Origin of the sequence: Rhodococcus sp. ARC_M5 (assembly GCF_022810405.1) — a bacterium.
GTDB classification, from domain to species: Bacteria; Actinomycetota; Actinomycetes; order Mycobacteriales; family Mycobacteriaceae; genus Rhodococcoides; species Rhodococcoides navarretei.
In genome coordinates, this window is sequence record NZ_JALGQE010000005.1 from 283,075 (window position 1) to 340,745 (window position 57,671).

At 65.6% G+C, this 57,671-nt stretch carries 43 protein-coding genes (2 of these 43 only partly in view); 26 read left to right on the plus strand and 17 right to left on the minus strand.

Annotation, left to right across the window (positions count from 1 at the left end):
- The 3 genes from MTX34_RS10795 to MTX34_RS10805 all read left to right on the plus strand — a co-directional run.
- Positions 1 to 353, plus strand: the 3' portion of a protein-coding gene (locus MTX34_RS10795; protein WP_243609439.1) for a LysR family transcriptional regulator. The gene continues 535 nt to the left of window position 1, outside the view; only the last 353 of its 888 coding nucleotides appear in the window; the start codon falls outside the window, past its left edge; it ends in the stop codon at positions 351 to 353.
- An 86-nt stretch (positions 354 to 439) separates the two neighbouring features.
- Entirely contained in the window at positions 440 to 808 is a 369-nt protein-coding gene (locus MTX34_RS10800) for a DUF5313 family protein (RefSeq protein ID WP_243609440.1), read from the plus strand.
- An 11-nt stretch (positions 809 to 819) separates the two neighbouring features.
- On the plus strand, positions 820 to 1,506 hold the full coding sequence (locus tag MTX34_RS10805) for a peroxiredoxin (protein WP_243609507.1): 687 nt from the start codon (positions 820 to 822) through the stop codon (positions 1,504 to 1,506).
- A 3-nt stretch (positions 1,507 to 1,509) separates the two neighbouring features.
- Here the strand turns inward: MTX34_RS10805 and MTX34_RS10810 are convergent, their stop codons facing one another.
- The 4 genes from MTX34_RS10810 to MTX34_RS10825 are packed head-to-tail and all read right to left on the minus strand — an operon-like array spanning position 1,510 to position 4,839.
- Entirely contained in the window at positions 1,510 to 1,683 is a 174-nt protein-coding gene (locus MTX34_RS10810) for a hypothetical protein (protein WP_243609441.1), read from the minus strand.
- Complete coding sequence (locus MTX34_RS10815; RefSeq protein ID WP_243595637.1) at positions 1,680 to 2,501, minus strand: carbohydrate ABC transporter permease; 822 nt, start codon at positions 2,499 to 2,501, stop codon at positions 1,680 to 1,682. Before MTX34_RS10815 ends, MTX34_RS10810 begins: the two co-directional genes overlap by 4 nt.
- Positions 2,498 to 3,544 carry a carbohydrate ABC transporter permease gene (locus tag MTX34_RS10820; RefSeq protein WP_243609442.1) on the minus strand — a complete coding sequence of 349 codons (1,047 nt, stop codon included), beginning with the start codon at positions 3,542 to 3,544 and terminating at the stop codon, positions 2,498 to 2,500. Before MTX34_RS10820 ends, MTX34_RS10815 begins: the two co-directional genes overlap by 4 nt.
- Before the next feature lie 14 nt (positions 3,545 to 3,558).
- Complete coding sequence (locus MTX34_RS10825) at positions 3,559 to 4,839, minus strand: ABC transporter substrate-binding protein (RefSeq protein WP_243609443.1); 1,281 nt, start codon at positions 4,837 to 4,839, stop codon at positions 3,559 to 3,561.
- A 188-nt stretch (positions 4,840 to 5,027) separates the two neighbouring features.
- Here MTX34_RS10825 and MTX34_RS10830 point away from each other — a divergent pair, with 188 nt between their 5' ends.
- A complete protein-coding gene (locus MTX34_RS10830; protein WP_243609444.1) occupies positions 5,028 to 5,846 on the plus strand; it encodes a DUF2786 domain-containing protein in 819 nt (272 codons plus the stop codon).
- Here the strand turns inward: MTX34_RS10830 and MTX34_RS10835 are convergent, their stop codons facing one another.
- Positions 5,847 to 6,659 (minus strand): MerR family transcriptional regulator, encoded by an 813-nt coding sequence (locus MTX34_RS10835; protein WP_243609445.1) that lies wholly within the window; start codon positions 6,657 to 6,659, stop codon positions 5,847 to 5,849.
- Positions 6,660 to 6,729: 70 nt separating this feature from the next.
- Between MTX34_RS10835 and MTX34_RS10840 the strand changes: the two genes are divergently transcribed.
- Complete coding sequence (locus MTX34_RS10840; RefSeq protein WP_243609446.1) at positions 6,730 to 7,050, plus strand: nuclear transport factor 2 family protein; 321 nt, start codon at positions 6,730 to 6,732, stop codon at positions 7,048 to 7,050.
- Between the two features lie 47 nt (positions 7,051 to 7,097).
- Here MTX34_RS10840 and MTX34_RS10845 read toward each other — a convergent pair whose 3' ends face one another.
- The 5 genes from MTX34_RS10845 to MTX34_RS10865 are packed head-to-tail and all read right to left on the minus strand — an operon-like array spanning position 7,098 to position 13,082.
- Positions 7,098 to 8,363, minus strand: a complete 1,266-nt coding sequence (locus tag MTX34_RS10845; protein ID WP_243609447.1) for an MFS transporter — start codon at positions 8,361 to 8,363, stop codon at positions 7,098 to 7,100.
- Positions 8,360 to 10,111, minus strand: a complete 1,752-nt coding sequence (locus tag MTX34_RS10850; RefSeq protein WP_243609448.1) for an ABC transporter permease subunit — start codon at positions 10,109 to 10,111, stop codon at positions 8,360 to 8,362. Before MTX34_RS10850 ends, MTX34_RS10845 begins: the two co-directional genes overlap by 4 nt.
- A 3-nt stretch (positions 10,112 to 10,114) precedes the next feature.
- A complete protein-coding gene (locus tag MTX34_RS10855; RefSeq protein WP_243609449.1) occupies positions 10,115 to 11,593 on the minus strand; it encodes an ABC transporter substrate-binding protein in 1,479 nt (492 codons plus the stop codon).
- On the minus strand, positions 11,590 to 12,360 hold the full coding sequence (locus MTX34_RS10860; protein ID WP_243609450.1) for an ABC transporter ATP-binding protein: 771 nt from the start codon (positions 12,358 to 12,360) through the stop codon (positions 11,590 to 11,592). The genes MTX34_RS10855 and MTX34_RS10860 overlap by 4 nt, the downstream gene beginning before the upstream one ends.
- Positions 12,357 to 13,082, minus strand: coding sequence for an ATP-binding cassette domain-containing protein (locus tag MTX34_RS10865; protein WP_243609451.1), 726 nt, complete (start codon positions 13,080 to 13,082; stop codon positions 12,357 to 12,359). Before MTX34_RS10865 ends, MTX34_RS10860 begins: the two co-directional genes overlap by 4 nt.
- 98 nt (positions 13,083 to 13,180) lie before the next feature.
- On the opposite strand from MTX34_RS10865, the gene MTX34_RS10870 reads away from it, so the two are divergent.
- The 8 genes from MTX34_RS10870 (at position 13,181) to MTX34_RS10905 (ending at position 36,149) form a co-directional block, all read left to right on the plus strand.
- Positions 13,181 to 13,690: a TIGR04338 family metallohydrolase gene (locus MTX34_RS10870; RefSeq protein WP_243609452.1), complete on the plus strand. Its 510-nt coding sequence runs from the start codon at positions 13,181 to 13,183 to the stop codon at positions 13,688 to 13,690.
- A gap of 52 nt (positions 13,691 to 13,742) precedes the next feature.
- Positions 13,743 to 14,507, plus strand: coding sequence for an LLM class F420-dependent oxidoreductase (locus tag MTX34_RS10875; protein WP_243595649.1), 765 nt, complete (start codon positions 13,743 to 13,745; stop codon positions 14,505 to 14,507).
- Between the two features lie 77 nt (positions 14,508 to 14,584).
- Positions 14,585 to 16,393, plus strand: a complete 1,809-nt coding sequence (locus MTX34_RS10880; protein ID WP_243609453.1) for an ABC transporter substrate-binding protein/permease — start codon at positions 14,585 to 14,587, stop codon at positions 16,391 to 16,393.
- A gap of 1 nt (position 16,394) precedes the next feature.
- On the plus strand, positions 16,395 to 17,123 hold the full coding sequence (locus MTX34_RS10885; protein ID WP_243609454.1) for an amino acid ABC transporter ATP-binding protein: 729 nt from the start codon (positions 16,395 to 16,397) through the stop codon (positions 17,121 to 17,123).
- Positions 17,124 to 17,203: 80 nt separating this feature from the next.
- On the plus strand, positions 17,204 to 19,261 hold the full coding sequence (locus tag MTX34_RS10890; RefSeq protein ID WP_243609455.1) for a PhoX family phosphatase: 2,058 nt from the start codon (positions 17,204 to 17,206) through the stop codon (positions 19,259 to 19,261).
- Between the two features lie 309 nt (positions 19,262 to 19,570).
- Entirely contained in the window at positions 19,571 to 34,252 is a 14,682-nt protein-coding gene (locus MTX34_RS10895) for a non-ribosomal peptide synthetase (RefSeq protein ID WP_308198514.1), read from the plus strand.
- Positions 34,249 to 35,265 (plus strand): alpha/beta hydrolase family protein, encoded by a 1,017-nt coding sequence (locus MTX34_RS10900; RefSeq protein ID WP_243609457.1) that lies wholly within the window; start codon positions 34,249 to 34,251, stop codon positions 35,263 to 35,265. The genes MTX34_RS10895 and MTX34_RS10900 overlap by 4 nt, the downstream gene beginning before the upstream one ends.
- Before the next feature lie 197 nt (positions 35,266 to 35,462).
- The gene (locus MTX34_RS10905) at positions 35,463 to 36,149 is read left to right on the plus strand and encodes a thioesterase domain-containing protein (RefSeq protein WP_243609458.1); all 687 of its coding nucleotides are present in this window, start codon (positions 35,463 to 35,465) and stop codon (positions 36,147 to 36,149) included.
- A gap of 9 nt (positions 36,150 to 36,158) precedes the next feature.
- Here the strand turns inward: MTX34_RS10905 and MTX34_RS10910 are convergent, their stop codons facing one another.
- Positions 36,159 to 37,496 (minus strand): amylo-alpha-1,6-glucosidase, encoded by a 1,338-nt coding sequence (locus MTX34_RS10910; protein WP_243609459.1) that lies wholly within the window; start codon positions 37,494 to 37,496, stop codon positions 36,159 to 36,161.
- 108 nt (positions 37,497 to 37,604) lie between these two features.
- On the opposite strand from MTX34_RS10910, the gene MTX34_RS10915 reads away from it, so the two are divergent.
- Positions 37,605 to 38,120 carry a DinB family protein gene (locus MTX34_RS10915; RefSeq protein WP_243609460.1) on the plus strand — a complete coding sequence of 172 codons (516 nt, stop codon included), beginning with the start codon at positions 37,605 to 37,607 and terminating at the stop codon, positions 38,118 to 38,120.
- Between the two features lie 13 nt (positions 38,121 to 38,133).
- The gene (locus MTX34_RS10920) at positions 38,134 to 38,805 is read left to right on the plus strand and encodes an SDR family oxidoreductase (protein WP_243609461.1); all 672 of its coding nucleotides are present in this window, start codon (positions 38,134 to 38,136) and stop codon (positions 38,803 to 38,805) included.
- A gap of 73 nt (positions 38,806 to 38,878) precedes the next feature.
- Here MTX34_RS10920 and wrbA read toward each other — a convergent pair whose 3' ends face one another.
- The gene (gene wrbA / locus MTX34_RS10925; protein WP_243595659.1) at positions 38,879 to 39,478 is read right to left on the minus strand and encodes an NAD(P)H:quinone oxidoreductase; all 600 of its coding nucleotides are present in this window, start codon (positions 39,476 to 39,478) and stop codon (positions 38,879 to 38,881) included.
- 299 nt (positions 39,479 to 39,777) lie between these two features.
- Between wrbA and MTX34_RS10930 the strand changes: the two genes are divergently transcribed.
- On the plus strand, positions 39,778 to 41,034 hold the full coding sequence (locus MTX34_RS10930) for a TetR/AcrR family transcriptional regulator (protein ID WP_243609462.1): 1,257 nt from the start codon (positions 39,778 to 39,780) through the stop codon (positions 41,032 to 41,034).
- Positions 41,035 to 41,098: 64 nt separating this feature from the next.
- Positions 41,099 to 41,524, plus strand: a complete 426-nt coding sequence (locus MTX34_RS10935) for a pyridoxamine 5'-phosphate oxidase family protein (protein WP_243609463.1) — start codon at positions 41,099 to 41,101, stop codon at positions 41,522 to 41,524.
- 5 nt (positions 41,525 to 41,529) lie between these two features.
- Here the strand turns inward: MTX34_RS10935 and MTX34_RS10940 are convergent, their stop codons facing one another.
- On the minus strand, positions 41,530 to 42,768 hold the full coding sequence (locus MTX34_RS10940) for a lipase family protein (protein ID WP_243609464.1): 1,239 nt from the start codon (positions 42,766 to 42,768) through the stop codon (positions 41,530 to 41,532).
- Between the two features lie 117 nt (positions 42,769 to 42,885).
- Positions 42,886 to 45,708, minus strand: a complete 2,823-nt coding sequence (gene leuS, locus MTX34_RS10945; RefSeq protein WP_243595668.1) for a leucine--tRNA ligase — start codon at positions 45,706 to 45,708, stop codon at positions 42,886 to 42,888.
- Between the two features lie 68 nt (positions 45,709 to 45,776).
- Between leuS and MTX34_RS10950 the strand changes: the two genes are divergently transcribed.
- The 4 genes from MTX34_RS10950 to MTX34_RS10965 are packed head-to-tail and all read left to right on the plus strand — an operon-like array spanning position 45,777 to position 49,575.
- Positions 45,777 to 46,181, plus strand: coding sequence for an SdpI family protein (locus MTX34_RS10950; protein WP_243595736.1), 405 nt, complete (start codon positions 45,777 to 45,779; stop codon positions 46,179 to 46,181).
- Between the two features lie 4 nt (positions 46,182 to 46,185).
- Positions 46,186 to 47,166 (plus strand): DUF1648 domain-containing protein, encoded by a 981-nt coding sequence (locus MTX34_RS10955; protein WP_243609465.1) that lies wholly within the window; start codon positions 46,186 to 46,188, stop codon positions 47,164 to 47,166.
- A 9-nt stretch (positions 47,167 to 47,175) separates the two neighbouring features.
- Positions 47,176 to 48,177: a bile acid:sodium symporter family protein gene (locus MTX34_RS10960; protein WP_243609466.1), complete on the plus strand. Its 1,002-nt coding sequence runs from the start codon at positions 47,176 to 47,178 to the stop codon at positions 48,175 to 48,177.
- A gap of 36 nt (positions 48,178 to 48,213) precedes the next feature.
- The gene (locus MTX34_RS10965) at positions 48,214 to 49,575 is read left to right on the plus strand and encodes a glutamate decarboxylase (protein WP_243609467.1); all 1,362 of its coding nucleotides are present in this window, start codon (positions 48,214 to 48,216) and stop codon (positions 49,573 to 49,575) included.
- Between the two features lie 63 nt (positions 49,576 to 49,638).
- Here the strand turns inward: MTX34_RS10965 and MTX34_RS10970 are convergent, their stop codons facing one another.
- Together MTX34_RS10970 and MTX34_RS10975 are read right to left on the minus strand one after the other, a co-directional pair.
- A complete protein-coding gene (locus MTX34_RS10970) occupies positions 49,639 to 50,256 on the minus strand; it encodes a YqgE/AlgH family protein (protein ID WP_243595671.1) in 618 nt (205 codons plus the stop codon).
- A 121-nt stretch (positions 50,257 to 50,377) separates the two neighbouring features.
- Positions 50,378 to 51,067, minus strand: a complete 690-nt coding sequence (locus MTX34_RS10975) for a TetR/AcrR family transcriptional regulator (RefSeq protein WP_243595672.1) — start codon at positions 51,065 to 51,067, stop codon at positions 50,378 to 50,380.
- A gap of 118 nt (positions 51,068 to 51,185) precedes the next feature.
- Here MTX34_RS10975 and MTX34_RS10980 point away from each other — a divergent pair, with 118 nt between their 5' ends.
- Genes MTX34_RS10980 through MTX34_RS10990 form a run of 3 tightly spaced genes read left to right on the plus strand, consistent with a single transcriptional unit; the run spans position 51,186 to position 54,991 of the window.
- Positions 51,186 to 52,115 carry an NAD-dependent epimerase/dehydratase family protein gene (locus tag MTX34_RS10980; RefSeq protein ID WP_243609468.1) on the plus strand — a complete coding sequence of 310 codons (930 nt, stop codon included), beginning with the start codon at positions 51,186 to 51,188 and terminating at the stop codon, positions 52,113 to 52,115.
- A gap of 24 nt (positions 52,116 to 52,139) precedes the next feature.
- Positions 52,140 to 53,429 carry a hypothetical protein gene (locus MTX34_RS10985; protein ID WP_243609469.1) on the plus strand — a complete coding sequence of 430 codons (1,290 nt, stop codon included), beginning with the start codon at positions 52,140 to 52,142 and terminating at the stop codon, positions 53,427 to 53,429.
- 59 nt (positions 53,430 to 53,488) lie between these two features.
- A complete protein-coding gene (locus MTX34_RS10990; RefSeq protein ID WP_243609470.1) occupies positions 53,489 to 54,991 on the plus strand; it encodes a DUF4185 domain-containing protein in 1,503 nt (500 codons plus the stop codon).
- 50 nt (positions 54,992 to 55,041) lie between these two features.
- On the opposite strand, the gene MTX34_RS10995 is transcribed toward MTX34_RS10990, so the two are convergent.
- Entirely contained in the window at positions 55,042 to 56,508 is a 1,467-nt protein-coding gene (locus tag MTX34_RS10995) for a CCA tRNA nucleotidyltransferase (RefSeq protein ID WP_243595676.1), read from the minus strand.
- A 101-nt stretch (positions 56,509 to 56,609) separates the two neighbouring features.
- Between MTX34_RS10995 and MTX34_RS11000 the strand changes: the two genes are divergently transcribed.
- Together MTX34_RS11000 and MTX34_RS11005 are read left to right on the plus strand one after the other, a co-directional pair.
- Positions 56,610 to 57,200, plus strand: coding sequence for an NUDIX hydrolase (locus MTX34_RS11000; protein WP_243595677.1), 591 nt, complete (start codon positions 56,610 to 56,612; stop codon positions 57,198 to 57,200).
- 2 nt (positions 57,201 to 57,202) lie between these two features.
- Positions 57,203 to 57,671, plus strand: the 5' end (the start) of a protein-coding gene (locus tag MTX34_RS11005; protein ID WP_374639353.1) for a glycoprotein. 1,937 nt of this gene lie beyond the right edge of the window; only the first 469 of its 2,406 coding nucleotides appear in the window; it begins with the start codon at positions 57,203 to 57,205; its stop codon lies beyond the right edge, outside the window.

The following is a 57,671-nucleotide window of genomic DNA, read 5'->3' on the forward strand; positions in this document are numbered from 1 at the left end:
AGGACGAGGCGACGTTGGCGCAGGTGTGCGAGCACCCGATCGTGGCCCTTCCGCCAGGCACCGGCATCCGTGCGGTATTCGACCGGGACTGTGCCGGAGTAGGACTCGCACCGTCGATCATGTTGCAGGCCAGCGCCCCCGACGCCGTGGCCGACCTCGCTGCCCGCGGCTTGGGGGTGGCGATTCTCAGCGCATCGATGATGGACACCTACGGCGATCGATTGACCGCGGTGGAACTGACGGACTCGACCACCGCAGCACTGTTGGCGCTCGTCTGGGCACCGCAGCCGAACGCCGCGTCCGCGAAGTTGGTCTCGATGGCCGAAGACGCCTTCGGTCCCGCTGCACTCTGATCGCATTCGGAACAAAGGTCCTTCGGCGCGGCTGACGGGACCTCGTACCCCAGCGCCGGGCGCACCTGCGAACCTACGGTCGAGGCATGAAAACTCCCACCTTCGGTCAGCGTCTGCGCTACGACGTCGGCGGCGTCCTCCCGGACGACCTGCAGGACTGGGTTCTGCACGACCTGACCGGACGTGGATCCACACAGCGCTATCTGGCCCGATTCCTCGTTCCACTCGTCGCCGTGCTCTTGCTCTTCCTCCTGTTCCCAGGGCCGAACTGGATTGCGGGTCTGATGATGCTGCTCATCTTCGTCCCCGTCGTCTACTTCGCCTCCGCACTGCATCTGATCTACAGGGCGTTCCGGCTCGGGCAGCACGGGATCGATGCAGCGTCGATTCCACGCGCCACGTCCGGCGCAGTGCGAGACCGCGAAACTTACGAGGCCAACTACAGGCACCCGTGACCGACGTCGTAATGCCTCGAATCGGTGACCGCGCTCCGTCGTTCACAGCGATGACCACTCAGGGGCCTATCGACTTTCCCGACGACTACCGCGGAAAATGGGTCATATTCTTTTCGCACCCCGCAGATTTCACACCCGTCTGCACCAGTGAGTTCATAACATTCGCTGCCATGTCCGACGAATTGCGTGAGTACAACACCGAATTGGTCGGTCTGTCGATCGATGGGCTGTACAGCCATATCGCGTGGTTACGTACGATCAAGGACAAGATCAGCTTCAACGGTATGTCCGGTGTCGAGGTGAAGTTCCCTCTGGTCGAGGACATCTCGATGGACATCGCGCGCGCGTACGGCATGATCATGCCCGGTGAGAGCACGTCGAAGGCAGTGCGGGCAGTGTTCGTCGTAGACCCGATCGGTGTGGTGCGCGCAGTGATCTACTACCCGCTGAGCACCGGCCGGAACTTCGACGAAATCCTGCGTCTGATCAAGGCCCTACAGACCGCCGACGCATTCGATGTTGCAACTCCGGCAGATTGGCGTCCGGGTGATCCGGTCATCGTGCCACCGGCCGGTTCGTGCGGATCGGCTGCAGACCGAATGGACGGCACCGACTCCGACGTCGACTGCCAGGATTGGTTCTTCTGCACACGAGAGATCAGTGCCGAAGACATCGAAGGTGCGATCCGCGCACGCTGACAGTCAGCGAATCTTCTTGACCGTGAACCACAGTGCTATCAGCAGACCCAGCAGCGCCACCGACGGCAGTACGCCGGGATCACCTCCGATGATCCCGGCTACAGCGAAACCGAGAGCAACCAGCGCGAAGAACCCGAGAATGCCTGCCAACAACTGCAGATGATCCTGAGCCGTCACGACTTGACGCCACCTGCGGTCAGTCCGGAGATGATGCGGCGCTGGAACAGCAACACCATGATCACCAGTGGAATCGCCACGATGGTGCCCGCGGCCATGATCGCCGCATACGGCACCACGAGCGGATCGTTGCCGGTGAACCGCGCGATGGCCACGGTCACCGGTTCGGTCTTGTCACTCGAGAGCTGACTGGCCAGCAAGTACTCATTCACCGCTGCGATGAACGCGAGGATTGCAGTGGTGAACAGAGCGGGTGCTGCCAGAGGCAGCATCACCAGACGGAACGCCTGGAAGCGTCCGGCACCGTCGATCCGCGCGGCTTCTTCGAGTTCCCAGGGTAATTCGGCGAAGAACGCCGCCAGCGTATAGATCGTCAGCGGTAGGACGAACGAGATGTTGGGGATCACCATCGCCTGGTAGCTACCGATCCACCCGATGTTGGTGAAGAACTGGAACAGCGGGGTCACCAATGCGACGACGGGGAACATCGACGCACCCAGGATGATGCCCGTCACCACGTACTTGAAGCGAAAGTCGATGCGCGAGAGCGCGTATGCCGTGAAGATGCCGATGACCAACGCGATCAGGGTGGTCGCGCCGCCCACGATCAGGCTATTGGCCACCGCACGCAGGAAGTTGTTTCCGTTCGCCGTCGACAGGGCGGTCTCGAAATTTTGCCAGGTGACGTGCGTCGGCCAGGGCGTCGTATCGAACGTGTAGCGCGGGTCGCGGAATGCAGTGACGACCATCCAGTAGAACGGTGCCAACCCCCACACCAGGATGATGACGACACCGAGATAGATGCGGGCCTGCTTCATCGACCGGCCCCCTTGCGCTGGGTTTCCTGTGTAGCAACGGCATTGGCTCCGAGGAACTTCACCAGGATGAAGGCCACCATGAAGATCATGATGAACGAGATGGTCGACAGCGACGCAGCGCTGTTGAATCCCTGCCGGATCTGCTCCACCACCAGGATGGAGATGGTTCGAGTGGCGGGGTTGCCCTCGGTGAGGATGGCGGGCAGGTCGTACATGCGCAGTGCGTCCATGGTGCGGAACAGAATTGCCACCATCAGCGCTGGCTTGACCAGCGGCAGTGTGATCTTGGTGAAACGCTGCCACGCCGATGCCCCGTCGACCCGCGCCGCTTCGTAGACGTCGGCGGGAATCATCTGCAAGCCGGCCAGAATCAGCAGCGCCATGAACGGCGTCGTCTTCCACACGTCGGCGATGATGACGGCGAAACGAGCGGGCCACGCGTCACCGGTCCACAGAATGTTCGTTCCCAGAATGCGATTGGCGATGCCGTCGTACGCGAAGATGAAGTACCAGAGCTTGGCCGTGACCGCCGTCGGGATCGCCCAGGGGATCAGGATCGCCGCGCGCAGCAGAGCGCGTCCGGCAAAGGTCTTACCCATGATCACCGCCATCGCGAAGCCGATGACCACCTCGATGGATACCGTCACGACCGTGAAGAACGCGGTGTTGCCGACCGCGCCCCAGAATTGCGAACCGAGAGTTCCCGGCGGGCAGGGCACCAGCGTGCCCGAGGCCGAGGTGCACTGCTGCAGAATCCAATGCGTGTAGTTGTCGAAGCCGGCAGAACCACCGGTGACGAACATGCCGGTGTCGGGATCGAGGCCGGGATCCTTGGAGAAGGACATGACGAGGGCTCGGATCACCGGGTAGACGATGACGATCGCGAGGATCACCAGCGTCGGTGCGATCAACAGCCAAGCCCGACCCGGCGTCAGGCCGAAGCGCTTGTTCTTGGACCGCACATGCCGACCGCGGCCGGGGGACGAGCCCCCGGCCGCGGTGGTTGCGCCGGCCCCACTGGTCACACCAGCAGGTACAGCCATTGGTTCTCCCGAAATCAGTTGGCGCCGGCGGTTTCGATACCGGCCTGCATGTCCGTGATCGCCTGGTCGACGCTCTTCTCACCCTTGATGGCGGCAGACACGTTGTCCTGCACAGCCTTCGAGACGGCCGGGTAGAACGGGGTGACGGGACGCGGGACGGCATTCTCGATGGATGCCTTCAATGCGGGAAGGTACGGCATCGCGGCGATCAGTGCCGGATCGTCGTACAGCGACGACAGCACGGGCGGCAAAGCGCCCTCGGCGATGATGCGCTGAGCCTGCTCGCCCTGCATGAATCGCAGGAAGTCGGCAGCAGTGGCCTTGTTCTCGGAGTACGCGCTGATCGCGGCGTTGTATCCGCCGAGCGTCGAGGTGCCGACTCCGGTGACTCCGGGAAGCGGTGCGACCGAGTACTTGCCGGCCACGGCCGAACCTTCCTCCGCCGCGGTGCCGTAGACGTACGGCCAGTTGCGCAGGAACAACGTCTGTCCGTCCTGGAACGCCTGCTGGCTCTCGGACTCCTTGAACGTGGTGTCCTGGGCCGGGATGACGCCGGTCTCGAACGCGGTGACCAGGGTCTGCAGTCCGGCCTTGGCTTCCGGGCTGTCGACGGTGGGGGTCTTGCCGTCTTCGGCGACGATCGATCCGCCGTGCGCGTTGATGATCTCCGACGCGTTGGCCGTCAGACCCTCGTAGGGCGCGAATTGCCCTGCGTAGCAGTCGATGTTGTTGTCCCTGGCAACCTGGCAGTCCTCGGTGAGCTCGGCCCAGGTGGTGGGTGCCTCGGGGAGCAGATCACTGCGGTAGTAGAGCAGTCCGCCGTTGGTGTTCTTGGGCGCGGCGTACTGCGTGCCGTTGTAGGTCGCACTCGCGACGGTCGCGGGCAGAACGCCTGCGTTGTCGAGTGCGAATTCGCCCTCGAGCGGCACGAGCCAGCCCTTGGCCGCGAACTCGGCGGTCCAGACGACGTCGAGTGCCATCACGTCGTAGTCGCTCTGCTGTGCCTGGAGCTGCTGGACGAAGTCGTCGTGGGCCTGATCGGCGTCGGCGGACTGTTCCTTGAAGGTGACCTGCTCGTCGGGGTGGCTGGAGTTCCACTCCGAGATGATCTGCTGGACGACACCGGTCTCGGTGGTGTCCTGGCCCTCTACATAGGTGATAGGTCCACGGCCGTCGGCGTTTTCGGATGCAGCACCCGAATCGCCACTCGAACCGCTGTCGCTCGAACATCCGGTGAGCGTCAGCAGCGTGGCTGCCGTTGCAACCACCGCCACCTTCGTGATCAAAGACGCCATTGTTCTCTCCACTTACTTCTACGCGGTGGTATGTGCCCGGAGATGGGCACGCAGAATCTCGCTGTGATGCTCCCCCGACACATATGTCGATGGGTACTGTGGCACACATCGCACCGCGTAGTGGTCATTTCCGAGTTCCTGAATCGGTCAACCCGGACCTGTCGGAGTCGGCCGGTAACCTTTCGCTCATGAGTTCGGACAAGATGCTGACGCGGATCGGCGGATTGCTGCGCCAGGCCGAGTCCACCGACAACCCCCACGAGGCCGAGGCCTTCATGGAGGCCGCTCAGCGTCTGGCGACGTCGGCATCGGTCGATCTTGCGGTGGCGCGTTCGCACAGCGCGTCCAGGGAGCGGCAGGCGACGCCCACCCAGAAGGTGATCCCCATCGGAGAGCCGGGCAAGCGTGGGCTCAAGACCTACGTCCATCTGTTCGTGTCCATCGCACACGCCAACGATGTCCAGTGCGATGTGTCCCGATCGTCGACGCAGGTGTTCGCCTACGGTTTCGACTCGGACATCGAGACCACCGAGGCCCTGTACTCCTCGTTGCTGATCCAGATGGTGCGAGCATCGGACGCGTACATCAAATCCGGTGCCTACAAGTCCGAGACGGCCATTCGTACCGTCACCGAGATCAAGAATCGGCGACGCTACACCCGGCGCGAGGTAGTGCCCGTCGCTGCCGTGACGGCCCGGTTGAACTTCCAGACTGCATTCGCGTCGCGCATCGGTCAACGGCTCGCGGAGGTCAAGAAGGACACCGAGGCGACAGCGATCGCCCAGGAACAACAGGGTGCCGGTACCGCATTGGTGTTGCGCGACAAAGAGATCGAGCTACGCGACTACTACCGGCAGACCTCGACCGCGCGAGGACACTGGCGGGGCCAGAGCGCGAATGCCGGATACTCCGAGGGCGCACGGAAAGCCGGGGATCGAGCGGGGCGAAACGCGAAAATCGGTGCGCACGCCGAACTCGACCGAGCAAGCAGGCAGTTGGGTCGCTGACTAGGGCGTTCGTGTCGAGGCCGCGAATACCGGCCATCCGATTTCCGTGCGCCACAGCGACGAATCCTCTGTATCTCGTGGTCCGACGGCATAGACCTCGCGCACCGGTCCCGCAATGGCCATGCCGTTGGTCTCCACGTACACGCCCAGAGCTCCGTACGTGACGTCGATATCGACATGAGACCCGTGATGGACCGTCACCGCCAGTTCGGTGGGATGCAACGTCATCGGTCGAATTCTATTGGCGGACGGCGCAGTTGCGGTAGGCACGTACACCGTCATGAGTCCACGACCTTCGGTGAACAGCTCGTTGTCGTACAGCCCGCCCGGTGGTCCGGTGGTGTCGGAAACGACCGAGTCGATCTCGGCCATCGCGTCGGAGTACCAACTCAGCACCTCGGATGCGTCGACCACCTCGGATACTGCTGCGACCGAACACTGTTCGGTGAGTACGCGGTTGACCTCGATGGTGGGCGGAGACGGATCCAACAACCGGCGCAGTGCCGTCACCGCTGATCGGGTGTCGTCCAACTGCCGCTCGAGCCGAGTGAGGTGTTCGGTGATCAGTCGGGCTCGGGCGTCGGGATCAGGTGTGGTGACGATCGTCCGCACCTCACGCTCGGGCATCTGCATGCTGCGGAACCGACTGATGATCTGTGCCGTAGCGACCTGGTCCGTGGCGTAGTACCGGTAGCCGGAATGGTCGTCCACTGTCGCCGGCTCGAGCAGTCCCGACTCGTGATATCGACGCAGCGTCTTGACCGACAGGTGCGTGATCCGGGAGAACTCGCCGATCGTCAGCAATCCGTTCATGTCGATATTCTGACCCCTCCCCCTGGGGGAGAGTGGACTCTCCCTCTGGGGGAGGGGCGAGTCTCGGTTCATGAACGAATCACAGATCATCGACCACTACTTCGAGCTCGCCACCCAAGCCGACTCGGAGGCTTACTTCGCCCTGTTCTCCCCCGACGCCGTGGTGGAAGACGAAGGCCGTGAACACCACGGCATCGACGCGATCCGCCGCTGGCGAACCGAGGTGCCGCAGGTGCGCTACGACGTACTCTCCGTCGTCGAATCCGGCACAGGCAGCACCACCACCACCGCACAGATTTCTGGCGACTTCCCCGGCAGCCCGGTGAACCTGTCGTACTGGTTCGAGTTCACCCAGGACGGGAGAATCGCGGTGTTGCGGATTCGGGTGTAGTCCCCGGGCCGCCGCAGGGGGAGCGGGGGATGGGGAGCGCGGGCCGCTCAATCGAGGCGAGCGAGCACCAGGCGCAATCCGACGACACTGGCGATGGGGAACAGCGCCGCGACCAGCCACGGGATGGCCGCGCCCCAGCCGGCATCGGGGGAGGCGTCGATCACCACACCGAGAGCCGTCGATCCGATGAGCACTCCGATGCCCCCGAGCGAGGCCATGAAGCCGTAGTACGAACCGAGTCGACGTTCGGCTGCCATGCGCGGCACCAGATCCCGCGCCTGGGGCATGGCGATCATCTGGCCCAGGGCGAGCAATAGCACGAAGAGCGCAGCCGGGATCAGCCCGACCAGCCCGTTCAGTTCCAAGGGACTGAACACCGCTACCAGGACGAAAGATGCTGCCATGACGGCGAATCCGACGGGCAGCGTGACACGAGGCGATATCCCACCGACGCGTCGAGTGATCGGCAGTTGCGTCGTGACGACGAGTACCGCCGAGATTGCGAAGAACCAGCCCAGCACCGTCTGCGATCCCCACGCACGTTCGACCTCGAGCGGCAGTAGCAGGTACAGCTGGTTGTAGGCCACCAGCTGCGCGCTCATCGCCACGGCGAACAGCACGAAGGTTCGGTTGCGCACCACGTCGGTCCAACCGGAGAGCCAGGGATCGTCGCGATGCTCACCACGCTCGCGCGGCAACCATCGGATGTGCGCGGCGATGACCAGAACGAATATGCCGGCCGCCACGAGACAGGCGATGCGGAAGTCGACCAGTAACAGCAGCGAGCCCACGAGCGGGCCGGTGAACGATCCGATCTGACTGCACACCGAGAGCAACGCGAACGTCTCCACCCGCGTTGCACCACCGTCGCGCTCACTCTTGCCCGCCTCTATTGCAACTGCCGATTCGACTGCAGGAGAGAACAATGCGGCCGCGAAGCCGACCATTACCGTGGCAATCAACACGGCCGCGAGCGAATCCGCGAAGGCAAGGCCCACGAATCCCGCCACCCGCAGTACACAGCCGACGAGAACGACCGGCTTGATGCCCCACCGATCGGCGAGGGTGCCACCGACGAAGAACAACCCCTGCTGCGAGAAGGTTCGGATCCCGAGGACCACTCCGACGAGAGCGGCCCCGAGCCCGAGATCACTCGTCAGGTGCACCGACAGATACGGCAACACCATGAAAAAGCCGATGTTGAAGGTCATTTGGGTGAGGACGAACAGGCGTACGGTAGGGGTGGCCCGCCGCAGATCGACCAGAAACGACCACCGCCACCGCGTCGGCGAGCGATCGGTCTTCGTGCTCACGTGCTGCGTCCTCCTGCGTCGACTTTCTCGATGACGCTACCGGTCCTCCTCACCCGGCCCGAGGTGGCACCGGCGAGAGACACGGCGAGTACGGCGAGTGCGATCAGCGACGCAAGCGGAGCGGCCGCGACCCACGGTGCCCGCTCGACGGCGGCGACCCCGTCGGACAGAATCAGTCCCCAATCCGCGTTGGGTGGTTGCGGACCGAGGCCGAGAAATCCGAGGGCCGCCAGAGCGAGAGCGACACCGGGGAGCCGAATCATGGCGTGCCGCAGGACGACCGGAGCGACGGCGGGCACGACGGAGCAGAGCAGGATTCGCGCATTGCTCGCCCCCAGCGTGGGCAGGATGGAGATGTACGGTCGAGCGTGGGTCTCCTCGACGAGAGCGGCAGTGTGCGCGGCGAGCGGAGCCCAGGTGACGATGAGAACGGCTACGGCCGCCCCGCCTGCACTCGGGCCCCAAATCGCCGCGATCAGAATGCCGGTGACGACGGGCGGCGCTGCATTGGTGACCTCGACCAGTCCACGGGATGCTCGGGGAATCAGTCCGAGCAACACACCGACCACCAGGGCCGCGAGTGTGACGGCAAGCGAGAGACCGATGGAGCGCAGTGCGCCGTCGGCGACGCGCGCCAACAGATCTCGGCCCGACGCGTCCGTGCCGAAGGGGTACGCCAGTGACGGGGCCGCGAACTTCTCCCGCGTCGTCGCCTGGCCGTCTCGGGGGAATCCGGCAAGGACCATGACCAGCAGGACGGACGCCGCAGCTATCGGTACCACCCAGCGCCGCGGCGACGGATGGAAGACGCCGGACGGAATGGGCATCGCCTTCTCGTGCAGTGCGCTGCCGAGCAGCAGACGCCGGCCGATCTCGGCCGCGACACCGAGAGCTGCGCTCACGGCCAGCAGAAGAATGATGTCGATCTGCAGGGCGGGAAGATCCTGCGATTGCGCGTCGCCGAGCGTTGTCCGACCCAATCCCGGTATGGCGAAAACCTTTTCGACAGCCACTGCGCCGCCGGTCATGCCGACCATGACCAGACCGATCTGCGACGCGAGGCCGGGGAGCGCGCGGCGCAACACCGCCACGGCGATCTGGGGCCGGGAGAAGCCTGCGACCGTCCACGTGATGACCCACCCTTCGGTGAAGGTGACGGCAATCGCGTCGGCAAGCAGTCGCCCGATCAGCCCGCCCGCAGGCAACCCGAGCGCGAGTGCAGGAAGCACCGCATACTCGGGACCGTTCCAGCCGTAGGCCGGAAACGACAACCACACGGCACCGAGGACAACCAGAACCGACGCGAGCAGAAACTCCGGCATCGACGTCAGCGCTGCAGCGATGCCGCCCCCGGTACGTCTCGGTGTACCCCGGAGCCCGGCCCGGACGCTGGGCACGACCACCAGGACGGCGACGGCGATCGCGACGACCATCGCGAAGCCCATCAGCGTCAGCGACACCAGCAGCGCATCGAGGGCCCCCGGCAGCACCGGTTCACCTGTGTTCCAGGATGTTCCGGGATTGCCCGACGCGATGCCGGTGAGCCAGTCCCAGAACATCCGCAGCGGTCCGGCGTCGAGGCCGAGGTCGCGGCGAATGGCGGCCAGGGCCTCGGGGGTTGCTTCCTGCTCGGCCGAACGGGCCCGCAGAATGCTCAGGGCCGGATCGCGATTCGACAGCCACGGCAGCATCCCGACGAGGAGCACGACACCGGCGACGGCAACCAGACGCGAGGCGGTTGTTCTCACTGCTTACTCGAAGGCGGTCTGGTTGGTGATGAGCGTGCGTTCCCTGGGATCGCGGGCGACGCCGGTCACACCTTCGGATTCGCCCTGGATGACGCGTTCGTGCAGCATCGGCACGGCTGCGTCCTTCTCCAGGATCAGCTTCTCGGCAGCGAGGATCGCGGCGCGGCGGTCGTCTCCGGGTTCGGTGGCCGAGGCGTCTGCCAACGCGGCGTCCACCTGCGGGTCGCAGAACTGGGAGATGTTGAACGATCCCTCGCAGGCGAAGTCGGAGTACATGTACGCCACCGGGTCACCGGAGTCGAGGACGGTGGCGCGAGACAGAATGAAGGCATCGAATGCACCACTGAGCGCGTCGGTTTCGATGAACTGGTACTCACGCACCACCTGCTCGACGACGAATCCCTTCGCCTCGAGTTCCTGCTGCAGCAGCACGGCGACCTCGGGGAGCTCGGCGCGGTCGGTGAAGGTGGCGAGCGTGATCTTCTTGCCGGTGGCATCACCCGCTGGTGTCTCGGTGCGGGCAGGACGGTCCGCCGCCCACGGCAGCGCGGGGCCGAGCAATCCGTTCGCGGCGTCGGCGCGGCCCTCGTAGACCTGCTCGACCAGACGATCCTTGTCCACCGACTCGCGTGCGGCGGCGCGCATGGCCGGATCCGCGAACACGCCGGACGAGGAGTTCAGGTACAGAGTGTTGGTACGCGGCATCGGCACCTCGTGCACCAGCGACGGGTCGATGTTGGCGGCCTGCGATACCGGAATCGCCTCCACCACATCGGCGGTACCGTTGCGGAGCGCCGCGGCGCGGGCCGTACCGTCGGGCACGAAGTCGACGTCGATGCCGGCGACCTTCGCGGGCTCACCCCAGTAGTTCTCGTTGCGGTCCAGCGTGGCACTCGATGTGCCGTTCACTGCGGTCAACACGAACGGTCCCGTGCCGGTGCCGACGGGGTCGCTGCCGCCCGCGGAATAGGCCGCGGGTGCCAGGATGGCGAGCTGCGGGCTCGACAGCCGTTGCGGCACCAGTGGATCCACGTCCTCGGTGGCCACCTCCACCGTGTCGTCGTCGGTGGCGGTCACCGTCAGCTCGACGCCGTCGAGAATGCGCGGCTTCGGCGCGGCGGTAGTGGCAGCAGTCAAAGCAGTGACGACCGCGGCGGAATCCAGAGGCGCACCATTGTGGAACATCACGTCGGGTCGGATGTCGAAACTCCACGTGCGCTCGTCGACGCGGTTCCAGACGGCGGCCAAACCGGGCCGAGCGTCACCGAGATCGTCGAGCGTGACGAGGGTTTCGGCGGTGGACCAGCGCGAGAGCTTGAAGGCATCGTCGCTGAACTGCGAGAGCCCCGAGCGTGGCGGTTGCAGCATCGCGACGCGGGCCCGATCCGCGGTGTCCTCGGCGGCACCCGAAGAGAAGCAGCCGGTGAGCGTGAGGGTGCCTACCGCTGCCAGAGCGCCGATGCGGAACATGTTCGTGGTCAATGGATCTCCTGTGATGGTTGTGCAAGCCGGGGTACGGCGTCGATCAGGTCTCGGGTGCAGGAGTGCTGAGGTTCGGTCAGAATGTCTCGCACGCTGCCGGTTTCGACGATCCGGCCGTCGTGCATCACCGATACGTCGCTGCAGAGTCGAGCGACTGCAGACAGGTCGTGGCTCACGATCAGCACTGCGCTCGGCAGGCCGGCCAGTACTGCGAGCACCTGCTCGCGCAGATCGGGGTCCAGTCCACTGACCGGCTCGTCCGCCAACAGGTACTGCGGTTCGCATGCCACCGCACGCGCAATGGCGACGCGTTGGTTCTGCCCACCGGACAGCTCCGTCGGGCGGCGCTGCAGACAACGCTCGTCCAGCCCGACGGCAGCGAGTGCGGCACCTGCCTTCGCGCGATGATCTCCGTCGACGCCCAGCAGTCGCAGTGGCGTAGCCACCAGATCCAGGACACTGCGGCGTGGGTCGAGGCTGGTCGCGGGATCCTGGGGTACGTACTGCACGAGTCTGCGAAACCAGCGCAGCGAGCGGACGGAACCGGGACGCACTGTGTGCCTGTCCAATTCGACGGTTCCCTCAGAGGGCACATCCAACGCCAACAGAATGCGCAACAACGTGGTCTTGCCCGAGCCGGATTCGCCGACCACGGCTGTGCGACCGCCCGGCGGCAGCGTGAACGAGACGCCGTCCAACGCGGTACGAGACGAGCCGTGTCGTACGTAGGTACGCGTGATGCCGGTGGCCACCAAGCCCGCAGTCATGGTGCCACCAGCTGACGAAACGGGTCGGCGGCGCGAGCTCGATCGAGCATACGCACCACGACGTCGGACCTCGGACTGTCGAGAATTGCTGCTGTGGAACCGGATTCGACGATGCAACCCGAGTCGAGCACCATCAGGTGGTCGCACAGCTGCGCGGCGACGGCGATGTCGTGGGTGATCATCAGCAGCGACGGCACCTGCCGAAGCGCGTCCACCACTCGCGCCTGGCTGACCACATCGAGGGCCGTCGTCGGCTCATCGGCAATCACCAGTGAACTCGCCCGTGCCAATGCGACTGCGATACAGACGCGTTGGCGCTGGCCACCGGACAGCTCGAGCGGGTGCGAAGCCAGGATGCGGTCGGTGTCGCGCAGGCCCACCCGCTCGAGCAGCGCGGGGGCGTCGGGCGTGCGGAGTTGCCTGCCCACGGTGACCATCGGATTCAGTGCGGTGGCCGAATCCTGGAACACCATCGCGGGGCGGGCGGTACGCGGCCGGCGGGGCGTCGGAACTCCGGCGACATCCTGGCCGTCGACGGCGATGCGACCGGTGCAGGCGATGCCGGGTGGTAGCGCTCCGACGAGCGCGGCGGCGATCAGAGACTTTCCCGATCCCGACGCACCCAGTAGGCCGAGGCGTCGGCCGTCGGGGATCTCGAAGGACACTCGATCGACGATGCGGGACCGGCCCGCGTCGATGCAGAGGTCATCGACGGCGAGCACGATTTCTCCTGAGGATAGAGATGGGAACGACTTCGACAATCGTTGTCGATACGCAACTGTAGGCGAGTCGGCAGGACGACACAAATTAGGCTGATCGGATGAGCAGGGCGAGGGACGCGCAACGAGCGGCCGTCTACGACGCAGAACAACTGGTCCGCACCATGTTCGATCGCGCCGAGGAGCGCGATATTCGCGTGGTGCATGTGATGGGGTCGCAGCTCACGCTGCCGGTCGAGCGCAAGTTCGCCTCCCTCGACTCGGTGCAGGCGTACGTCGATGCGGTGTTGGCGCTGGACTGGGTCGCGGCCACGTGGCCCGACGCCGGTCGCGTGATCACCGTCAGGGCTCGGTCGGGTTCGGCTGCGGCGCACTACGAGACGGACACCGCCACCATCGCCGTGCCACTCCATCGGGGCAACAGCGCGTGGGCGCTGCGGGAACTGGTGGTGTTGCACGAGCTCGCACATCACTTCGCAGACGAGAACGAGCAGCAGCACGGCGGCGCATTCGTCGATCGCTACATCACCCTCGTCAGCGAGATCGTCGGCTTCGAGGCCGGATTCGTGCTGCGCGCGATGATGGCCGAGAGCGGCGTCCGCATCGGCTGATGCCGTTCGGGTGCATCATGGGAGACGCAGCCCACACGACGAGGAGACGTACATGACCGTCAAGATCGGTGTTCAGCTTCAGCCCCAGCATGCTCCCGACTATCAGTTGATCCGCGACGCGGTGTTGCGCTCGGAAGACGCAGGCGTCGACATCGTGTTCAACTGGGATCACTTCTACCCGCTGTACGGCGACCTCGACGGTCCGCATTTCGAGTGCTGGACGATGCTCGGTGCCTGGGCCGAGCAGACCTCGAACGTCGAAATCGGCGCACTCGTCACCGGTGGCGGTTACCGCAACCCCGACCTGCTCGCCGACATGGCGCGCACCGTCGACCACATCAGCGGCGGACGCTTGATCCTCGGCATCGGTGCCGGGTGGAACGAGAAGGACTACGACAACTTCGGGTACGAGTTCGGCACAGCTGGTTCGCGTCTGGCCTTGTTGAAAGAGAGCCTGGGCCGAATCCGCCACCGCCTCGACGTCGGGAACCCCGCCCCCACCCGCGACATTCCGATCCTCATCGGCGGGGGCGGCGAGAAGAAGACCCTGAAGATGGTGGCCGAGTACGCGCACATCTGGCACAGCTTCGCCGACCTCGAGGCGCTGAAACGCAAGTCCGAGATCCTGGCCGAGCACGGCGCCACCGTCGGACGCGACGTCTCGGGCATCACCCGATCGGTGGCGTGGCCGGGCGCGGATACCGCTCAGGATTTCGTCGACGCCGGCGCCACCCTGTTCACCGTGGGCGTCAACGGACCCGACTACGACCTGGCCGAACTGGGTCAGGCCATCACGTGGCGGGACGCACACCGGTAGGCACCAATTCGTTGAGCGAAACCCTTGTGCGTCGGCCGTTTGGGTGAGTGGGCCCCGGTCCGCTTAGGGTTTTGTACATGCTTGCCGTACGCGCCTCACGCGCGCTCGTGGTTCTCGTTCTCGGACTGTTGATGGCCCTCACGCTCGCCGCGTGTGGAACGTCCTCCTCCGATGATCAGGCGGCCGCAGGTCCCACCGACCTGTGCGCCCCTCCCGGAGTCGACAGTGCGTCGTCCACCCCGACGAACTTCGACGCCGCGGCAGCCGCCGCGACGGAGGACAGATACACGACGGCGAGCGTCACTCCGCTCGACCGAGTGGACACCGACGCACTGGGATTGGCGACGCCGGGAGTGCTGACCGTCGGCACCCTGTCCGACGCCCCGCCGAGCATCTGCCTCGACTCGTCGGGCCAGTACACCGGCTACGACAACGAGCTGCTGAGGGCCGTCGCCGAGAAGCTCGGCCTGGAGATCAACTTCTCGGGCACCGAGTTCTCCGGTCTGCTCGCGCAGGTTGCGGGTCGCCGCTTCGACGTCGGGTCGTCCTCCATCACGACGACGGACGAGCGACGCAACACCGTCGGGTTCACCAACGGCTACGACTTCGGCTACTTCTCCCTCGTTGCTCAGACCGGCGGCCCCATCAGCAGGTTCGAGGACCTGAACGCGGGCAGCAGGATCGGCGTGGTGCAGGGCACCGTGCAGGACGACTACGTGGTGAACACGCTCGGCCTGGATCCGGTGAAGTTTCCCGATTACAACACCGCGTACGCGAACCTGCGGACCGGTCAGATCGACGCCTGGGTGGCCCCGTCCCAGCAGGCGGAGGGCTTGGTCAAGCCGGAAGACGGCACCGCGATCACGCAGAACACGTTCTCGCTGAACAACTTCGTCGGCTGGGCCGTCGCTCGCGACAATCAACCACTGATCGACGCGTTGAACTCGGGGCTCGACGCGGTGATCGCCGACGGCACCTGGGCCACCCTGTACTCCGATTGGGTTCCGCGCGAATTGCCCGACGGGTTCAAGCCGGGCAGCAAGGCGGCCCCCGAGCCGGAGCTACCCGACTTCGCCGCCATTGCAGCACAGAACGACGCGGATGCTCCCGAAGCCGTTGCCGTTCAACCCAAATCCACGCTGGCGCAGCTGGGGGACACGTTCTTCGACTGGTCGCTGTACAAGTCCGCCATCCCCGACCTGTTCAAGGTGGGCCTGCCGAACACGCTGATTCTGGCGTTGGCGTCGGGCATCATCGGCACGGTCCTGGGCATGCTGCTGGCGTTGGCGGGCCTGTCTCGCACCCGTTGGCTGCGCTGGCCCGCTCGCGTCTACACCGACATCTTCCGCGGGCTGCCCGCCGTGGTCATCATTCTGATCATCGGACTCGGTATCGGCCCGGTGGTGCAAGGGGTGACCGGCGGCAATCCGTACTGGCTGGGCGCGGCGGCACTCTCGCTGCTCGCCGCGGCGTACATCGGTGAGATCTTCCGATCCGGCATCCAGAGCGTCGAGGCCGGACAGATGGAAGCCGCACGGGCACTGGGCTTCAGCCATCGTCGATCGATGAACCTGGTGGTCGTTCCGCAAGGTATCCGACGCGTCCTGCCGGCGCTGATGAACCAGTTCATCTCACTGATCAAGGACTCGTCGCTGATCTACTTCCTCGGACTGCTCGCCACCCAACGCGAGCTGTTCGCCGTCGGCCGAGATCTCAACGCACAGACCGGAAACCTGTCCCCGCTCGTCGCGGCCGGATTGTTCTACCTGGTGCTGACCGTGCCACTCACTCATCTCGTGAACTACATCGACAAGCGACTGCGGACCGGCAAGGCCGAGCAGACGCTGGACCCGGTCGAGCAGGCCGTCGTCGTGGAAAGAGGCTGACATGACTTCTGTTTCGCTCCAAGGTAAGGACATTCACCTGTCCTTCGGTACCAACAAGGTGCTGCGCGGGGTGAGCATCGACGTCCCGGCAGGCACGACCACCACGGTCATCGGGCCGTCGGGCTCGGGCAAGTCGACGCTGCTGCGCGCCCTCAATCGGCTGCACGAGCCGGAGCAGGGCGACATTCTGCTCGACGGCACGTCGGTCCTGAAGGACAACCCCGACGAGTTGCGTCAACGCATCGGCATGGTGTTCCAGCAGTTCAACCTGTTCCCGCACAAGAGCGTCGCGGACAACATCGCGCTCGGCCCGCACAAGCTGCTCGGCCTGTCCAAGGAAGCGGCGCGCGCCGCCGCGATGGAGCAACTCGAGTTGGTGGGCTTGGCCAACAAGGCGGATTCGCGTCCGGGCAATCTCTCGGGTGGTCAACAGCAGCGCGTCGCCATCGCGCGAGCACTGGCCATGAAGCCCGAGGTGATGTTCTTCGACGAGGCCACCTCTGCACTCGACCCCGAGTTGGTCAAGGGCGTGCTGGCGCTGATGGCCGACCTCGCGAAGGGCGGAATGACCATGGTGGTGGTGACCCACGAAATGGGCTTTGCGCGATCGGTGTCCAACAGGGTGCTGTTCATGGATCACGGCAGCGCCGTCGAAACCGGAACGCCGGAGCAGTTGTTCGACGATCCGCATACCGATCGACTGAAAGCGTTTCTGTCGCAGGTTCTGTAGCACGTTAGGGCAGCCTCGTTGTCCGCGACTTCACCTGAGCGTTCCTTTACTTTCGCTTTTGGGTGACAGCGTGCCCATTCATGAAGCCACTACCCTTGTTCGCGGTTCACGACGGAAGCTCCAAGCGATCATCATTGACGTGCAAGTACAAGTGCGGAGATGCGTGTTTCCACGAGGTTCCCAACACGTCGAAGGGTGAGTACTTCGGCGATATCGTCAAGACCGCGATGTCGCGGCGCGGTGTCATCAAGGGCGGTGCCATGGCGGTGCTCGCCGTGGGTGCGGGTAGCGCTCTTGCGGCGTGCTCGACCGACGAGCCGGCCACCACCGGAAGCGCAAGCTCGAGCACCTCGGGTGCCGATGCCCCGCCGGTGGAAGGCGTGGATTTTGTTGCGGTGGAACCGAACACCGAGGACGCCGTGGTGATCCCCGAGGGCCACGAGCAGGCCGTCGTCATCCGCTGGGGCGATCCGGTGGTCGACGGTGCTCCGGCATTCGACTTCGACAACCAGACCGCAGCCGCACAGGCGATGCAGTTCGGCTTCAACAACGACTTCGCCGGTCTGCTGCCGGTGGAGGGAACGCCCAACGCCTTCCTGCTGGTGGTCAATCACGAATACACCACCGAGCCGGCGATGTTCAAGGGCTACGACGAGGAGAACCCCACGCGCGAGCAGTTCGACATCGCGCTGGCCGCGCACGGTCTGACCGTGGTTCAGGTTCAGGGCGAGGGCAACTCGGGCAAGCTCACCCCCGCGATGGGTCGGTACAACCGCCGCATCACCGGCACCACGGAGTTCGTCGTCACCGGACCCGCTGCGGGCAGCGACTTTCTCAAGACCAGCGTCGATCCGACGGGTACCCGCGTGCTCGGCACGTTCAACAACTGCGCAGGCGGCCTGACACCGTGGGGCACGGTGCTGTCCGGCGAGGAGAACTTCAACCAGTACTTCGGCAACGCCGAGTCGGTCACCGAGACCGTCGCCGCAGAGCGACTCGCCCGCTACGGCATCGAGGGTGCCGCCAGTGATCGCAAGTGGGAGACCTTCGACAAGCGCTTCGATCTCGCGCAGGAGCCCAACGAGCCCAACCGGTTCGGATACATCGTCGAGGTGAACCCGTGGGATCCGCAGTCGGCTCCGATCAAGCACACCGCGCTGGGACGCTTCAAGCACGAAGCCGCCACCATCTACGTCACCGACGACGGCACCGTCGTCGCCTACAGCGGTGACGACGAGCGCTTCGACTACATGTACAAGTTCGTCTCCAGCCGAAAGATGATGCCCGGCACCGGTGCTGCCGCGATGCGCAACAACATGACGTTGCTCGACGCGGGCACGCTGTACGTCGCCACCCTCACCGGTGACTCCCCGGACGAGATCGACGGCTCGGGCACACTACCCGCCAGCGGCGAGTTCAAGGGAACCGGAACGTGGATTCCCCTGTTGCGCACCGGCGAGGACGGACGGGGTGAGTCCCTGGTCGACGGTATGTCCGCCGAGGAGGTCGCGGTGTTCACCCGCCTGGCAGGTGACAAGGTGGGCGCAACCAAGATGGACCGTCCGGAGGACTTCGAGCCCAACCCGGTGACCGGCAAGGTCTACGTCGCGCTGACGAACAACTCCAACCGTGGCACCGAGGGCAAGGCCGCGGCCGACGAGGCCAATCCTCGCAACACCAACAAGAACGGTCAGGTGCTCGAGCTCGACGACGACCATGCGGGCACGTCCTTCACCTGGAACCTGCTGCTGGTGTGCGGTGACCCGAACGAGGCCGACACGTACTTCGGCGGCTTCGACAAGAGTCAGGTCAGCCCCATCTCGTGCCCCGACAACCTCGCCTTCGACTCCAAGGGCAACCTGTGGGTCTCCACCGACGGAAACGCGCTCGACTCCAACGACGGTCTGTTCGCGGTGGTCCTCGACGGGCCGCGACGCGGTGAGACTCGTCAGTTCCTGACCGTTCCCGCCGGAGGTGAGACCTGCGGTCCGATCATCTCCGACGAGCGAGTCGTGGTGTGCGTGCAGCACCCGGGCGAGGGCGACGACGCCTCTGCCGATGCACCGATCTCGCATTGGCCCGACGGCGGCGACACCCAGCCGCGGCCGTCCGTCGTGGCAGTCTGGAAGTCTGCCTGACAGCTACCGACCAGCAGCACGCGAAAGGCGTCCATAGTCGATCACAGTCGATTATGGACGCCTTTCGGCATTGTCAATTGTCATCGAATGGCCGAGTGGGATTCTGTGTATTCACAATGTCCCCGCCGATGCAGCGCAGGCAGTTGACCCATTTCCAATGCGTGTGCAAACCTGACTCGATAGGCCGGTGGCTGGAACTCCGTTCGGGCAATGCTCGAAATGGAGGACGTTCGGGGCAACGTCGATTTCCATTCTCAGCGTGACGACGCGCCGGACACCGCTCCCCTACGTGCGCGAAGAGGCCAGTCTGTGGAATCCGTTGATTCACTGACGATTCGGGAAGAAGAGATCGATCGTACGTCCATCGACGACACCGAACCGTTTCCACTCACGGCCTCCCAACGCGGATTATGGTTTGCTCAACATTTGTTGAGTGCAGTACCCATCACCATTGCGAATTACCTCGATATTCGCGGTGCCGTCGATATCGATCTGATGAGATACGCCGGCAGGCGTACTGCGCGCGAATTCGGCGCAGGATCATTGCGCTTGATCGAAATCGACGGAGAACCGCACCAGTACATCGACGTCGAGCAAGGCGACGACACCGTAGTGCTCGATTTCCGTAGCGAAACGGACCCCGAGGCAGCAGCGCGGGAGTGGATGCGTGCCTCGTACAGCACCCCCATCGATCTGACCCACGGTCGCCTCATCAAAGGCGCGATACTCCTCATCTCCAGCGACCGGGTGTTCTGGTACTCCCACGTCCACCACATCGTGCTCGACGGATACGGTGCCGTTCAGTTCATGCGGCGCGTGGCGTCGATCTACACCGCCGTCAGCGGCGGCCGCGAGCCGGAGCACTCGACCGCAGGGTCGCTGGGAGCGGTGTATGCCGCCGAAGCGCAGTACCGGAACTCCCCACGGTTCGACAAGGATCGCCGCTACTGGCAGAGCAAGACGACCGATCTTCCGCCGCCGACGTCCATCACGGGCGTCCTCGCACCTCCGGCGCCCCGGGCGCATCTGTGCGGCGGATATCTCCCCGAGGTCATGCAGCAGGCCCTGGATCGTGCAGCGGACCGACTCGACTCGGCCTTCGCTCCGCTCGCCATCGCCGCGGTGGCAACGTTTCTCGCGCGGATGACGGGGAGTACCGACGTGGTACTGAGCCTGCCCGTGGCCGGCCGCACCACAGCTGTGCTGCGACGTTCCGGCGGGATGGTCTCCAACGTACTGCCGATCCGGGTTCGAATCACCCCGCAGTGCACACTGGCGACGCTGGTGGCCGAGGTGCAGTTGGAACTGACCGGAGCTCTGCGACACCAGCGGTATCGTGCCGAGGACATTCGCCGCGACGCAGGCGGAGGTACCGAGACGCGCGGGTTCTTCGGCCCCGCGATCAACATCATGGCGTACGAGAGCGAGGTGCCGTTCGGACCGCTCACCGGGGAGTTCAACGTGCTCTCCACCGGACCCGTGGAAGACCTCTCGGTCAACATCTACCCGGCGACCGACGGGACGCGCTCCCGCCTCGAATTCGAGGGCAACCCCAACATCTACGGCATCGAGCAGTTCGAGACGCTGCATCGTCGGTTCCTCGCACTGTTCGAGGACTTCCTCACCGCAGACTCCCGGACACCCGTTCTGGAACTCGACGTGCTCGACGACGCCGAGAGGTCCGCGCTCGTACCACTCGCAGGCCCCGACGCCGTTGCCTGCGAACTCTTTCCGAACCTGCTCCGACGCGGCGCCGAATCCGCACCCGAGAACACGGCCGTCGAGTTCCAGGACGAGAGACTGACGTATCGCGAGCTCGACGACCGCGCCAACGCCGTCGCGCGCGCTCTGATCGCCCGTGGAGCCGGGCCGGGCAGCGCCGTCGCCGTCGCCCTGCCGCGCGGGACGGCGTCCGTCGTCGCGATGTGGGCCGTCGCCGCGTCCGGTGCCATGTTCGTGCCGATCGATCCCGGGTACCCTTCCGAACGCATCACCCACATGCTCGTCGACTCCGGTGTGACCATCGGGATCAGCGAACAGGGGCTCTCGCAGCAACTTCCACAACGGGTGCACTGGCTCGATCTCGACGACACGGAGTTCGGCGAGGAATGCGCGGCACGATCGAGCGCACCGATCACCGACGCCGATCGACGCGCAGCCCTCACCGAGCACCACGCCGCGTACATGATCTACACCTCCGGCTCGACCGGCACCCCCAAGGGCGTTCTGGTCACCCATACCGGGCTGGCCACCTTCGCGGCGGACGCCAGACCCGAACTGCGCGTGAGCACCTCGTCGCGACTGCTGCGGTTCTCGTCGTCGAGCTTCGACGCGTCGCTGTTCGAGATGATCCAGGCATTCAGCGCAGGAGCGACCATGGTGGTCGCCCCGCCCACCGTGGCCGGCGGCGCAGAGCTGACGCACCTGCTGCGCGAGCGCCGTATCACCCACATCATCTGCGCACCTGCGCTGCTCACCACGGTCGATGCGGCCGAGCTCGATCACCTCGAGACCGTCGTCGTCGGTGGCGACGTGATGCCACCCGATCTGGTGGATCGCTTCGGCGGGAAAGCGTTGCTGTTCAACAGCTACGGACCCACCGAGACCACCATCGTGGTCACGATCACGCGGCCGCAGTCCGACCCCCGTGCCATCACGATCGGGCGACCCGTTCAGGGCTCCCGCGCCGTGGTGCTGGACCGCTGGTTGCGTCCCGTGCCCCCCGGGTCGGCGGGAGAGCTCTATCTCGGCGGCCCGGGCATCGCGCGCGGCTACCAGCACCGAACCGGTCTGTCGGCCGCGCGCTTCGTCGCCGACCCGTTCGGCCTCGGACGCCGTCTCTACCGCACCGGAGACATCGTGCGGTGGACCGGTCCGCTGAACTCGGCCGAGCTCGAGTTCGTCGGCCGCAGCGACTTTCAGGTCCAGGTGCACGGGCACCGCATCGAACTCGGTGAGATCGACGCGGTCGTGTCCCAGCACGAGGGCGTCGACTTCGCGGTATCGGTCGTCCACCACCACGGCGAAGCATCCATCCTGGTCTCGTACGTCAAGCCGGCCCACTCCACTGCACTGGACCACACGGCGTTGCGTACCTTCGCCTCTCGATTCCTACCGATGCACATGCAGCCCGCGATGTTCGTCGAACTCGACGCCATCCCACTGACCCCCACCGGCAAGGTCGACAGATCCGCACTGCCACAACCGACCTTCGAGTCCGACGCGGCCGCCTACCGCGCCCCGGTCACGCCGGTCGAGAAGACCATCGCCGACGCCATGGCCGCAGTGCTGCAACGTGACTCGGTGGGCGTGGACGACTCGTTCTTCGCCCTCGGCGGCGACAGCATCGTCGCCATCCAGTTGGTCTCTCGCGCCAAGTCGCTCGGAGTGGTGTTCACCCCGCGCGACGTGTTCGAGCGTCGGACCGTCGCCGGATTGGCGGAGGTGGCGACGGACGCCGCCCATCAGGTGACGCTCGACGAGCTTCCCGGCGGAGGGGTCGGCGCTATGCCGTTGACACCGATCATGTCTCACACCGTCCGCTCGTCGACCCGAGCCGATGCCATGGACACGTTCCACCAGAGCATCGTGCTGACCGCACCGGTCGATCTCGACCTCGACGGGTTGCGGCGCACCGTTGCCGCGATACTGGACCATCACGACGCGTTGCGCTCGGTCCTCACCGAGGACGGTCTCACGGTGCAGCCGAAGGGCAGCATCGACCTCGATGCCGTCGTCACCCACGTGTCCACCACCACCAAGCCCGGCAGCCATGAATTCTCCTCCGTCGTAGCGGAATCCGTACGTGCGTTCGCGTCGCGGCTACGGCCGCGCGACGGCGTGATGCTGCAGGTCGTCTGGGTCGCCCCTCGGTTCGGCACTCGCGAGATCATCGACACCCACGGCGTCGGCCGGATCATCGTCATCGCGCACCACCTGGTGATCGACGGTGTCTCGTGGCGCATCCTGATTCCGGATCTGGCCACAGCATGGCACCAGGTGCAGGCGAAGTCCGCAGTGGTCCTGCAGCCGGTGGCCACCTCCATGCGTCGCTGGGCCCACGGACTGAGCGAGGCCGCCGAACGCGCCGAATCCGAATTGCCCGACTGGACGTCAATTCTCGACGGGCCCAACGAACCGATCGGTCGCCGTGCGCTCGATCCCGCGATCGACCTCGGTCGCACCCGCGATCGGGTGTCGGTCGAATTGAGCGCCGAGATCACCGAAGCGCTGACGGGACCGCTGACCCGCGCCTACCGCGCCACCGTCAACGACATTCTGCTCACGGCGCTGGCCGTAGCGGTCCGAGCCGACGTATCGTCGTCGTTTCTGGTCTCGGTCGAAAGTCACGGCCGCGACGAGGATCTCGTGCCCGGAGCCGACCTGTCCAGGACCGTCGGCTGGTTCACCTCGACGCATCCGGTTCGGCTCTCGCTCGACGGTGTCGACGCCGAGCGCATCCTGGCCGGCGACGGCTCGGTGGCCGCCGCCGTCAAGCTTGTCAAGGAACAGGTCCGCGCCATCCCGAGCCGCGGCACCGGCACAGACCAGGGCAGTGGATTCGGACTGCTGCGATACCTGAACCCCCGTACCGCCGCACTGCTCGCCGAACACGACGCCCCGCAGATCGGCCTCAACTATCTGGGGCGGCTCACCACCGACATTCCCGACGCCCTCCGCGGGCGCGGGTGGCTCCCGGATGCGTCGGCCGACATCGACTCGAGCAGTGGCGACAACCTGCCGGTGGCAGTGGCACTCGACATCAATGCCGTTGTCACCAACGGGCAGCTTCGGGCCACGTTCGCGTACCCCCGCGGTGCCTTCGACGGAGACGCCGTCAGCGGCTTGGCGGATCGGTGGACGACCGCGTTGCATCGTCTCGCCGAGCACGCCGGAACCCCCGACGTCGGCGGGCTGACGCCGAGCGATGTTCCGCTGGTGACCGTCGAGCAGGATCGAATCGATTACTGGGAGAGCACTTTCGGCGGGCTGGCCGACATCTGGCCGCTCGCCCCGCTGCAACACGGACTGATGTTCCACTCCGAACTCACGCGCGGACACGTCGATGTCTACACCGCGCAGTTGGTGTTCGATCTCGGCGGCGACATCGACGAAGCCCGGTTGCACCGAGCCGCAAGTCGATTGCTCGCTCGCCACGACAGCCTGCGTACCGCATTCGTCAGAGACACCAGGGGAGCAGCGGTACAGCTGGTACTCGCCGACCCCGAATTGCCCTGGCGTACCGTCGATGCCGGTCGCGTCGACGTTCCGGCCATCGCTCACGCCGAGCGCAGTGCGACATTCGACCTGGACGCGCCACCGCTGCTGCGGTTCGTACTGGTCACGACCGAGGACGGGGCGTCCCTGGTGGTGACCAACCACCACATCCTGTTCGACGGCTGGTCGATGCCGATCTTCGTCAAGGAACTGCTGGTGCTCTACGCAGCCGACGGTCCCATCCCGATCCCGGCCAGAACGTACCGCGACTACCTGAAGTGGCTCGATGAGCGCGATCACGCAGGTGCACTGGACAAGTGGTCCCAGGCCCTGGCAGGCGTCGAGGAACCGACGCTGCTCGCCCCCGGCCACGGCGGCGAACAGGAGCTGCCCGCCGAACTCGCCGTCGCTCTCGACGACACCTCGGTGACGGCCCTGAAGGCCACGGCGCGAGAGCTGTCGGTGACCGTGAACACCGTCGTGCAGGCGGCCTGGGCACTGGTTCTCGCCGCAGAGCTCGGTCGGGACGACGTGGTCTTCGGGGCGACGGTCTCCGGCCGGCCGGCCGATCTGACCGGTGTGGAGGACACCGTCGGACTGTTCATCAACACCCTCCCGGTGCGGGTGCGCGTATACCGAGACGACACCGTCGCATCGCTGCTCGCCCGCCTGCAGACCCAGAGCGTGGACTTGCTGGAGAGCCACCACGTAGGTCTGCCCGAGGTTCGCGCACGGGTGGGGGTCGGGGCCGGATTCGACACGTTGACGGTGTTCGAGTCCTACCCGGTTGACCACTCCGCGCTCGATCGCGACACCGACATCGCCGGCCTGCGGGTACGCGACCTCCGCGTCACCGATGCCACCCATTACCCACTGACACTGATCACCGTCCTCGAGCCGACCGTGCGCATCACGCTGAAATACGCTGCGGCGTCCGTCCATCCAGCACGGGCGTCGTCCATCGCCGATCGGTTCGCTCGCGCCCTCCGTGGACTCAGCGGCGACACTGGGACTCCGGTCACCCAACTCGACCTGCTCTCGGCGGACGAGCATGCGCGTCGGGCAGCGTGGAACAGGACCGAGCACCCGGTAGCCACCCACACGCTCGTCGACCTCCTCGCTGCGGCGGCGGACGAGCATGTCTCCACCACTGCAGCGGTGTTCGAGAATCGGAGTCTGACGTACGGAAACTTCTGGGCCCGAGTTCGATGTTTGGCCAGGTATCTGCGCAGCACCGGGGTGGGACCCGACGTGGTGGTGGGGGTGGCGATGGCCCGCTCGCTCGACCAGCTCGTCGCAGTGCATGCGGTGGTCGCCGCGGGTGGTGCCTACCTCCCCATCGACCCGTCGATGCCGACCGCCCGCATCGAGCACATGATCGCCGCCGCATCGCCGTCCCTGATTCTCGGTGCGCTGGACGACGTCGGCATCGACGTCGTGGATCCCGACACCCTCGACCTCGACGGCGTCAGCACGGCACCGCTCGATCCCCTGCCACACCTGCGTCCCGACCACGCGGCGTACGTACTGTTCACCTCCGGCTCCACCGGAAAGCCCAAGGGTGTCACCGTCTCTCACCGCGCGATCGTCAACCGGTTGCTGTGGATGCAGCACGAGTATCCGCTCACGCCCCAGGACGTCGTGCTGCACAAGACTCCGGCGACGTTCGACGTCTCGGTGTGGGAGTTGTTCTGGCCACTGCTGACCGGAGCACGAACGATCATCGCCGAACCCGACAGCCACCGCGACCCGATGTACCTGTCGGCTCTCGTTCGAGAGCACGGGGTCACCACAGTGCATTTCGTACCGTCGATGCTCGAGCTGTTCCTGTCCTACGGCTCGCCCGAACGATGCAGTTCGCTGCGGCAGGTGTTCGCGAGCGGGGAGGCACTGCCCCGAGCGATCGTCGATCGCTTCCACGAGGCGGTCGATGCCGAACTGCACAACCTGTACGGACCGACCGAAGCGGCCGTCGACGTCACCTACCACCGCACCCGGCCCGGCGAGCAGGGGTCGGTGCCGATCGGCGTGCCGGTCTGGAACACCACCGTCCACGTACTGAACTCGGCGCTGCAGCCCGTGCCGATGGGCGTCACCGGTGAGCTGTACCTGGGCGGAGTGCAGTTGGCTCGCGGCTACGCCGGGCGCGCCGATCTCACGGCCGGACGCTTCGTCGCTGCGTCCGCCGGACTCCGGTTGTATCGCACGGGAGATCTCGTTCGGTGGTCCGAGGACGGGTCACTGCAGTACCTGGGCCGCAACGACTTCCAGGTCAAGCTTCGTGGTCAGCGTCTCGAGCTCGGCGAGGTGGAGGCGGCTCTGCACGCCGTGGCGGGGGTGAACTCCGCCGTCGCTCTGGTCCGCGAGGACCGCCTGATCGCGTACATCGTCGGAACGGCGAACAGCGACGAGGTGTCCGCCCACGTGGCGCGCACTCTGCCCGACTACATGATGCCGTCGAGCATCGTCGTGCTCGACGCGATGCCTCTCGGTGCCACCGGAAAGCTCGACCGCACCGCACTTCCCGACCCGCTCGTATCTTCAGAGAAGTTCGTACCGCCGTCGGGCGACGCCGAACATGCTGTTGCACAGATCTTCTCCGACGTGCTCGAGCTCGAGAACGTGAGCGTCACGCGGTCGTGGTTCACCCTCGGCGGTGACTCTCTCACTGCCACGCAGGTGATTGCGCGCATCAATGCCGAGCTCGATGCCGACCTCGGAGTCCGAGACCTGTTCGAGGCACCGACCGTCCGTGCCCTGACACAGCGTGTTCGCGCCGGCGGCGGTCATCGGGCCATCGTCGCAGGCACACGGCAGCAGCATATTCCACTGTCTCCGGCACAGCACCGGATGTGGCTGCTCAACCGCTTCGACCCGTCCTCGGGTGCGTACAACATCGCCGCGGCGTTCCGAATCACCGGCGCACTCGACGTCGATGCCCTGCGTGTCGGCCTGAACGATGTCGTCGAGCGCCACGAAGTGCTGCGTACCGTCTACCCCGACGGCCCGGTCGGCCCCGAGCAAGTCGTCACGTCTCGGTACCCGGACGTGACCGTCGCCCGCACCACAGAATCGTTGCTCGACGGAGCCCTGTACGCCCTCGCATCACAGGGATTCGACGTCACCGTCGCTCCGCCACTGCGCGTGGCCGTGCTCGAGCTGGCACCGGAAGACCACGTCCTCGTGGTCGTGGCGCACCACATCGCCGCCGATGGATGGTCGATGAATCCGCTCGCGCGCGATGTCATGATCGCGTACGGATCTCGCGCCGCCGGCCACCACCCGCAATGGACGCCGCTCGAGGTGCAGTATGCCGATTACGCGCTGTGGACTCTCGACCGCCTCGGCGACGAATCCGATACCGATTCGCCTGCGTCCCAGCAGATCCGGTACTGGACGTCCGCACTGCACGACCTGCCCGAGCGGCTCACGCTGCCCGCCGATCGACCGCATCCACCGGTGGCGTCCCACCGGGGTGATCGAGTCTCGATCGACATCGAACCCACCACCGTCGCCGCACTGAGTACATTCGCCGAGCGCACCGGAAGCACCCGCTTCATGATCGTGCACGCCGCCTTGGCAGTGACGCTCGCCCGTGTCTCGGGTCAGCGCGACATCGCCATCGGCACTCCGGTGGCCGGACGCGGGCAACGCGAACTCGACGACCTCGTCGGGATGTTCGTCGGGACCCTCGTGCTGCGCGCACACATCGACCCGGCCGAATCGTTCACCGACGTCCTGGCCTCGGTGCGTGAGCGCGACCTCGACGCCTACGCCAACGCAGACATCCCGTTCGAGCGACTGGTCGAGATCCTTCAGCCGCCGCGATCGACGGCCCACCACCCCCTGTTCCAGGTGATGCTCTCGATCGAGGACACGAGTCCACCGTCCGTCGAGCTGCCGAATCTGTCCGTCCGTCCACTCGACACCTCGCACGTCGCAGCCAAGTTCGATCTGCATGTCACCGTCTCGCTCGCCGCAGGGACCGGGTCGGTGGAGATCGTCTATGCGACAGATATTTTCGACGCATCGACGGTGACCTGTCTTGCCGAGCGGTATCGATCGATCCTCACGGCCGCGCTCGCAGATCCGACTCGGCCGGTGGGAGACATCCCCATCCTGACCGCCGAGGAAGCACCCCGGCTCGTCGGTGCCCCCGCGCTCGGACACCGCACACTGCCCGATCTGCTGGCGGGTGCGGTCATGAGTGCGGGAGGCAGCGGTATCGCGCTCGAGAGCGGTGCCTCGAAGTGGACGTACTCCACGCTCGACGATGCTGCGACCGTCCTCGCTCGCACACTGATGCGGCGCGGTATCGGGCCGGAGCAGTACGTGGCAATAGCGCTGCGCCGTGGAATCTCCTCGATGCTGGCAACCTGGGCGGTGGCCAAAACCGGTGCCGCGTTCGTTCCCATCGACCCGACGTATCCAGCCGATCGTATCGACTACATGCTCACCGATTCCGGTGTGAGTCTGGGAATCACCGACGACGATCACCTGAATTTCCTGCCCGGAGAGCACACCTGGATCTCCATCGACAGTGCAGCCGACCCGCTGATCGACTGCGCACCGGTGGGTGACCTCGACCGGACCGCGATGCTTCGACCCGATCACCCGGCATACACGATCTACACCTCGGGGACCACCGGGCACCCCAAGGGCGTCGTCGTGTCCCACCGCGGCCTGGTGAACCTGGTTGCCGACCTCGTCGATCGGTTCGGTCTCGACAACGACTCTCGTACCCTGCATTTCGCGTCGCCGAGCTTCGACGCCTCGGTGTTGGAACTGCTGATGGCCGTCGGGGCCGGATCGACCATGGTGATCGCCGACCCGGAAATCCTCGGCGGTTCCGAACTCACGGCCGTGCTGCAGCGCGTGACCCATGCTTTCGTTACCCCGGCCGCGTTGGCCACCGTCGACCCGTCCGAGATCTCGGCGTCGACCACCATCGTCGTCGGTGGCGAAGCCTGCCCCCCGGCCCTCGCCGACGCGTGGGCCGAACACCTCAGGTTCTTCAACGGTTACGGCCCCACCGAAACCACCGTCTTCGCCACGATCGACGGGCCCGTGCAGGCCGGATCGCCCGTGTCGATCGGCAGTCCGGTGCGGGGAATCGGATCGGTCGTGCTCGACGATCGGCTGCATCCGGTACCCGTCGGTTCGGTCGGCGAGCTGTACCTCACCGGGGACTCCGTCGCCCGGGGCTATCATCGCCGATACGGCATGACGGCAACACGTTTCGTCGCCGATCACGGCGGTCGTCGGCTGTATCGCACCGGTGACCTCGTCCGCCGGATCAGCCGGGTCGGTGCCGCGGGTTCCGATCCTCACAGCGATCGCTACCAGTTCATCGGCCGCGCCGACGCACAGGTGAAGGTACGCGGATTCCGAATCGAGCTGGGCGAGATCGACGCCGTGCTCGCCGAGTACGACGGCGTCGCCCAGGCGGTGAGTGCGGTGAACGCCTCCCAGGTGTTCGGCTACGTCGTGCCTGCTGCGGGGCGGGTGCTCGATCCCGAGTCGATTCGCAGCCACTCGCGACGCTCGCTGCCCAATCACATGGTGCCGCAGGTGATCACGATCCTGGACGCCCTACCGCGTACCGGCTCCGGCAAGGTCGATCGCGCGGCACTCCCGATGCCGGCCCTGGCCGTACGGAAGTTCGCCGAACCCGCCACTGCCACCGAACACCTCGCCGCCGCAGCCTTCGCGCTGGTCCTCGATGTCACCGCAGTCGGTGCCGAGGACGACTTCTTCGCACTCGGTGGCACGTCCCTCTCCGCCACTCGGGTGATCGCGCACATCAACGACACCGCAGGCACGGCGCTCGCGGTCCGTACGATCTTCGAGTCGACGACGGTGCGCTCGCTGGCCGGTGCAGTCGACGCCGCCGAACGTTCCGCGTTGCCGCGTCTGGTGGCCGGTCCGCGACCGTCGAACATCCCCCTGTCGTTCGCGCAGATGCGGATGTGGTTGCTCAACCGTTTCGAGCCGGCGTCGGCCGCGTACAACATCGCCTTCGCGGTGCACCTGGACGGCGATGTGGACTGTGATGCACTGCAACTCGCGGTCGACGACGTGCTCACCAGGCACGAGGCGCTGCGCACCTACTTCCCGGTGGTGGGAGCCGGTCCCGCCCAGGTGATCCTCGACCATGTCGAACTCGACCTGAACCCGGTCGACATCGACGAGAGCGAGGTGCTGGCGCGGGTGGCTGCGGTGATCGGCCGCGGATTCGATGTCACCGCCGCCGTGCCGTTGCGCGGTGCGCTACTGCGGACCGCACCGAGCACACACGTGCTCGTGCTCGTCGTGCACCACATCAGCGCCGACGGTCTGTCGATGACACCGCTGGCACGGGACGTTGCGCTCGCCTACGGGTCACGAGTCCATGGCACCCCGCCGCAGTGGACTCCGCTGCCGGTGCAGTACGCCGACTTTGCCGTATGGCAACGCGAGGTCCTGGGCAACGACGAGGATCCGACCTCCGTGTTGTCGCGGCAGATTCGATACTGGACGACAACTCTGGCGGATCTGCCCACGGTACTCGACCTGCCGACGGATCGACCCCGGCAGGCAGTGGCGTCCAAACGTGGACGTGCGGTGCAGTTCTCGCTGTCCGAGCAGACCGCTGTGGGTATGCGGGCCCTTGCCCGCCGGACCGGGACCTCGGTGTTCATGGTGATGCACGCGGCGTACGCAGCTGTGCTGTCTCGACTGACCGGGGGCACGGACATCCCCGTCGGGACCCCGGTGTCGGGTCGCGGATCGGGTGCGCTCGACGATGTCGTCGGGATGTTCGTCAACACCCTCGTGCTGCGACTGAACGTGAATCCGAGTCGATCGTTCACCGAACTTCTGGCGCACACACGCTCCGTCGATCTCGCCGCCATGGAGCACTCCGACGTACCGTTCGATCGAGTGGTGGAGGCCATCGCGCCTGCCCGCTCGACGGCACATTCCCCGTTGTTCCAGGCGTTGCTGGCGCTCGAGACCGAGCGACCTCGGGGCGTGGATCTCCCAGGACTGACGATCACACCGTTTCCGTACGAATCCGAGGTCACCCGCTTCGATCTGGCACTGACGATCACCGACGCCGACGGTCTGGACGGATCTCTGCGCTACGCAACGGATCTCTTCGACGAGCATACCGCGCGTCGATTCGCCGACGAGTTCGTCGCGCTCCTCGATGCCGCTCTGGCCGACCCGTCGGCCGCGATCGGCGACCTCGCACCACCGCGCGACGCAGTACTGTACGGCCCGCCCGACACCCCGATTCGGACCCTCGGCCAGCTCCTCGACGCGGCCGTGACCGCCCGTCCTGACGCAATTGCGCTGCGCTGGAACGGAATCGACTACACCTACCGAGAGGCCGACGCCTATGCGAACCGGCTGGCCCGCGTGCTGCTGGGATACGGGGTCGGGCCCGAGACCGTGGTGGCCGTGGCGCTGCCCCGCTCGGCGGAGTCGGTGCTGTGCACCTGGGCCGTCACCCGAACCGGCGCAGCATATCTGCCGGTCGACCCGGCGTATCCGGCCGAGCGCATCGCACACATGATCGCCGACTCCGGTGCGGTACTCGGAGTGACCACCTCGCATGCTCGACGCGCTCTGCTCGCGGATGTCCCGTGGGTGGAACTCGACGATCCCACGTTTCTCACCGAGTTCGAGCCGGCCGACGAGACACCCGTCGCTGCAGCCGAACTCACCGGACCGGTGCTCGAGTCGACCGCCGCGTACGTCATCTACACCTCGGGCTCGACCGGGCGTCCGAAGGGGGTGGTGGTCAGTCACCGCGGCCTGGCCAATCTGGCCGCGTCCCGCAAGGAACTGCATCGAGTGCAGCACTCGTCGCGGTTCCTGCACAACACGTCTCCGAGTTTCGACATGGCCGTCGGCGAGATGATCTCGGCGCTGTCCGCTGCGGCGACGCTCGTCATCTCACCGCCGACAGTTCTCGGTGGGGCGGAACTGGCGGCGTTCATCCGCGACGAGCAGGTCACGCATGCGTTGATGACACCGTCCGCACTGTCCACGCTCGATCCCGAGGGTCTCGACTGCCTGGAGGTGCTGTGCGTCGGCGGCGAAGCATGCAGCGCCGAACTGGTAGCCAAGTGGAGCCGTGGGCGCCTGATGCTCAACGGGTACGGGCCAACCGAGGCCACCGACATCTCCACCCTCGGCGAGGTACGCCCCGGCGAGCCGATCACGCTCGGCCGACCACTGCACGGGCTCCGCGCGATGGTCCTCGATGCCCGCCTGCACTGCGTCCCGATCGGAGTACGCGGGGAGCTGTACGTCGCCGGGCCCGCACTGGCTCGTGGGTACCACCGCCGATCCGGTTTGACCGCAACACGATTCGTGGCCGATCCCCTGAATCCCGAATCGCGGATGTATCGCACCGGAGACCTGGTGCGGCGTACCGCCGACGGTCGTCTGCTGTACGACGGCCGCAGTGATCAGCAGGTCAAGATCCGCGGCTTCCGCATCGAACCCGGGGAGATCGACGCGGCGCTGACCGCGCACGCAGGTGTCGAGCTCTCGGTGACGCTCGCGGTACCCGGCCCGGCGGGGGAGCAGGCGCTGGTCTCGTATTTCACGGGCAGTGCACTACCGGAGGACGTGCGCGACCATGCTCGACGTTCTCTGCCCGCTCACATGGTGCCGGCTGCGGTGACGGCCATCGACGAGATACCGCGGACCGGAACCGGAAAGCTCGATGTCGCCGCACTCCCGGCACCGGTGTTCGGGACCACCGCGTACCGTCCCGCCACCACCGCTGCGGAGATCGCCGTCGTCGAGGCCTTCGAGGCAGTGTTGGAGACCGATCGAATCGGATTGGACGACAACTTCTTCGAACTCGGTGGCAGTTCGCTCTCTGCGATGAGAGTGATCGGTGAACTCCGCGCCCGGTCGTACGAGATCGGTATGCAGTCGCTCCTGATGGACGCGACGGTGACGGCCGTTGCCGAGCGAATCTCCGCAGGTGCGGCCGATTCCGAGGAGCTGGCGGTGCTCCTTCCGCTCCGCGAGGCCGGCGAGGGCGCTCCCGTGTTCTGCATTCACCCGATACTCGGATTGTCCTGGTGTTACACGGGATTGGGCAACTATGTCGACAATCCGCTGTACGGATTGCAGACCCCGACCCCGGACGAGTTGCCGACCACACTGTCGCAGTTGGCTTCTCGCTACGTGGACGAGATCTGCCGCATCGCCTCCGAGGGCCCCGTCCATCTGCTGGGGTGGTCACTGGGCGGTGTCATCGCGCACGAGGTGGCGGTGCAGCTCGCCGCGTCCGGCCGGAGAGTCGCCTCGCTCGTGCTGCTCGACGCCCACCACGGCGACAGCGGCGACTGGGCCGATGCGATTCCCGTGGCCGACCTGATGTCCGGACTCGGCCTCGACCTCGCCGTGCCCGCGGGCCAGGTCGTGTCTCTCGACACCGCCGGTGAACTGCTCGACTCCGTCGACACCGGCGGCATTCTCGACCGCGCGGACATCGAGCGTCTCATCGCATCCGCCCAACACAATCACACACTGCTGCAACGGCATCGGCCAGGCGTCTACCCCGGTGAAGTCCTGTTCTTCGCCGCCGGTCTGGACGGTGGCGATGGCGTCGGGCAGTGGTATCCACACATCGCCGGAGCGACCACGGTCGTCTCCGTCCGGGCCACGCACTGGCAGATGTGCGCGTCGTCCACCCTTGCTGCCATCGGCCCACGCATCGCCCACGAACTTCGCGCCACCGAGAAGAAAGAGCTGAAGAATCGATGAAAGCTCCACGCCTGACGGCTCTGGCCCTGGCCGCCGGACTGCTGCTCGGAATTCCGACGGTCGCGTCGGCGCAACCCGTGGCTCCCACCGATCAGGTCCACCGTCCGGTAGGGACGGTGGAGAGCATCGACAAGATCGACGACACTCGCTGGGACGTCTTCGTGCGCTCGCCCTCGATGGACACCGTCGTCAAGATCCAGGTGATCCGGCCGTCCGACACGTCCGTGCCCCGTCCGACGCTGTACATGCTCAACGGTGCCGGTGCAGGTGTCGACGGTGCCAACTGGCTGGCCAAGACCGACATCGTGGACTTCTTCGCGGACAAGAACGTCAACGTCGCCATGCCCGTCGGCGGATATCTGAGCTACTACACCGACTGGGAGCGCGACGACCCGAAGCTCGGCCGGAACAAGTGGCAGACCTTCCTCACCCACGAACTACCGCCGGCGCTCGACGAGGCCTTGGGGGCCGACGGCGTCAACGCCATCGGGGGCCTGTCGATGTCTGCGGGATCGGTGCTCGATCTCGCCATCCAGGCTCCGGGACTGTACCGAGGCGTGGCGTCGTACAGCGGGTGCGCGCAGACGAGCGATCCCGTGACTCGTTCCTTCATTCGCGCATTGGTGCAGCTGCGCGGCGGCGGCAACACCGACAACATGTGGGGACCCGACGGCGATCCGCAATGGGTGGAGCACGATCCACTCGTCAACGCCGAGAAACTCCGTGGACTCGAATTGTTCGTCTCCAACGCCAGCGGACTGCCCGGGCAGTACGAGATGCCAGGAAACGTCCGGCCTGCCGGATCTCCGCCGTTGGTCGACCAGGCAGTTCTGGGTGGCCTCATCGAGGCCGGAGCCAACGTGTGCGCTCACAACCTGGTGAACCGTCTCGGCGAACTCGGCATCCCGGTCACGACGAACTTCCCGGCGGCCGGAACACACTCGTGGCAATACTGGCAGGACGCACTGCGGGCATCGTGGCCGACACTGGATCGGGCGCTGAGTCAGCTGTGATGAACGGGGACGTTCGGGGCCCGGATGTGGGCGCTCGATGGTGAACAGTCACTAATGCGTTCTGTTCGCAGACGTGATTGAGTCTTCGATAATGAGACGTGGGTAACACTCACGCTGCCGACGGCGACATACCCAGAGTCGGCACGAACAAACCCAATGGAAACACGAACTACATCTCTTGGCTCGGAGGCGCACCCATGACTGTCGTGAACGATCTTCCCCATCTGGCCCTCGCGGAACTCGACCCGTCGAACTATGCGGTGCCGACCATCGCGCCGATCCGAACCACCGGCCACCTCGATCCCGTGTTCTGCGTCCACCCGTTGGTGGGCCTGGTCGATTGCTACGCAGGTCTGGCCGGCCACATCGACGACGAACGGCCCATCTACGGCGTCCAGGTACCGACGTCCGGTGAGCGCTCCGAGTCCCTCGTCTCCTTGGCTTCGCGGTACGCCGACGACATCGCTCGTATCCAGACCGACGGTGCCGTTCACCTCCTGGGGATGTCGTTCGGCGGAGTTCTCGCCCACGCCATTGCCGTCGAACTGCAGAGCCGAGGCGTCACCGTCGGCGCGCTGACGCTGCTCGACAGCGACCCCGTTCGGGCCCGCGCCGAGGGAGCAGATCTCCTCGCATCCATGGGTGACGAGATCGATCGCAGTCACGTCGAAGAGCTGCTGGCCGTCGCCTCGCACAACGACGGGCTCGTCCAGCGCCACCTGCCCGGCATCTACTTCGGCGACATCCTGGCCGTCTCGTCCCTCGGCACCGACTCCGGCTCCGCCTGGCATCCCTTCGTCTGCGGCACCGTCGCCAAGTACCTCGTGCCCGACGCCACCTCGTTCGACGTCGTCGGCCCGTTGGTCGACAGCTACCTCAGCTGAGTTCTCCCTTCATCCCAGCCAGTCCAGTACGGCCGCGGCCGTCCAGGATTGCTGCATGCTGCCGAGCGGCTTACCGGTGAACGGCTCGTAGTACTCGGCAAAACTGCCGTCGCTGGCCTGACGGAGCCCCTCGTCACGCAGCGTCAGAGATCGCTCGGACCAACCGCGACGCGCGAACGCCCACGAGAACAACCACGTCATCACCGGCCACACCGGCCCGCGCCAATACTCACGGGCACGGAAGTCCTTCGAGACCGGCGACGTCGACGGCGGAACGGCGTACCGCAGATCCGGATGCCCGCAGAATCGTGTGCCCTCGAAGACTCGAAGCAGGTTGCGCTCCTGCTCGCGAGGCAAGCCGCCGCATAGCAACGGCGCGAACATCGCGATGGTCTCGGTGCCGATCCACTGACCCGTCCGCAGGTCGAAGTCGCGGGCCCCACCGGAGCGTGCGTCCGTCGTCGCGACCACTCCCGTGCGGAACTTCTCCGCCCACGACCGCAGCTCCCGAACATCGGAGTGGGGACGCGAATGGTCCTCGCCGATGGTGGCGAGTACATCGCAGGCCACCGCGAAGATGGCGCTGACGAACACGTCCTCGACGGCGAAGCTCATCTTCGTCTTCAATGCGTCGTCGTCGTACCCGACCTGCTTCATCTCCTCCACCAGCCAGATGTAGCGGTCGTACTCGAGATTGCTGGGCCGCTGGGAGGCGTCGGTGATGACCGCCTTGTCCTCCCGGAAGTACGGATCCATCTCTCCAGGAACAACATTGGCGTAGGCCGAATCCCAGCGCGGCGAGTTGTCCATGCCCGACTCCCAGCCGTGGAACAGCGCGATACGCCCGTTGTCGTCGACGTCACGCGCCTGAGCGAGCCAACGGTGCCACCGCACCAGATCACCCCAGCGGCGATCGAGAAACTCCTCGGCGACGGCACGCGTCGTACGTCCATGTCGCTTGGAGTGGTCGAGGATCCGCTGCACCGCGATCGCGTGCACCGGTGGTTGGGTGATGCCGGAGGTCTGCGGGTTCATCGGAGCCTGGGGAGCGAGTGTTCCGGTAGCCCAGCGCGCCGGACCGGGAAAGTAGCCGTCGACACCATTGGCGAAGACGATGTGCGGGATCATCCCGTTCTTCCACTGCGCCGAGAGCAACGTGTCCATCTCCACCACAGCACGCTCGACACTGAGCGGTGCCAGTCCGACGGAGACGAATGCCGCGTCCCAGCTCCACATGTGCGGATACAGCCTCGGGGCCGCGCTGGTCATGGTGCCCAGGTCGTTTCCTCGAAGCAGGTACGCCGCCCGTGCCGCCAACTGCGTGGAAGTGAAACCTCGATCGCCCATGCAGACAGTTTGCGTCCATACGCGCAATTCCGCTCGGTTGGATTGCGGACCGAACGTGTCCTCGTTTGTTCCTAGTGTGGGTTTCACCAGCCACCCAGGAGGAAAACAATGATCACCGAGAACGCCGACATCCAGAAAATGCTTGCCGAACAGCGCGCGAACTTTCTCATCACCGTTCGCGGAATCAGCGACGAACAGGCGCGCACCCGCACCACCGCCAGCGAGCTGACCCTCGGCGGACTGCTGCATCACGTGATCAGCAACGAGAGGCATTGGATGAAGGTGATCGCCGACCTGGACGAGACAGCCGAGTTCGACATGGAGTCCGCCGGCGGCGAGTACGTCATGGCGGAGGACGAAACGGTCGCCGGGCTGATCGCCGAATGGGACGAGGTGGCGCGCTCCACTACCGACGCCCTGGCAACGTTGGATCTCGATGTGTCGGTGCCTGTTCCGACGGCACCCTGGGCACCCGAACGTGTCTGGCAGAGCGCACGATTCACGGTGCTGCACGTTCTGCGCGAGATCTCTCAGCACGCGGGCCACGCGGACATCATTCGCGAGGAACTGGACGGTGCGAATACGACCCAAACCTGGGCCGCCGCGGCGGGGATGAAGTTTTGATTAACCTGAGTACATGACTCGTACTGCGTTGGTGACCGGAGCAAGTCGTGGCCTCGGGGCCCATATCGCTCGATTGCTCGCTCCGGATCACCACGTCCTACTCGGTGGACGATCGGCCGAATCTCTCGAGCCGATCGCGTCGGAACTGGCCGGATCCACCCCGTGGCCGGTGGAGCTGACCGATCCCGACGCGGTGGCGGCCGCCGCGTCGGGCATCGATTCTCTGGACGTGTTGGTGCACAACGCCGGAGTCGCGGCACTGGGGACGGTCGAGGAGTCGACGGCCGATGATTGGCGTCGCCAGTACGAGGTGAACGTCATCGCCGTCGTCGAGCTCACCCGCGTGCTCCTACCGGCGCTGCGCACGGCGAACGGTCATGTGGTGCTGATCAATTCGGGTGCCGGTATTCGCGCCAACCCCGGTTGGGGCGGCTACGCGGCGAGCAAGTTCGCGCTACGGGCATTCGGGGATGCGCTGCGGTTGGAGGAGCCGTCCTTGCGGGTGACCTCGGTGCATCCCGGACGCATCGACACCGAGATGCAGCAGGAGATCGTCGCGCACGAGGGTGGAGTGTACGACGGCTCGAAGTTCTTGCAGCCCAGCACCGTTGCCCGTGCAGTACGCAACGCAATCGATACGCCGGCCGATGCCCATCCGACAGAATTGGTGCTGCGCACCAGGTGAGCGTCGGTGCCCTCGGTCCTTGCCGACGCTCACTCCGGTCGCGCTCAGTGCCGCTGTACAGGTGCGGGACTGCCTACTTCGCCAGCGCGGTTGCGATGGTGACGACGCGAGTGGCCATGTGCTCGAGTGCCGCATTGGTGGCGTCCTCGAGCTCGTTCTGGTTGTCACCGCCGGTCACGTGGCCGACGCCGTAGGGATTGCCGTCGACGAACTTCAGCCCGTCGGTGTAGCCGGGCGGCACCAGGACTCCGCCGAAGTGCATCAGCGAGGTGTACAAACCGATGAGGGTTGTCTCCTGGCCGCCGTGCGCGGTTTGGCTGGAGGTGAAGGCGGCGTACGCCTTGTTCGCGAGTTCTCCCTTGGCCCAGTATCCGCCGAGCGAGTCCATGAAGTTCTGGAACGGTGCCGCGGTGCTGCCGAAACGCGTCGGAGATCCGAGGATGACGCCGTCGGCCCAGACGATGTCGTCACCGCTGGCAGCGGGAAGGTCCTTGGTCGCTTCGTAATTGGCGGTCCATGCGGGGTTCTCGGCGAAGGTGCTCGGGTCGCGTGTTTCCGCGATGTGCCGCACGCGAACCTCTGCACCTGCAGCAGTGGCTGCGTCGGCGAGTTTGTTCGCCATGGTGGACCCGTGGCCGGTTGCCGAGTAGTAGATGATTGCGATCTTGGTCATTGGTGCGGCCTTTCGATGTGGAATGGTCGACAGACGGAGGACGTGACTTTCGTACGTGCCACCGAGTGGATCGGCGATCGGCTGGAACCGCGCGCCGTCCGATTCCCGGAGGTAGCTCGCTCTGTTCAGATGGTTGCGATGTCAACTACTCCGACGATACCTGCTGTGGTTTCCCTGTCAACTACTTTCCGCCTGCCGACCGACCCCCGCCCCGTCGCCCGGGCGCGCGGTGGCCGACGGTGTTGCTAACGTTCTCCTCGCGTTTCCCGCGTTGTGCAGTCCTCTGGAGGTGGTAGTCGTTGAGTTCCAAGCCGACTCCGCGTGAACAGTTCCTCCAGGCCGGCAATCGGTTGTTGGGCGAACTCGACGCGACCGATCTGGCGCGCTCGCTGTCCATCGCGGCTGTCGTCGACGATGCCGGTCTGTCACATCAGACCTTCCACAACGCCTACCCCGGCAACTCGCGCAGCGGCGGTACCGGCGGAAAGGAGGCGTTCGTCGCGGATCTGTTGGACAACCTCACCGTGCACTACAGCGGAATAGTTGCCGCCGATCCGCCGACCGGAGTGCGCGACGCGGCGGCACCGATGTCCGCACTGTTCGACAACCTGACGTCGGGGCTGATGCGACGCCGTCTCATCGCCGTACTGTTCGCCGCTGACCACGAGGGTGCCCGCAAGGCCGTCACCCCGGAATTCGATCGTCTCGATGCAGACCTGCGCACGGTGGTGGGTCAGGCGATCCAGTCGCAGGGTGGGTCGGTTCGCCGTCCACTGTCGCTGACGTCGCTGTCGACGGCCCTCGGCGCTCTGGTGGACGGCTTCGCGATCCGGGAGATGCTGACCCCCGGTTCAGTTGCCACGGAGGATGTGGCCGAGGCAGCCACCTCGATCCTGCGTTGGGCCGTCGACCCTGTGCATTCCGACCGCAACTCCCCGGAGCCCACACCGGAACACGCGCCTGCGGCTTCCGCCTCTCTCCGCCCCGATCTCGAGGCAGACGTGATCGCGGCCACGGAGGCGCTCTTTCTCGACAACGGCTACTTCCTGGTCACGCTCGCCGACATCGCCGCGGCAGCCCACATCCGAGTCGACGATCTTCGACGCCTGTTTCCCAGCAAGGTCGACATCATCGTCGCCGCGCTGACACCGGAATTCGATCGTGTCCTACGGTTGCGCCGAGCCGACGAACGACTCGGCATCGACCCGGCGACTGCACTGCAACGCACGCTGATCTCGTTGGCAGACTTCGTGATCGACAACCGAGCGATGAGCACGGGAATGCTTCTTGCCCTGAGCTTCGAGCAGTTCCAGCAGCCGAGCACCATCACGACCGTGATGGAGCACCTGTACCTGCCCTCCGCCGTCGTCCCGATCCTCGAACGGGGACGCGACGTCGGCGTGTTCACCGACGAGGCACCGATACCCGAGGTGGCGATCATGCTGACCAACAACGTTCTCTTCCGATGCCTGACGCGTCCCACGGACACTGCGGCCGATGTCGTCGCCGGTGTACTGCGGGTCATGATGCCGGGCGTCGCGACAAAGACCCCCTGACACCACTCGGCCCGAGGATCTCTGCAGTCTGGATCTCCGTCTGCGAACGTCCTAGGGTTGATCCATGGCACTGTCGAAGGCAGAACGCGAAGAGTATCTGGCCGAGTCGCATATCGCCGCGCTGTCCGTTGCCGCCGGCCCGGATCGCGGTCCGCTGACGGTCCCGATCTGGTACGACTACACCCCCGGCGGACAAGCCTGGGTGCTGACCGGCAAGACGTCCAAGAAGGCTCGATTGATCAGGGCTGCAGAGCGTTTCACCCTCATGATCGAGCAATCCGACCCGACGATCCGCTACGTGTCCGTGGAAGGTCCGGTGGTACGCGAGGAGCCCTGCACCCCGGACCTCCTGCGCGCCATGGCTGCCCGCTACCTACCGCCGGAGAAGGTCGACGGGTACCTCGAGATGGCCGAGAGCGAGCACGAGGAAAGCGTCGTGTTCTACCTGCAGCCGGAGCACTGGCTGTCGGCCGATCTCGGGGCCATCTGAGAGAACTACGAAGTCGGTGTCAGGGCGTTACCGGGCGGGATGGTCACACAATTGCTGTGCGTCGGCCCACCCGCAAACCGTTCTGTCAGGAATTGCAGACTCTGCGCCTCGAACACCGGAAAGGCTTCGCTGTGCGTCAAGCCGTCGTACTGCGCGTACTGCACATCGACGCCCCGGCCGCAGTAGGCGTACGCCAGTCCCTGCACGTCGCCGGTGATCATGACGGTGTCGCCGATCGGATCGGCCTGCCCGACCGCAAGGAACATCGGCGTCCGTGGAGTGCCCTGGCTGCCCATGATGTTGTCGTCGATCGCCGCCACCACCTCGGGTACGTCGAGCAAGGAGGTGTACGGGGCCTTCACCATCGAGGCGTCGGTGAGCGTGGGGTAGTCGTCGGCGAACTGGGCAATGCACTCCTGATCGACCTGATCGATCACCTCGAAGCCGTAGTCGGAGATGAAACTGTTCAGGTCGAGTCCGTACGCACGCTCGTAGGCGACGATCAGTGCCGGGATGACCCCCGCCCACTCTCTGTTACCGCTGACGTACGGAAGGTTGTGAGCCAGGTCGACCGGCAGCCCGCCGGCCGCTACTCCGACGAGATTCAGCTCGGGTGCGTACTCGGGAGCGATCTCGGCTCCCCATTGCGTCGGCACGGATCCACCGGAGTACCCGACCATCCCGACGGGGGTACTCGACGGAAGCTGCAGGAAGGACTGGGCCGCACGAATGCCGTCCAGAGCTGCATAGCCCGACTGCCGCCCGATCGTCCACTCGAGCTCCTCGCCCTCGTAATCCGGCACGACGACGGTGTAGCCGGCTGCGAGGTAACCGGCGATGACTGCCTGTTCCGCGCCGGCAATGGGACTCGTGGACCCGCCGCTGAGGGTGTACGAGGGATTGCACTGAGAGCCGAGGGCGTCGTACGCCATGTGGTACGAGACGATCCGCGTCGGCCCGGGGATCAAGGGCCGCAGCACCGTGGCGACCGTGACGACACCGTCGCCCTGTTGGTCGGTAGTTCTGTAGAGAACCTGGTTACCCGTGATCGGCGTCGGCTGGCTGGGGGTACGGAACGTCATGGGCCTCGACCGCAGCACCGTTCCCGGGGAGACGTCCAGGCTGTCGTCCCAATCGTAGAACGGATCGTTGGCCGGAACTGGTGATCCGGGTCCCGGATCTGCTTGTGCCACCGGCACACTCACCAAAGTTACGGACCCGAGAAGCAGTACGACGGAGGCCATCAGCCTCAACGCAAACCCTCTACCAGCCAGTGACATGGAACAATTAAACCCCCGCGAACTCGAAGTTATGGACGGAAATCGCCAGATTTTCATCCATAACTTCGAGTTCGGCGAGAGCTACTTCAGAACGATGTTCACCATTCGACCCGGGATCACGATGATCTTCGTCGGGGCCTTGCCGTCGAGCAGGGCCACGATCTTCTCGTCGGCCAGTGCCGTCTTCTCGACGTCGTCCTTCGTGGCATCGGCCGGGACGGTGATGCGGCTGCGGACCTTGCCGTTGACCTGGATGGGGTAGTCGACGGTATCGGCAACCAACCACTTCTTCTCCACGCGCGGGAAAGGCCCGTGTGCCAACGACTTCTCGTGACCGAGCTTGCTCCACAGTTCCTCGGACAGATGCGGCGCCAGCGGAGCGAGCATCAGGATCAGTGGTTCCACCACCCCACGCGGCGCACCGTCCGGGTACGCCTTGGTGATGTGATTGGTCAGCTCGATCAGCTTGGCACCGGCCGTATTGTCGCGCAGCGCAGCGTAATCCGCGTGCACGCCGTCGATCACGCGGTTGAGCACTCGCAGCGTGTCCTCGGTGGGCTTGGCATCGGTGACGCGAACCTCGCCGGTCACCTCGTCGAGCACCAGTCGCCACACGCGCTGCAAGAATCGCTGTGCGCCGACGACGTCCTTCGTCGCCCACGGCCGGGAGGTATCGAGCGGGCCCATCGACATCTCGTAGAACCGCAGGGTGTCGGCACCGTACTCGGCGAAGATCTCGTCGGGGGAGACCGAATTCTTCAGGGACTTACCCATTTTGCCGTATTCACGGTTGACGGGCTGGTCCTGATAGAAGTAGCCACCGTCGCGTTCGACGACCTCGGCCGCGGGCACGTAGACCCCGCGGGCGTCGGTGTACGCGTACGCCTGGATGTAGCCCTGGTTGTACAGCCGACGGTACGGCTCGCTCGAGCTGACGTGACCCAGATCGAAGAGCACCTTGTGCCAGAAGCGCGAGTACAGCAAGTGCAACACCGCATGTTCGACGCCACCGACGTAGAGATCGACGCCGCCCGGATCGTGGGGTCCGTGGATCTCCGGACGCGGACCGACCCAGTACTTCTCGTTCTCCGGGTCCGCAAAGGCCTCGGAGTTGGTGGGGTCGATGTAGCGCAGCTGGTACCAGGAGCTACCGGCCCACTGCGGCATCACGTTGGTGTCGCGGGTGTAGGTCTGCAACCCGTCGCCCAGATCCAGTTCGACGTTGACCCATTCGACGGCCTTGGCCAGTGGCGGGGACGGCTCGGAGCCCGCGTCGTCCGGGTCGAACGAGACCGGTGCGTAGTTCTCGACCTCCGGAAGTTCCACCGGCAGGGCGGAATCGGGTAGGCCGTGCGGGTTGCCCTCGGAGTCCCAGACGATCGGGAACGGCTCGCCCCAGTAGCGCTGGCGGGCGAACAGCCAGTCGCGCAGCTTGTACTGGATGGTGCCGCGTCCGGTGCCGTCCGCTTCCAGGCGTGCGATGACGGCGGCCTTGGCCTCGTCGACCGGCAGACCGTCGAGGAAGCCGGAGTTCACCAGCGCGCCGTCACCGACGTACGCTGCCTCGGTGACGTCGCCGCCCGAAATGACTTCGCGCACAGGCAGACCGAACGCGGTGGCGAACTCCCAGTCACGCGCATCGTGGCCGGGTACGGCCATGATCGCACCGGTGCCGTAGCCCGTCAGCACGTAGTCGGCGATGAACACCGGCACCTGCTCGCCGTTCACCGGGTTTGTCGCGTAGGCACCGATGAAGACGCCGGTCTTCTCCTTGTTCTCCTGCCGCTCCAGATCGGACTTGGCGGCGATCGACGCGCGATATGCCGCAACGGCTTCCGCGGGAGTGGCGGCCCCGCCGGTCCACGTGTCGGAGACATCCGCCGGCCACTCGGGAGCGATCAGCCCGTCGACCAGTTCGTGCTCGGGGGCGAGCACCACGTAGCTCGCGCCGAACAGAGTGTCCGGGCGAGTGGTGAACACCTCGATGCCGGAGAACGAGACCTGCGCACCGCGAGAGCGTCCGATCCAGTTGCGCTGCATCGTCTTGACCTTCTCGGGCCAATCCAGGTACTCGAGGTCGTCGACCAGTCGGTCGGAGTACGCGGTGATCCGCATCATCCACTGCCGCAGGTTCTTTCGGAACACGGGGAAGTTTCCGCGGTCGCTGCGTCCGTCCGCGGTGACCTCCTCGTTGGCCAGCACCGTACCCAGGCCGGGGCACCAGTTGACCATCGAGTTGGACTCGTACACCAGGCGGAAGCCGTCGATCACCTCACGGCGCTCGCCGACGGTCAACGACTCCCAGGAGCGGCCGTCGTCCAAGGCCCGCTCACCCGAGGCGAACGCCGCCTCCAGTTCCGCGATGGGCCGCGCCTTACCGAGGTCTGCGTCGAACCACGAGTTGAAGATCTGCAGAAAGATCCACTGTGTCCAGTGGTAGAAATCGACGTCCGTCGTCGCCAGGGACCGTCGGCGATCGTGGCCGAGGCCGAGGCGTCGCAGCTGGCGTCGCATGTTGACGATGTTGTCCTCGGTGGTGCTGCGCGGGTGCGTGCCCGTCTGCACGGCGTACTGCTCGGCCGGCAGACCGAACGCGTCGTACCCCAGGGCATGCAGCACGTTGCGACCCTGCATGCGGTGATAGCGCGCGAAGACGTCGGTGGCGATGTAGCCGAGAGGGTGCCCGACATGCAGGCCGCTGCCCGAGGGATACGGGAACATGTCCTGGACGAACAGCTTGTCGTCGGGGACCTCTCCGGCGAGCGTTCCGACCGGGTTGGGCGCGTCGAAAGTGCCCTGCGTCTCCCACAGATCCTGCCACTGCTGCTCGAGGCGCCCGGCGAGTTCGGCTGTGTAGCGGTACTCGGGAGCGGACTCGGTGGGTGCTTCAACGGAATCGGTCACACCTACCAGCCTAAAGTGTGACGCGGCCCGCCTGGTACCAGGACCTCGCTGCGCCGTATCCTGGCCAGGTGGTCATCGTCTCGGTTGTGTTGTTCGTGCTCGCCCTCGTCGTCGGGGCTGTCGCTGCCCTGTCACTGCTCGGCCGGCTCCCGCGCAATCGTTTCGCCGGTGTTCGTACCCCCGAGGCAATGCGCGACGACGAGACGTTCGTCCTCGCGAACCGTGTCGCCGGACCCACTACCGCCGCATCTGCGCTGGTACTGGCCATCGGCGGCGTAGCCGCACTCGCACTGAACGGCATCGCAGCCGTCGTCGGAGTGGTCGTTGCCCTCGTGGCCGCGCTGTTCATCGCCGCAGCCGGCGGATCCATCGGTGCCCGCGCAGCCGCAGCAGTGCCGGCACCCGCCGAGGCCGACGGATGCGGTCACTCGTGCATCTCCTGCAGCCTCAAGGACGCCTGCCAGCCGAGCTGAGCGCATGAAACAGAAGAGTCTGCGCACCTTCGACCCGGCCGGGGTCGTCTTCGGCGTTGTCGTGCCCCTTGTCGTGGCCGCACTGGGACTCGTCCTGGCGTACCTGTGGCAGGGCCGTCTGCCGGAGGAGGTCGCCACTCACTTCAGCGGCACCGAACCGGACGACTTCTCCAACCCGCTCTCCAACGCCTGGACCCTCGCGATCGCAATCGTGCTGGTGGGCGGCGGGTGCAGCGCCGTCGCATCCTTGGCTCGGGTGCTGCTGATCATGCGGCGCACGATGCTGATCATCGGGCTGACCGTCGTCGGGACGATCGGTGTGCTGCAGATCGCGACCCTCGTTCGCGAACTCGACATGGCGACCGCGCAGAGTGTCACCATCCCCGGTTGGGCCATGGCGGTGGGAACCGTCGTCGGGTTCGCTGCCGGGCTGTTCGGCGCATCGAGGCTGCGCGACCACCGCGAACGCACCGTCGCCACGTCGCCTCCGCACTCCGATCTGCCGCGGTGCAGTCCCGAGCTACCGCTGGTGGTCCATGTCGGAGCCAGTCGCGTCGCCGGCATCACCGTCGTGGCGGTGTCTCTGGCCGGGGCCGCTCTGACGTGCTACCTGTCCGGATCGCTCTGGCCGGTCTTCCTGTTCGCCCCACTGACCATTCTGATTCTGTCGCTGCTGCGCTTCACCGTGCACATCGACAGCGACGGCCTCTATGTCTCGAGCCTGGGGATGGCGGCATTCGACTACGACATCGACGAGATCACCGGGGCATCGGTTCGGACGGTCGACCCGTCGAAGGATTTCGGCGGTTGGGGTCTGCGGGCCAAGGGACGCGGAAACTACGCCGTCGCCACCGACGCCGGCCCCGCAGCCTTCGTCACGTTCGCCAACGGAGACCGGCTCACCATCGGTTCTGCCGACGCGAAGAAGATTGCCGGAACTCTCAACACCCTGACCGCGCGGACTCGCAGCACCTCGGTGGATTAAGTTAGCCGGGTGAAGTTGTTGCGGGATACCGTGTTGGATCCCTTCCTGTTGGGAATCTTCGCGGTCGCAGCGCTGGCGAGCCTCTTCCCGGCCACCGGCACGGCGGAGGACGTACTGGGTTGGGTCACGCGTATCGCCATCGCCCTGCTGTTTCTCATCTACGGCGCGCGACTCTCACCGCGCGACGCCTGGAACGGCATCAAGCACTGGCGGCTGCACTCGGTGATCCTGGCGTGTACGTACCTCCTGTTCCCGGCGCTCGGGCTGGCCTTGCGAATTCTCGTCCCCGGCGTGATCAGTGACGACCTCTACACCGGAATGCTGTTCCTGTGCCTGGTCCCCTCGACCGTGCAGTCCTCGATCGCCTTCACCTCCATCGCCCGCGGCAACGTCGCCGGTGCCGTGGTGAGTGCCTCGTTCTCCAACATCATCGGTGTGTTCGTCACCCCGCTGCTGGTGATCGCCCTGATGACCACCACCGGTTCGATGACCATCGACCCGAGCTCGATCCTCGACATCGTGGTCCAACTGTTGCTCCCGTTCGCCGTCGGTCAGCTGATCCGGCCCTGGGTGACGGGGTGGCTCACCCGGCACAGCGCGCCGACGAAGCTCGTCGACCGCGGTTCCATCCTGCTGGTCGTCTTCGCCGCCTTCAGCGAATCGATGAACCAGAACGTGTGGTCCTCGGTAGCGGTGTGGCGCATCGGCGTCGTCGTCGCAGTGTGCACAGCGCTGCTCGCCCTGGTGCTGACCATCACCTGGTACGGAGGCAAATGGTTGGGCTTCGCCATCGAGGATCGGCTGGTACTGCTGTTCTGCGGCTCCAAGAAGAGCCTCGCCAGCGGGCTGCCGATGGCCGCAGTGCTGTTCGTCGGCCAACCCGTCGGACTGATCGTGCTGCCGCTGTTGATCTTCCACCAGATTCAGCTGATGGTGTGCACCGTGATCGCTCAGCATTTCGCACGACGACCGGAACCAGAACAGAGCCCGGTGAGCAGCGTCGCGGACTAGATTGGGTGACAGTCGAGCCGATCACGGGAGAAGACGATGACCAGGAAAATCCATGCCGACGGTATCGTCTCTGCGGCCTACACCGGCCGGCTCGCCACCGATCCTGTACCCGCACTCAGACTTCCCGAGGATCAGCTCGATCCCGACGCCGCCTACCGCTACATCCACGACGAACTGATGCTCGACGGCAGCTCGCGACTGAATCTGGCCACGTTCGTCACCACCTGGATGGATCCACAGGCCGAAAAGCTCATGGCCGAGACGTTCGACAAGAACATGATCGACAAGGACGAGTATCCGTCCACCGCCGCCATCGAGGAACGCTGCGTCAACATCGTCGCCGATCTGTTCCATGCGCCCGGACTCGATCGCGAGGACCCGTCGTCGGCCACCGGGGTCTCCACCATCGGATCCAGTGAGGCCGTCATGCTGGCGGGGCTGGCACTCAAATGGCGCTGGCGGGCCAGGGGAGCGGGTACCGGCACTCCGAATCTGGTGTTGGGCAGCAATGTTCAGGTGGTGTGGGAGAAGTTCTGCCGCTACTTCGACGTGGAGCCGAAGTACCTCCCCGTGGAACGCGGACGTTATGTCATCACCCCGGAACAGGTTCGGGACGCGGTGGACGAAAACACCATCGGCGTCGTCGCGATCCTCGGCACCACGTTCACCGGAGAACTCGAACCGGTGCAGGAGATCTGCGCCGTACTGGACGAGATCGCCGGCGGTGGCGGGCCGGACGTACCGGTGCACGTCGACGCGGCCAGCGGCGGCTTCGTCGTTCCGTTTCTGTATCCGGAACTCAAATGGGATTTCCGGTTGCCTCGCGTCAAGTCCATCAACGCCAGCGGCCACAAGTACGGACTGACCTATCCGGGAATCGGATTCGCCGTCTGGCGAACCAAGGAAGACCTGCCCGAGGACCTCGTCTTCCGCGTCAACTACCTCGGCGGAGACATGCCCACCTTCACGTTGAACTTCTCCAGGCCGGGTAACCAGGTGATCGGGCAGTACTACAACTTCCTGCGCCTCGGCAGGTCCGGCTACACCGACATCATGAAAGCATTGCGCGACACAGCCGTTCGCGTCAGCCGACACCTCGACAACCATCCCGACATCGAGGTGATCACCGACGGATCGGCCATCCCCGTGCTCTCGTTCATGCTGAAAGCACACTGCGAGTTCACCGTCTTCGACGTGTCCCACGAACTACGCGCTCGCGGTTGGCAGGTACCGGCATACACGATGCCCGACAACGCAACCGACGTCGCCGTACTCAGAATCGTCGTCCGAGAAGGCTTCAGTGCGGACCTGGGTCGCATGCTGTGCATAGCGATCGACGAGGTGATCGCTGGACTGACATCAGGCGGGCATTCGAGCGCGAGGGCCTTCTCCCACTAGTGCCTGCGCCAGTGGTGCGGTTAGGTGCCCGGGGTGGCACTTAACCACGCCACTGCGAAGCACTCAGTTACGGTCGACGTCGATCGGATGAGATGCCAACAGCGCCAACGGCATCGGTTGACGTCTCAAGACCTGCGCCCACAGATCGACACGCGGCGGGCCGATCACGTCGGAAGCCAAGGCAGACAACACTATCCAGTCGTCTCGGTCGAGTTCGCCTTCGAGTTGACCGAACGTCCAGCCCGAGTACCCCGCGAAGATCCGCACACCCTCCACGAACGGCGCGATCTCGGCAGGATCGGAATCGAGATCGACCATCACCACTCGGCCGTCGACGCGTCGCAGACCGGGAATGCCGTCGATCGAGACGCCGGTCCGCAGCGTCGCCAGACACAGGGCCGAATCGCGCTTGACCGGGCCACCGACGTACAGCGCCTGCGGCTTTGCCGCCAGTTCGGACCAGTTGGGCAGTACGTTCTGCACCGCGGTCTCGCTGGGACGGTTGATCACCACCCCGAGGCTGCCCGCGTCGTTGTGTTCGATGATGTAGATGACGGTGCGTCGAAAAGTGGGCTCCACGAGTTCGATGGACGACACCAGCAGACTGCCGGGACGGACATCGCGTAAGGCCGACGCCGTCTGGTCCTCGGGTTCCTCCGCATGCGCTGCCACGCTAGTCATTGTGGCACCGCGCACCCGCGGATGTGGCGCAAGCGACGCGGCCAGTTCTGATGGGTCGTTCCGCAGGCTCCACTCCCGCCTTCCACGGGTCGTTCCGCAGGCTCCACTCCCGCCCCTGCTCCTAGTCGAGCCCGGCGATCTTCGTCAGAAGTCCCAACTGGTACTCGAACAGGTCGTCCCTGCTGGCGAACGTCGTGGCACCGTACTGATCGAACACATCGAAACTGATGGCCCCGAACAACGACGCCCACACCATCACTCCCCGGGCTATCAGCTCGTCGGGCAGGTCTGTTCCCATCTCCCGGCGGATGTCCTCGAAGCTGCCGTGCAGGGAGGCCAGTTCGGGCGGATCGGCTTCGACCTCCGGGCGCCGGGTCTGCCATGCCGAATGCAGGACGGCAACCAACGTGCTGATCACCCGGGTGCCCGGACCGGTGGTCTGCTCCGCAGGGGCGTGGTAACCGGGCACCGGGCTGCCGAACAGCAACGCGTAGCGCGCCGGCTCCCGCAAGCCCCACTGCCGAACCGTCCGGCCGAGCGCGAGGAACTTCTCCTTGGGTCCGTCGGCCGCGTCCACCGCTGCGTCGACGGTGTCACCGAGCTCGGTGTATCCGTCGACGACGAGCAGGGTCAGCAACTCGTCGCGACTGGCGACGTATCGGTAGACGGCCGAGGACACGACGCCGAGGTCCCGTGCGACAGCGCGCAACGACAGGGCCGCCGCGCCGTCCGCGGCCAGGTGTTCGCGTCCGATGCGGGTGATGTCGGCCAGGGTCTGCGCACGGGCTCGCGTGCGGGGAGTACTCGCCATAGCCCTCACAGTAACTCCTGCTCTTTCGAGAGAGCAGTGCTCTTGCTTTATTGCCGAGACGGGTGCACACTCGACAGATCAGAGAGCACCGCTCTCGCTTACCTCGAATGGAGCGATCATGACCGAACTTCACGTCGTCACCGGAGCCGGACCCGTCGGCTGGACGGTCGCCGAACAGCTTGCTGCGCAGGGGCATTCGGTGCGGGTGCTCACCCGTACCGGCAGTGGACCCGAGCACCCGATCATCGAACGCCGCGGCGTCGACATCGAATCCGACGATCTTCGACCCCACCTGAGCGGTGCCACCGCCGTCTACCACTGCACCCACGTCGCGTACGAGAACACGGTGTGGCGAGACAAGCTCGCCGCAATGGAGAACCGCGTGCTCGACGCGGCCGCGGGCACCGTCGTCGCGTTCCCCGAAAGTCTGTACGCCTACGGCCGGGTCGACGGACCGATCCGCGAGGATTCACCCCGCGACGCGACATTCCGGAAATTGGGAGTACGAACCCAACTCCTCGCCGCACGCGACGCGCACTCGACCCCCACCGTCAGCGTCGCCGCCTCGGATTTCTACGGACCGCGCGTGTTGACCTCGCACATGGGTGAACGGGTGATCGCACCCATTCTGACCGGTAAGCCGATCCGCGTCATGGCCTCTGCCGATCTGCCCCACTCGTTCACCTACGTCCCGGATCTGGCCGCCGCGATGATCACGGCCGCGGCGTCACCGTCGATGTGGAACACCGTCCTGCATGCACCGACCGCACCTGCGGTGTCGCAGCGCGCAATGATCGAGATGTTCTCGGCTGCAGCACAAGTACCGACCCCGAAAGTCGGCGTCATTCCGACCTGGGCACTGCGACTGCTGAGTACGGTGCCCGGTCCGATGAAGGAGCTCGGCGACACCCTCTACCAGTTCCGCTACCCCTACGTCCTCGACTCGAGCCGTAGCGAAGCGATCCTCGGGCAGCAGCCCACGCCCCTCGTCGACGGTGCGGCCGCAACGATGAAGTGGTGGGCCGCGACTCCCGCCGTCTCCGTATGACGGGCGGGGGCTAAAGTCCCGTCGGTGAACGACGCCTCCTTCCGTACCCGACTGCGCGAATCCCCGGGGGTCGGCAAGCTGACGACCGTTCGGTTCGCCGGTCAGTTCGGCGACGGGTTGTTCCAGGCCGCGCTCAGCGGTGCCATTCTGTTCAATCCGGAGCGCGCGACGAATCCGGCCGAGATCGCGGCAGGATTCGCCGTGCTGCTCGTCCCGTACTCGTTGGTGGGACCGTTCGCCGGAGCACTGCTCGACCGCTGGGACCGCCGGTCGGTCCTGCTGTGGGCCAACATCGTTCGCATCGTGCTGATCATCACCACCGCGGTCCTGCTGTGCGCCGGGGTGGACGCGACACCGTTGTTGCTGTTGGCCTTGGCCACCGTCGGGCTCAGTCGGTTCGTACTCGCGGGGGCGTCGGCGTCGCTACCCCACGTGGTTCGACAATCGTGGCTGGTGCCGATGAACTCGGTGCTGGCCACCGTCGGATCCGGATTTGCAGCGGCAGGTGCGGGCCTTGCGGTCGCGGTGATCGGGGTCGTCGGCGCCGGTGATCTCGGCTCGGGTATCGCCGTCGGTCTCGCGGCCACCGGATCGGTCGTCGGGGCTGCCGCTGCCGCGCGGTTCCGCCCGCGGTCTCTCGGTCCGGGTATCGGGAGCCACACCGACAGTCCCCTGAAAGACGTTGCGACAGGATTGAAATCGGGCGCACAGGCCGTCTGGCGCTCCGCCGGGGTCACGACCGCGATGCTCGGCATCTGCGCACACCGCATCGTGTTCGGCATCAACACCCTGATCATGGTGTTGATACTTCGCGAGAGCGCAGTAGAGAGCTCGCTTCCCGGCGGACTCGCCGGCTTCGGTATCGCTGTCGGGGCCACCGCGGTGGGCATGTTCCTCGCCGCCCTGATCACCCCTTTCGCCGTTCCGCGGTTCGGGCGCACCCGCACGATCGCTGCCGCACTGGTGCTCGCCATCGTGGCGCAACTCGGAGCCGTCTCGGGCCTGACGCAGACCAGCCTGCTGATCGGGGCCTTTCTCCTGGGCATCGCCGGACAGTCCGTCAAACTCAGCGGTGATGCTGCCATGCAGATCGAGATCGACGACGACCATCGTGGCCGCGTTTTCGCGTTGCAGGACACCGTGTTCAACGTGGCGTTCGTCGCCGCCCTCGCCGCTGCGGCCTTCGCGGTCGGCCCCGACACGACCGATCTGAGCCGGGACCCCACCGCGCACACGTTGGTGTTCGTCGGAGCGGGAATCTACGCCCTCGGCCTGGCCGCGGCGGTGCTGAACACCAGGCGCGCACGCCGCTGACGTGGTGTATCTTTCCGTATCGGACCGACAGGTTTCGTCGGAGAGCACGGGGGCACCGCATGTACGGCCGCACGACGTCGATCGGCTGCATCCTCGCAGTTACCGCAGGTACGGCCGTTCTTGCGGCGCCCCCCGCGTTCGCAGCCCCGCCGCCGCCGGTGAACTCCTGTGGCGAAACAGGATTCGACCCCAAGGACTACCCACCCGAGCCCATCGGGCCGGGCAATCCGCCGCAGCTGCCACCGTTGCCGGACCGCGTGGTGATCCCCGTGCCGTATCCGTCGATCGAACTCGTGCCGGTCCCCGACCCGGCCCCGAACAACACCCGCGTGCAGGCGGAACCGCTGACCGACCCATGCGCGGACCCGTGCCCAGATCTCACCGACGACGCCGACTCACCGATATCGGGAACCGGCTCTGCTGACCATCTGCCGTTTCCTCGCATCGAGATCGACCCGCAGGCCGAACCCATTCCCATCCCGATTCCCGGCCCCGGTGGTGCCCCGGGCACCCCGCCGCCCGCTCCCGCCGTCAGCGCGGCGGAGCCGGGCCCGACGACGGTACCGCCGGTGGAACCTGCCGTCGGACACGTCGAGGTCGTCTCACAGCTGACCGGACCGGGATCGGAGAACCGCACCGACAAGCGCTGGCAGGTCGACGGCACCGACCTCGGCATCATGTGGGAGAGCAAGCCCGGCGAGGTCGCCGTTGCGTTCGGCGATTCGTTCGGCAAGGGCTGGGAATTCGGCGTCGTCGGCGGCGACGACTGGCGCTCGAATGTGCTGGGACACAGCACCGACACCGACCTGTCCGACGGCATGACCCTCGATTCGATGGTGCAGGATTCGCGTTGTCACGCAGCCGAACTGCTGCCGTCGCGCAAGATCAAGAACTGGGAGACCACGGTCATTCCCACCTCCGGCTTCGCGATCGACGACCGGCAGTACATGTCCTACATGTCCATTCGGCGCTGGAGCACGATCCCCGGCATGTGGTGGACCAACTACGGCGGCATCGCCTACTCGGACGACAACGGGTCCACCTGGGTGAAGGACGAGCATGCCAAGTGGGACAACCTCTTCGGCTTCTCCAAGTTCCAGGTCTCGACGATGGTCCCGGCGGGGGAGTACGTCCACATGTTCGGCACCGTCAACGGACGCGCCGGGCAGGTCGGGCTCGCCCGCGTCGCGAAGGCGGACGTGCTGAACAAGACCGCCTACCAATACTGGGTGAACGGCACCTGGGCTCCGGTCGGATCGAACGACGCCACCCCCATCGCCGACGGTATGGCCGGGGAACTGTCGGTCCATCACGACGAAGCCCGTGGCCTCTGGCGGATGACGTATCTCGATCCGCTACGCGGCGACATCGTTCTGCGCGAATCGAATTCGCCGCAGGGCCAGTGGACCGCACCGACCACCCTGATCGACACCGCCGAGTACCCCAAGACCTACGGCGGCTTCATCCACCCGTGGTCGACGGCGAACGACCTGTACTTCACCGTCTCGGAGTGGGACAGCTACAACGTGTACCTGGTCAAGGCCGAGCTTCGCTCGTCGTGAGCGGAAGTTCGTAGTGGGCTACGAAGTTTTGTGCACGTGCGCGGGACGCGCTACTGCGTCGGCCACCACTCGAGCAGCGCGGCTTCGGCGTCCTCGCGGGAGAGCGGACCACGATCGAGGCGCAGTTCCTTCAGGAATTTCCAGGCCTTGCCCACGTCGGGTCCGGCCGGAATGTTCAGCAACTCCATGATCGCGTTGCCGTCGAGGTCGGGCCGCACCCGCGCCAGGTCCTCCTGCTCGGCGATGCGGGCGATGCGCTCTTCGAGATCATCGTAGGTGGCCTGCAGAGCCGCAGCTCGACGCTTGTTCCTCGTCGTCGAGTCGGCTCGGACCAGCTTGTGCAGCTTGGGAAGTAGTTCGCCGGCATCGGTGGCGTAGCGGCGCACGGCCGAGTCGGTCCACTGACCCTTGCCGTAGCCGTGGAAACGCAGATGCAGGAACACCAGATGCGAGACGTCCTCGATCATCTTCTTCGAATACTTCAACGCGCGCATACGCTTCCGCACCAGTTTGGCCCCGACGACCTCGTGGTGATGGAAGCTGACCCCGCCGCCCGGCTCGTTTCGTTTGGTATCGGGCTTGCCGATGTCGTGCAGCAGTGCGGCCCAACGCAATACGAGATCGGGGTCGCCGTCCTCGAGATCGATCGCTTGCTTGAGCACGGTCAGCGAGTGCCAGTACACATCCTTGTGCTGGTGATGCTCGTCGATCTCGAGCTTCATGTCCGGGACCTCGGGAATGATGCGCTGGGCCAGCCCCGTCTCGCACATCACGTCGATGCCGTCGATCGGGTAGTCGCCGAGTATCAGCTTGTCCAGCTCGACCTGAATTCGCTCGGCGGTGATGCGGTCGATCTGCTCGGCCATGTCCTCGATGGCTCGGTGCACCCGAGGCATCAGCGTGAATCCGAGCTGGGAGACGAACCGAGCGGCCCGCAGCATGCGCAGTGGATCGTCACCGAACGAGGTTTCCGGTGCCGACGGGGTATCGAGTACGCCCTCGAGCAGAGCGTCCATGCCGCCCAGCGGATCGACGAACTCCTGCCCGCCGTCGGCTCCGAGACGGACCGCCATGGCGTTGACGGTGAAATCGCGTCGAACGAGGTCTTCTTCGAGGCTGTTGCCGTACTGCACCTCGGGATTGCGGGAGACCTGATCGTAGGAATCGGTGCGATAGGTGGTGATCTCGATCGTCTGGCCGTCCTTGGCCGCACTGATGGTTCCGAATGCGATACCGGTGTCCCACTGATGGTCGGCCCAGTCCGCCAGCAGCGACTGAACGTCCTGCGGCCTGGCGTCGGTGGTGAAATCCAGATCGGTTCCGAGTCGACCGAGAACCGCATCGCGCACCGTTCCGCCCACGAGGTACAGCTCGTGCCCGGCCGCGGCGAACAGCGCGCCGAGCGGAGTCAACACCGGGGCGAGTTCACGCAGCGTCACCGCCGCTCCGGCCAGCAACCTCTCCCGCCGGGCATCGGTGTGCTCGTCGGAAACGGAGGACAGGGACTGATCGGCCACGGTGGAAGAGCCTACTGGCGCTGCACCGAACGGATTGTCTCGGCCACTGACCGCGGTGCGGCACGGTCGAAGAGTGCGCAGAGGCAACTAGTATGGATCGGGTGTCTGCTGCCGAACGTGCGAACAGGAGCCGCCGCAACCCGCGGCGGCGTCAGGCACGCGCCGACACCCAAGCACCCAAGCTGCGGACGGTCCGCGAAACCTCGGCGGGCGGCCTGGTGGTCGACGGCCTCGACGGGCCACCGGCCAAGCGCTGCGCAGCCCTCATCGGCCGCACCGACCGTCGCGGACGCCTCCTCTGGTCCCTGCCCAAGGGTCACATCGAACAGGGTGAAACGGCCGAACAGACGGCAATGCGGGAGGTCGCCGAGGAAACCGGCATCCGCGGAACCGTCCTGGCCTCGCTGGGCAGTATCGATTACTGGTTCGTCACCGAGGGCCGACGCGTCCACAAGACCGTCCACCATTACCTGCTCCGATTCCTCGGCGGCGAACTCTCCGACGAGGATCTCGAGGTCACCGAGGTCGCGTGGGTCCCGCTGAACGAACTCCCGTCTCGACTCGCCTACGCCGACGAACGCAAACTCGCCGCCATCGCCACCCGCCTCATCGATGACATGAACACCGACGACACGAACAACGGCGACACGAGCGGCGGCCACTCGACCGCACCCACCCCCGGCGGGAAGTGAGCGTGCGGGTCCGGAAGGTCACTGCCGCCGCATTGACCTCGTTTCTGCTTGCGGTCGCGCCGGCCATCGGCACTGCGGCATTGATCCCCGAGCAACTTCCGAATGCCGCAGCCCAACCCGACGCCTCCGTCGGCGACTCGAGCGCCACCACCAGCGCGGTTCCCGATACTCCGATGACGCAGGCCGGTAACCCGTTCCTCACGCTGAGCATCGAGACCGTTGCGCCCTCCACCGTCACCACCAGCAGCGATCCGTTCGTGACCGTTCGCGCCACGGTGAGAAACACCGGAGACCGACGCGTCGACGACGTCAGTGTGCGCATGCAGGCTGCTACCGCCGTCGACACCACGGCCGGCCTGCGGACCTCGCTGACCCTCGACCAGGACAGCTTCGATCGCGTCGGAGATTTCGTCACGGTCGCCGAGTCCCTGGAGGAGGACGAGAGCCGCCAATTCGACATGTCGATGCAAC

Bases quoted from the DNA above. Each gene is read 5' to 3' on its own strand.
- MTX34_RS10915 (WP_243609460.1), top strand. From the start codon at position 37,605: ATGATCACCGAGAACGCCGACATCCAGAAAATGCTTGCCGAACAGCGC.
- MTX34_RS10890 (WP_243609455.1), top strand. From the start codon at position 17,204: ATGAAGCCACTACCCTTGTTCGCGGTTCACGACGGAAGCTCCAAGCGA.
- MTX34_RS10840 (WP_243609446.1), top strand. From the start codon at position 6,730: ATGAACGAATCACAGATCATCGACCACTACTTCGAGCTCGCCACCCAA.
- MTX34_RS10825 (WP_243609443.1), bottom strand. From the start codon at position 4,839: ATGGCGTCTTTGATCACGAAGGTGGCGGTGGTTGCAACGGCAGCCACG.
- MTX34_RS10860 (WP_243609450.1), bottom strand. From the start codon at position 12,360: ATGACTGCGGGCTTGGTGGCCACCGGCATCACGCGTACCTACGTACGA.
- MTX34_RS10990 (WP_243609470.1), top strand. From the start codon at position 53,489: ATGTACGGCCGCACGACGTCGATCGGCTGCATCCTCGCAGTTACCGCA.
- MTX34_RS10935 (WP_243609463.1), top strand. From the start codon at position 41,099: ATGGCACTGTCGAAGGCAGAACGCGAAGAGTATCTGGCCGAGTCGCAT.
- MTX34_RS10975 (WP_243595672.1), bottom strand. From the start codon at position 51,067: ATGGCGAGTACTCCCCGCACGCGAGCCCGTGCGCAGACCCTGGCCGAC.
- MTX34_RS10980 (WP_243609468.1), top strand. From the start codon at position 51,186: ATGACCGAACTTCACGTCGTCACCGGAGCCGGACCCGTCGGCTGGACG.
- MTX34_RS10870 (WP_243609452.1), top strand. From the start codon at position 13,181: ATGAGCAGGGCGAGGGACGCGCAACGAGCGGCCGTCTACGACGCAGAA.
- MTX34_RS10805 (WP_243609507.1), top strand. From the start codon at position 820: ATGCCTCGAATCGGTGACCGCGCTCCGTCGTTCACAGCGATGACCACT.
- MTX34_RS10800 (WP_243609440.1), top strand. From the start codon at position 440: ATGAAAACTCCCACCTTCGGTCAGCGTCTGCGCTACGACGTCGGCGGC.
- MTX34_RS10940 (WP_243609464.1), bottom strand. From the start codon at position 42,768: ATGGCCTCCGTCGTACTGCTTCTCGGGTCCGTAACTTTGGTGAGTGTG.
- MTX34_RS10885 (WP_243609454.1), top strand. From the start codon at position 16,395: ATGACTTCTGTTTCGCTCCAAGGTAAGGACATTCACCTGTCCTTCGGT.
- MTX34_RS10970 (WP_243595671.1), bottom strand. From the start codon at position 50,256: ATGACTAGCGTGGCAGCGCATGCGGAGGAACCCGAGGACCAGACGGCG.
- MTX34_RS10900 (WP_243609457.1), top strand. From the start codon at position 34,249: ATGAAAGCTCCACGCCTGACGGCTCTGGCCCTGGCCGCCGGACTGCTG.
- wrbA (WP_243595659.1), bottom strand. From the start codon at position 39,478: ATGACCAAGATCGCAATCATCTACTACTCGGCAACCGGCCACGGGTCC.
- MTX34_RS10965 (WP_243609467.1), top strand. From the start codon at position 48,214: ATGACCAGGAAAATCCATGCCGACGGTATCGTCTCTGCGGCCTACACC.
- MTX34_RS10815 (WP_243595637.1), bottom strand. From the start codon at position 2,501: ATGAAGCAGGCCCGCATCTATCTCGGTGTCGTCATCATCCTGGTGTGG.
- MTX34_RS10905 (WP_243609458.1), top strand. From the start codon at position 35,463: ATGACTGTCGTGAACGATCTTCCCCATCTGGCCCTCGCGGAACTCGAC.
- MTX34_RS10835 (WP_243609445.1), bottom strand. From the start codon at position 6,659: ATGAACGGATTGCTGACGATCGGCGAGTTCTCCCGGATCACGCACCTG.
- MTX34_RS10830 (WP_243609444.1), top strand. From the start codon at position 5,028: ATGAGTTCGGACAAGATGCTGACGCGGATCGGCGGATTGCTGCGCCAG.
- MTX34_RS10875 (WP_243595649.1), top strand. From the start codon at position 13,743: ATGACCGTCAAGATCGGTGTTCAGCTTCAGCCCCAGCATGCTCCCGAC.
- MTX34_RS10820 (WP_243609442.1), bottom strand. From the start codon at position 3,544: ATGGCTGTACCTGCTGGTGTGACCAGTGGGGCCGGCGCAACCACCGCG.
- MTX34_RS10955 (WP_243609465.1), top strand. From the start codon at position 46,186: ATGAAACAGAAGAGTCTGCGCACCTTCGACCCGGCCGGGGTCGTCTTC.
- MTX34_RS10920 (WP_243609461.1), top strand. From the start codon at position 38,134: ATGACTCGTACTGCGTTGGTGACCGGAGCAAGTCGTGGCCTCGGGGCC.
- MTX34_RS10880 (WP_243609453.1), top strand. From the start codon at position 14,585: ATGCTTGCCGTACGCGCCTCACGCGCGCTCGTGGTTCTCGTTCTCGGA.
- MTX34_RS10910 (WP_243609459.1), bottom strand. From the start codon at position 37,496: ATGGGCGATCGAGGTTTCACTTCCACGCAGTTGGCGGCACGGGCGGCG.